The following is a 54639-nucleotide window of genomic DNA, read 5'->3' as shown; positions in this document are numbered from 1 at the left end:
GCAGCGGTTTCGCGAACGGCGCCCACCGCCGGCAGTGATCGAAAGCGTGCAGCAGGATGGCCGCCCGCTGGCCTGGCAGCAGCAGGCGCAGTTGCCCGGTGGCGACCGGCTCAACATCTCCTATGCGGGCATGAGTTTTCTGCTGTCCGAGCGCATCCAGTACCGCACCCGCCTGGATGGGCTGGACAACGTGTGGATCAACCGCGGCCGCCAGCGCAGCGTGGAATTCATCGGCCTGCCGCCGGGGCATTACACCTTGCGGGTGACCGCGCGCCACCCGGGCGGGGCATGGAGCCGGCAGGAAGCGCGCTGGACCTTCGACGTGCTGCCGCTGTGGTGGCAGCGCCAGGACGTGCGGTTTGTCGCCGTGCTGGGCGCGCTGTTTGCGCTCGCCCTGCTATATCGGGTGATGCTGCATCGCTACAAGACCCATAACGACCGCCTGGCCGACCTGGTCCGCAAGCGCACGCAGGACCTGCAGCTGCAGGCGCAACGCCTGCTGCAGGCCAATCAGGAAAAAAGCGAATTGCTGACCCGGCTGCGCATCAAGTCCGATGTATTCGAACGCCAGGCACACGAGGATGCACTGACCGGGCTGCCGAACCGCCGCCATTTCGATGAAGCACTGGCGCGCGATCTCAGCCGCGCCCGCCGCAGCGGCCGGCCGCTGGTGCTGGCGATCCTGGACATCGACCATTTCAAGCGCATCAACGACCGCTATTCGCATGCCAGCGGCGATGCGGTGCTGCACGAGGTCGGTGCGTTGCTCACCGCAGCCGCGCGCGCCTCGGATTTACCGGCCCGCCTGGGCGGCGAAGAGTTCGCCCTGCTGCTGGCAGACACCACCCTGGCCGACGCACACGTGTTATGCCTGCGCATTCGCGCGCTGTTCCACGCGCGAAACGACTGGGGCGGCGTGGAAGGCCTGCAGGTGACCTTCAGCGCCGGCATCGCCGAACTGCGCGACGACGACACCGGCTCATCGCTGATGCAGCGCGCCGATCACGCGTTGTACGAGGCCAAGAGCGCGGGGCGCGACCGGATCAGCGGGGATTAGGGGCGGGATTGGGTATTGGGGATTCGGGAATGGTGAAGCGCGGCGTTGACGCTCTTTGTGTTCGGGCGGAAGACTTGATGCTTGCAGCAGAAGAGTGATACGAGCCGATGGCGAAGGCACACCTGTGAAAAGCCATGCGGGCTATGCATCGGTTGCTCAGAATTTTTAGCATGCGCGACGAACTTTCAGCCCGAGCGCAGCACGCCCTTGCCAATCCCGAATCCCGAATTCCCAATCCCTATCTAAACAGGCCCCGGCCAGGCATTGGCGATCCTGCAGAACAGCCGTGCGGTCTGCTCGGTGTCGTAGACCGCGCTGTGCGCGTCTGCCGTATTCCATTCCAGGCCGGCCGCCTGCGCGGCGCGCGCCAGTACCGTCTGCCCGTAGGCGACGCCGGCCAGGGTGACCGTATCGAACACGCTGAAGGGGTGGAACGGGTTGCGCTTGTGTCCCACGCGCGCGACTGCCGCGTTGACGAAGTTCAGATCGAAATGCGCGTTGTGGCCGACCAGGATCGCGCGTTGGCAGCCGTATTTCTTCACCGCCGCGCGCACGGGCGCAAACACGTGATCCAGCGCGTCCTTTTCCTGCTTGGCGAAGCGGAACGGGTGATCGAGCACGATGCCGGTGATCTCCAGCGACTTCGGGTCGATCTCCAGTCCGGGGGCCGGCACCAGATGCGCGCTGGCGGTCTGGCCGGGGAAGAATCGCCCCTGGTCATCCATCTCGATCGGCACGCAGGCGATCTCCAGCAGCGCATGCCTGTTCCAGTCGAAGCCGCCGGTCTCCACATCGACCACCACCGGCAGATAGCCGCGGAAACGCCGTGACATCGGCAGGAAGCTAGGGGCAGGCTGTGGGTCGACCGGTTCGTTCATCCGCATAGCCTAGCAGGTCGCACCCCGCGCTCGAGCCTGGATCGTTGAGCTTGCGCGTCCAGCACTGGACGTGGCGCGGCGAAGAAGAGAAGGCCCGACCCGCGTGGTCACGGGCCGGGCCAGCCTAACGACACCTCTGGCGGCCGATCAGCGGCCGGCGACCACGCTGGCGATCAGGCCGGTCGCCACGGCGATCAACACGTACTGATTGTCCACGCGGCGCCACTCATGCCCGCGCGGCGGCGCCTTCAGGTGATGCTTGCGATAGTCGGCGACGTGGTCGCCGCGATGATCGGGCGCCAGACGCTCGCCACGCTGGAACGGTGGGCCATGACGGTCATTGCGATGGTCGTCGGAGCGCGCGCTGCGCTGATCGTCGTGCCTGTCGTCGCGATGATCGTGTCGATCGTCGGGGCCGTGCTCGTCATGGTGCTGCGCGCCGCGCCCATGATCGTCATGCTGCTGTGGTGCGGCCATCGCGGCGGTGGATGCCAGCAGCGACAAAGCCATGAAAGATCCGATGATGCGTTTCATCTGCGTACTCCTACGGAACAGGAACGGCCTGTGCGCTCACACTATTTGTGTTTTTAGCTGAATACGTAATGAAATAAGCGTTTTCGGTCTATCTTTGGGGCATTGTCAGGGAAGGGCGTGCGACGCCCGCCGCGATCAGATCACACCGGTGGTGCTGGTGTCGTCGCGCTTGACGCGCGGCGGCAGCGGCTGTTCGCCATGCACCAGGAACCACACGTTCTCGGCGATGTTGGTGGCGTGGTCGCCGATGCGCTCCAGGTTCTTGGCCATAAATAGCAGATGCGTGCACGGGGTGATGTTGCGCGGGTCTTCCATCATGTAAGTGAGCAACTCGCGGAACAGCGCGGTGTATTGCGCATCCAGGCGTGCATCTTCATCGCGCACGCGGATGGCCGCATCGGCATCCTTGTTGCGGTATGCCTGCACCGCTTCGCGCACGGCATCGGCGGCCATCTGGCCGAGCGCACGCAGGCCCACCGTTTGCGGCAGCGGCGGTGCGGAATTGAGCGCGATCGAGCGCTTGGCGACATTGGCCGCGTAATCGCCGATGCGTTCGATATCGGCCGGAATCCGCAGGCCGGCCAGGATCTCGCGCAGGTCGCGCGCCATCGGCCCACGCAACGCCAGCCGCATCACGTCGTGGCTGATCGCATGCTCCAGCGCATCGATCGCCTCGTCGTTGACCACGATGCGGTGCGCGGCGTTGTCGTCGCGACGCTCCACCACGTCCAGCGCTGCTTCCAGCTGCGCCACCGCCGTGTCGCCCATGCGCACGATCTCGGCGACAAGACGGTGCTGCTCCTCGTCGTAACTTTTGACGATATGGTCGTTGAGGTGCTGGTTCATCGTGGTCTCGCTCGTGGCAATGGTGGATGTCCGCCGTAACCTCGGCGACTTGGCAGATGATGCAAATGTCGTGCCGGGCAATGCGGCGGAAGTGCGGCAGTGTGGCGTTGCGCTGGCGCGCTTTACATCAACCGAACCGGCCGGTGATGTAGTCCTCGGTCTGTTGCTTGGAGGGCTGGGAGAAAATGGTTTCGGTGCGGTCGTGTTCGATCAGGTCGCCCAAGTACATGAAGGCGGTGTAGTCGGACACGCGCGCGGCCTGCTGCATGTTGTGGGTCACGATCACGATGGTGTAATCGCGCTTGAGCTCTTCCACCAGTTGCTCGATCCGGCTGGTGGAAATCGGGTCGAGTGCCGAGGTCGGTTCGTCCAGCAGCAGCACGTCCGGCCGCAGGGCCACCGCGCGTGCAATGCACAGGCGCTGCTGCTGGCCACCGGACAGGCCCAGTGCGCTTTGCCCCAGCTTATCCTTGACCTCGTCCCACAGCGCGCCCTGGCGCAGTGCCTGTTCTACGCGGTTCTGCATGTCGGCCTTGGAGAGCTTTTCGTGGTGGCGGATGCCGTAGGCCACGTTTTCGAAGATCGTCATCGGAAACGGAACCGGCTTCTGGAACACCATGCCGACCTTGCTGCGCAGGCGGTTCATCGGGTACTTCGGCGACAGGATGTTCTCGCCGTCCAGCAGCACCTCGCCCCGTGCTTCCATCTTCGGATACAGCGCATAGATGCGGTTGAAGATGCGCAGCAGGGTCGACTTGCCACAACCGGAAGGTCCGATCAGCGCAGTGACGCGCTTTTCCGGGATCTCCAGGTTGATGCCTTTCAGCGCGTGGTACTTGTCGTAGTAGAAGTCCAGAGTGCGTGCGGCCACCTTCACCGGCGCCTGCGCCGTCGGCGCCCCCTTGGCGGCCGGAACAGCGATGCGATGCATCGGCTTGGCGTTTTGGAGATCGTTCATGTCAGGTGTCCGGAGGGAAAGGTCAGTCATTGGAAATCTTGTTGCGCAATAGCAGCGCACGCGCGCCCAGGCTCACCAGCAACACGAACACGGTCAGCACCAGTGCGCCGGCCCAGGCCAGTGTCTGCCAGGACTCGTACGGGCTGCCGGCGAACTGGTTCATGATCACCGGGACGCTGGCCATCGGCTGGAAGATATTGCTGTTCCAATACTGATTGCCGAACGCAGTGAACAGCAGCGGTGCGGTTTCGCCGCTGATCCGCGCCAGCGCCAGCAGCACGCCGGTGACGATGCCGGCCGAGGCACTGCGGTACAGCACCTGCACGGTCACCTTCCACTGCGGAATACCGAGCGACAACGCCGCTTCGCGCATCTGCGCCGGCACCAGGCGCAGCATTTCGTCGGTGGTGCGCACCACCACCGGCAGCACGATGAAGGCCAGAGACAGCGCGCCGGCAAATGCGGAGAAGCGCCCGCCGGTCTGCATCACGTACAGCGTGTAGACGAACAACCCCAGCACGATCGACGGTGCCGACAACAAGATGTCGTTGACGAAGCGCACCACGATGCCGGCCTTGCGCGCATTGCCGTATTCGGCCAGCCAGGTGCCGGCGGCCACGCCCAGCGGGGTGCCGATTGCCAACGCCAGCCCGCACATCACCGCGCTGCCGAAGAAGGCATTGAGCAAGCCGCCTTCCTGCATCGGCGGCGGGGTCATCTTGGTAAACAGGTTGAGATCGATACCGGGCACACCCTTGGACAGCAGCGTCCACAGGATCCAGGCCAGGAAGAACAGCCCGAACACCGCGGTGACGCAGGACAGCAACAGTGCGATCGCGTTGGTCACGCGGCGGCGGTTGTACAACGATTGCGAGACCGAGGACATCAGTTGCCCTCCCGGCGCGAGAGCTGCATCAGCATGAAGCGCGCAATGGCCAGCACGATGAAGGTCACGATGAACAGCACGAAGCCCAGCAGCAACAGGGCCGAACGATAGGTTTCGGTGGCCTCACCGAAGTCATTGGCGATCAATGCGGCAATGGTGGTGCCCGGCTCCAGCAGCGACGGCGACAGCCGCACCGTGTTGCCGACCACGAAAGCGACCGCCATGGTTTCGCCCAGCGCACGCCCCAGGCCCAGGAATACGCCGCCGATCACCGCAGAGCGGGTATAGGGCAGCACGATGTCCCAGCTGACTTCCCACTTGGTGGACCCCAGCGCGTACGCCGATTCCTTCAGGCGCGTGGGCACGGTCAGAAACACTTCGCGCATCACCGAGGAAATGAACGGAATCACCATGATCGCCAGCACGAAGCCTGCGGTCAGCAACCCGATTCCCAACGGAGGACCCTGGAACAACGGGCCGATCAGCGGCAGCGTGCCCAGGTGATCGTTGAGCCAGGGCGTCACGTGCTCGGTCATCACCGGCACCAGCACGAACAGGCCCCACATGCCGTAGATGATCGACGGGATGCCGGCCAGCAGTTCGATGGCGGTGCCGACCGGGCCGCGCAACCAGCGCGGCGCCACCTCTGTCAGGAAGAAGGCGATCCCGAAGCTCACCGGCACCGCGATCACCATCGCGATCAGGGCCGTGACCAGGGTGCCGCAGATCGGCGCCAGCGCGCCGTACTTGTTTTCCACCGGGTTCCAGTCGGCGGAATAGAAAAAGCTCAGGCCCTGCATCTGCAGCGCATGGCGTCCGCCCCACAGCATCGACAGTGCCGCGCTGCCGAGCGCCAACAGCACGAAGACGACTGTGGCGGCCAGCGCCAGCTTGAACAGGCGATCGGCGCGCGCATCGCGCAGGTCGCGGCCGCGGGGGGCGGTCATCGCTTCGGGGAGTGCGGTGGCATTCATTCGATTGAACTCGTCACCCGCGCGGTGGCGGGAGCGTGAGACAGCAGGAACGGCGAGGGGCCCTCAGGCACCTCGCCGCCGCGCAGCCCGCCCTGCAGGCGGGATGCAGGCATTACTTGAACTCGCTGCCCCAGTAGGCTTCGATCTGCTTCACCAGCTCCGGCGGCAGCGGCACGTAATGCAGCTCGCTGGCCTGGGCCTGGCCGTTTTCCAGCGCCCACTTGAAGAAGTCCAGCGTCGCCTTGCTGCGGGCGGCGTCCTTGGGCTGCTTGTGCATCAGCATGAAGTTGGTGGCGGTGATCGGCCAGGCCTTCTCGCCCGGTGCATTGGTGATCACCAAGTTGAAGTCACGGGCGTTGGCCCAGTCGGCGCTGGCGGCAGCGGCGGCAAAGCTGTCTGCATTCGGCTCGACCCACTGGCCGGCCGCGTTCTGCAGCGACGTGTACGGCATCTTGTTCTGCAACGCGTAGGCCAGCTCGACATAGCCGATCGAACCCTTGATCTGCTGCACGTACGAGGCCACGCCTTCATTGCCCTTGCCGCCCACGCCACCCGGCCACTGCACCGAGGTGCCTTCGCCGACCTTGCTCTTCCACTCCGGGCTGACCTTGGACAGGTAGTTGGAGAAATTGAAGGTGGTGCCCGAACCGTCGGAGCGATGCACCAGGTTGATCTTGGTGGCCGGCAGGGTCACCCCGGGATTGGCGGCGACAATGGCCGCGTCGTTCCACATCGTGACCTTGCCCAGGAAGATGTCGCCCAGCAGCGCGCCGGTCAGGCGCAGCTTGCCCGGTGCGATGCCTTCCAGATTGACCACCGGCACCACACCGCCGATCGCCGACGGGAACTGGCCCAGGCCGGCCTGCTGCAATTCGGCGCTATCGAGCGGCTTGTCGGTCGAACCGAAATCCACCGTGCCGGCCTTGATCTGCGCGATGCCGCCGCCAGAACCGATCGACTGGTAGTTCACCTCGTTGCCGGTGGCGGCGTTGTAGTCGGCCGACCACCTGGACACCAGCGGGTAGATGAAGGACGCGCCGGCACCGGAGATCTCGGCGCCCTTGCTGTCGCTGGCCGCGGCGCCGGCGCTGGGTGCGCCCTTGGCGGCGTCGCCGGACTGCGCGTCCTTGCCGGGCGAGCACGCAGCCAGGGCAAGGGCGATGGTGAGGGACAGGGCGGTCAGGCTGGCCGACTGCAATTTCATGGAAGCTCCGAGGCTGGATTGGCCGGGTGTCCGGCAGACCATGCTATGAAATGATGTTTTTGTTACACGTGCATGACAGAGCCTTCTGGCGAAGGCATCACAAAAAAAGACGCGGACCACGGAGGGCGTCGTACCCTCCGGGATCCGCGTCCCGGTCCCGACGCCGGGGAGAGAGACGGCGTCATTCCTGTTGCTGTGGTCTGCTGTTACTTGGGCAGGTTCTTGGCCCAATAGGCCTCGATCTGGGTCACCAGCGTGTCCGGCAGCGGCACGTAGTCCAGTTGCTTGGCCTGCGCGTCGCCCTTGGTGTAGACCCAGCGGAAGAAGTCCAGCGTGTTCTTCAGGCCGGCCGGGTTCTTCGGCCTCTTCTGCACCAGGATGAAGTTGGTCGCGGTGATTGGCCAGGCGTTGTCGCCTGCCGCGTTGGTCATCACCAGATAGAAATCCTTGGCCGTGCCCCAGTCGGCGCTGTTGGCAGCGGCGGCGAAGGTTTCATCGGACGGCTGCACGAACTTGCCGGCAGCGTTCTTCATCGCGGTGTAGGCCATCTTGTTCTGCAGCGCGTACGACAGCTCGACATAGCCGATGCCGCCCTTGATCTGCTTCACGTACGCGGCGACACCTTCGTTGCCCTTGCCGCCGATACCGGTCGGCCACTGCACCGCAGTGCCTTCGCCGACCTTGCTCTTCCAGTCCGGATTGACCTTGGACAGGTAGTTGGTGAAATTGAAGCTGGTGCCCGAACCGTCGGAGCGATGCACCACGGTAATCTTGCCGTCGGGGAGCTTCACGCCCGGGTTGAGCGCGGCAATGGCCGGATCGTTCCAGGTGCTGACCTTGCCCAGGAAGATGTCGCCCAGGGTCTTGCCATCGAGCTTGAGCGCGCCGGCGGCGATGCCGGGCACGTTGACCACCGGCACCACGCCGCCGATCACCGACGGAAACTGCGCCAGCCCGGCAGCGGCCAGTTCTTCCGGCTTCAACGGGGCATCGGAAGAGCCGAAGTCCACGCTGGCTGCCTTGATCTGGGCAATGCCGCCGCCCGAACCGATCGATTGGTAATTGACCTGCTTCTTGGTGGCGGTGTTGTAGTCGGCCGACCACTTGGACATCACCGGGTAGATGAACGACGCACCGGCGCCGGTGACATCGGCGGCCTGGGCACACAGTGCCAGCGAAGCGGCAAGGACGCCCACGGCCAGACGGGTCTTGAAGGAATGGATCACGGAACAGCTCCAGTAGGGTTGAGGTCAGGACATCCCGCAGGCCTGCCATTGCAGGGCAGGGGCATGACCGCGCGGTGTCGAAGAGATGACAGTGCAGTGACGCGCAGGCGCAGGCGCCTGCCGGATGGAGCGCGGCGCCCGATGGTGCCGGGGATGCTCAGCAAGCACGCCCGGTCGACTGCGCAGCGGATGGCTTACCAATAGAACTGCGCGCGTGCTTCGATAATCGACGGGTTGTCGTCGACCAGGCCACGGGTGGCACTGTTGTAGCGGGTGCTTTCCACCTTGGCGTAGTCCAGTGCGAACTTGAAATTCGAACGCCAGTACCAGTTGGCGCCGACCGTCCACACATTCATCTTGCCGCCCAGCACGCCATCGACGAACGGCGTGGTGCCGTTGGAGACCAGGTGGCCGTCGTTGAGGTCCAGGGTGTCGTAGCGCACCGCCAGCTGCCACATGCCCGAGGCCGGCTCGTTGGGCAGCGGGGTGGTCGGCACGCCAGCCTTGTAGCCCCAGGTTTCGCCGGTGATGTTCCAGACGCCGCTGACGTACCAGCCGTCACTCTTGTAGTCATGCGCGTTGGCGCCGATGCGGTTGGCGTTTTCCTGGAAGTACTCGCTCTGCAGCTTGAACGGGCCGGTGATCCACATCGCCTCGGCACCGGCCACGCCCACGTCGTCGACATTGGTGATGGCGCCGCTGTCGATCAGGCGGATGGTGGTCAGGTCGGCGTCCGGGCGGGCACGCAGGCGCAGGGTATCGTCGTCGGTGTCGTAGGCCAGGTAGCTGAGGCCGAAGTGCAGCACGTTGCCGGTCTCGTTGATCGGCGCCCAGGTGCCGCGCGCGCCGTAGCCGCGGCCGTGCGCCTGGTTACGGGTCAGTTCGCGGCCGAACGCACTGGCGGTCAGGCTCCAGTTGTTGTCGCCCATGCCATAGGCCACGCCCAGCCGGCGCGAGATGCCGTAGGTATTGGTCACCGAGGCCTTGGAGACGAAGTCGTTGTTCTTGGTGCTGGACAGTTCTTCCAGGCTGTTGGGCTGCTTGAACTGGCCGATCTGCAGGTAGTTGTTGGCGTTGCCGCCAAACTTGTACTTGATGTTGTTGTCCAGGAACCGCCCGGTGCTGCGGATGGTGGTACCGCGGATGGTGACTTCCTTCAACACGCTCGGGTCGTAGCCGGCCACCCATTCGACGTTGCCCGGACCCTTGCCCTTGAGCACCAGCTCGGCGCGGCGGATGCTGAACTCGGAGTTGTCGCCATTGGCACCGATCGGGCCGTTGAGGTCCTGCACATCGTTGTGGAACCAGTTGCCGTCGGCCTGGACCAGGCCTTCCAGCGAGACCTCGGAACCGCCGATCACATCGATGGCGATTTCGGCATGTGCTGCCGGAGCGGCAAGCGCCAGCAGCAGCGCGGAACCAAGCAGGGTGGGAGCGAGTTTCATGGATGCCTTGCGACCTGAGGAAGTGGGCGCAGGCTATGGCGTGAAAGTTGCGTTAATGTGACAGGACGACAGAAACGTCACAATTGATTTTTGCCAATAAAGACAAGAGTTTACGAAAGTTTTAACTGTGTCATCGTGTGGCAAAAATCTGAACGCGGCTGGTTTGTGACTGTGCGTTGATCGCGCCGATGCCACCTGTTTTGGGGGGCTGCGTCACTGGCGATCCGAACCGTCACCATTGCAGACTGAACATAGATGTCGGTTTGTGCGACGCACCACTTGCGCATGCCTGATCTAAATTGTTAGTTTTGAGGCCATGTTCCCTCGATGCCTCCAACTGTTGCTGGTCTGCCTGCTCGCGTTCAGCGCGTGGTCGGCGGCCAGTGCACACACGCGCATCCAGGATGCGCTGGTGGGCGACGGTCTGGCGGTCATGGTGGACGCTGGCGAAGAACGCGATGCAGTAGAAGATCCGCAGGACGATGGCGATACCCAGAGCCAAGTCGATACCCAGCCTGCAGACGATATCCCCTTGCTCTCCCAAGCATGGCCGATGCTGGCGCGGTATTCCCCTTCTTGGCACGCGCATCACGCGCCGGCAACTCAGAAACGCGACCTGATCCCGCAACTGCGTCCTCCAAACGCGTTGATCGGCTGATCCCCGCTGTCGCTGCACCCGGTGCTCTGCGCGCCGGATTTCCTATTGATTTGTTGTCTTTGCAGTTTGCGGCTTGCGCCGCGAACGGCTATTCGTTGCCTAGAGGAATCTCCCATGGAAAGTTTGCTAGAAGGTTTTCGTCATTTCCGTAAGGAAGTGTATCCGCGCCAGAGTGCGCGCTTTCAGGAACTGGCCGGCGGCCAGAGCCCGCATACCCTTTTCATCACCTGCGCCGACTCGCGCGTCATGCCGGAGCTGATCTTCTCCGCGCAGCCGGGCGAACTGTTCGTCTACCGCAATATCGGCAACGTGGTGCCGCCTTACTCCCAGCACGTCAGCGGCGTGGTGGCGGCGATCGAGTACGCCATCGCGGTGCTCGGCGTGCGTCACATCGTGATCTGCGGCCACACCGACTGTGGCGCGATGAAGGCCGTACTCAAGCCGGACTCGCTGGAAGACGTTCCCTCCGTGGCGGCGTGGCTCAAGCACACCGATGCGGCGCGTCACGTCACCGCGCATCACGGGCACGATCCTGCCAGCCCGGACGCACTGAGCTGCATGACCGAGGAGAACGTGGTCTCGCAGCTGGACCACCTGCGCACGCAGCCGGTGGTCGCTGCGCGTCTTGCCGCAGGCACCTTGCGGATCCATGGCTGGATCTACGATATCGCCCACGGCGAGATTCGCGCCTTCGATGCCGAAAAGGGTGGCTTCCGGCCGCTGCTGGCCGAAAGCACTCCCGAAGCCACTCCGCGTCCGCGACTGCAGCAAGTCGTTCGCGCTGAACTCGCCTGACGGAGTGGATCATGAACACATCAGGTATCGGCGGATATTTCCGCCAGGGACTGTTCGGGCGTGATTTGTTGGCGTCTGTCGTGGTCTTTCTTGTCGCGTTGCCGTTGTGCATGGGTATTGCGATCGCATCCGGCATGCCGCCTGCCGCAGGCCTGATCACCGGCATCGTCGGTGGACTGGTCGTTGGCTTCCTGGCGGGCTCCCCCTTGCAGGTGAGCGGGCCGGCCGCCGGCCTGGCTGTGTTGGTGTTCGAACTGGTTCGCGAGCATGGCGCCGCCGCGCTCGGGCCGGTCATCCTGGTGGCCGGTGCGATCCAGCTGATTGCCGGTCTGTGCCGGGCGGGCGTGTGGTTCCGGATGACATCGCCGGCCGTGGTGGCCGGCATGTTGTCGGGCATCGGCATCCTGATCGTCGCATCGCAGGCGCATGTGCTGATGGATGCCGCGCCCAAGGCGCGTGGTCTGGAGAACTTCGCCGCATTGCCCGCCGTGGTGTGGCAGGCGATCAGCGCAGGCACCGGCCGCACCGCATTGTTCGTGGGTCTGGCCACGATCGGCATCATCCTGGCATGGGACAAGCTGCGTCCGCAGCGTCTGCGCTTCCTTCCCGGTGCGTTGATCGCAGTGGTTGCGGTGACCGCGACGGCGCAGCTGCAGGGCCTGGACGTCAATCGCGTCGATGTGCCGAGCAACCTGTTCTCCGCGATCAGCATCCCGAGCGTCTCCGACATCTTCGGGGTGTTCAATCACACCCTGCTGGTGTCGGCGGTGACCTTTGCCTTCATCGCCAGTGCCGAGACCTTGCTTTCGGCAGCAGCGGTGGACCGCATGCACCAGGGCGCTCGCACGCAATACGACCGCGAGCTCGCCGCGCAGGGCGTGGGCAATATGCTGTGCGGCTTCCTGGGCGCGTTGCCGATGACCGGCGTGATCGTGCGCAGTGCGGCCAATGTGCAGGCCGGTGCGGCGACGCGTGCATCGACCATCCTGCACGGTAGCTGGCTGCTGGTGTTTGCGATGTTGCTGCCGTGGTTGCTGCGGATGACGCCGGTGGCGTGTCTGGCCGGTATCCTGGTCTATACGGGCGTGAAGATGATCAAGATCGGGCAGGTCAAGGAGCTGGCGACCTACGGTCGTGGAACGGCTGCGATCTACCTGGCCACTACCTCCGCGATCGTGGCGACCGACCTGCTGACCGGCGTGCTGATCGGCTTTGGCTTGTCGCTGTTCCGCCTGGCGCTGCATTCCTCGCGTCTGAAGGTCGAAGTGCGCGAGCACGCCGACAAGAAGGACGAGATGCATCTGACCCTGCAGGGCTCGGCCACCTTCCTGAAGGTGCCGGCGATGGCGCGTACGCTGGAAAGCGTGCCGCCCAACACCGCGCTGCATCTGGATGTGGCCAAGCTGCACCACGTAGACCATGCCTGCATCGAGTTGCTGCGCGACTGGAGCCGGAATGCGGCATCGCGTGGCTGCGAGCTGGTGGTTGACTGGAAGGAACTGGACCGGCGCGTGGAGGGCAAGCGCGTCGTCGACGCTGTGCCGTTGCCGGAACCACGCAAGGCCGCTTAACCTTAGTTGTCATCCCGGCGTTCGCGCCGGGAGCACTGCTGTCGTGACCGGATGATGCTTGGCGCCGCAAGACGCATCATCCGGTCACGATTTTTTCGGGCCGGGATTGGGGAATCGGGAATCGGGAATCGCAACAGCATGCGGCCGTGCGTTTGCTGGGTGTGGATCGGGGTTCTCTACTGCGCTGTCGTCTTGCTGCGGGCTTGGGTTGATGCCATAGCCGCATCACTCCTCGTTTTTGTTTGCCGCTCTGGGGCCGGCGGGGTCTTGTCGCGGTAGCGGCACAGGTCGTGGATCACGCAGCCCGGGCAATCCGGTTTGCGGGCCTTGCAGACATAGCGGCCATGCAGGATCAGCCAGTGGTGGGCGTCATGCAGGAATTCTGCGCCAATGACCTTGACCAGCGTGTCCTCCACCACACGCACGTCCTTGCCGGGCGCAAGGCCGGTACGGTTGGCGACCCGGAAGATATGCGTATCCACTGCCATGGTCGGTTCGCCGAAGGCGGTGTTGAGCACCACGTTGGCGGTCTTGCGGCCGACCCCGGGTAATGCCTCGAGCGCTGCACGATCGTGCGGCACCTCGCCGCCGTGGTGCTCCAGCAGGATGCGGCAGGTGGCGATGACGTTCTTGGCCTTGGCGTTGAACAGGCCGATGGTGGAGATGTAACGCTTCAGGCCTTCTTCGCCCAGATCCAGGATGTCGCGCGGGGTATTGGCCACCGGATACAGCTTGCGGGTGGCCTTGTTGACGCCGACATCGGTGGCCTGCGCCGAGAGCAACACGGCGATCAGCAGTTCGAAAGGCGTGGTGTATTCCAGCTCGGTGGTGGGATGCGGATTGAGTTCGCGCAGCCGCACGAACATTTCCTGGATCGCGGGTTTGCGCATGGTGCTGCCGCGGCGTGGCGCGGCGGCGGGGCGAACGGTATTCAAGACTGCGCACCTCCGGTCGCCTTGGCCTTGGCGCGCGCCAGGATGGTGGCAGCCAGCGGCGGCAACGCGGGCACGGCCGCCTGGCTGGGCGCCGGGGCAGGCGCACGTCGCGCCTCGCGCTCGGCAGCGCGGAGTTGCAGGCGTGCTGCACGTTGGCTGTAGCGTTCGCGTGCGGCCCAGGCAGTGCGCAGGCGCTGTTGCGCGGCAAGCAGTGCAGCGACGACGTCGGCTGGCGTGGCGTCCGTATCGTCTTGTTGCGGCGTCGGCTGGTAGTCCATCAGTCCGAGTGCCAGCGCACGATCGAGATCGTCCGCCTGCACGCAGTCGAATAGCTGCCGTGGCAAGGCGGGTATGGCTTGCGTGGAGTCGGGCAGCATGATGCGTCAGCGATTGCGGAACTGGGCGGGGCGCTTGTCGAGAAACGCGCGGGTGCCCTCGCGCATGTCCTCGCTGGCAAACAACAGCGCAAATTCCGCGGTTTCCAGCTGCAATCCCTCTTCCAGCCCGCATTCGCCACCGAAGACCACCGCGTCCAGAATGCCGCGTACCGCCAGCGGCGCCGAGTCCGCCAGACGCTGCGCCACTGCCTGGGTTTCTTGCTGCAGGGCATCCGGCTCGACCACGCGATTGACCAGGCCCAGCTGCAGGGCGCGGGCCGCATCGATGGGATGGCCGAGCAGGCACAGCTCCAGCGCGGCGGCACGTCCGGTCAGGCGCAGCAGGCGCTGCGTGCCACCGAAGCCGGGGATCAGTCCAAGATTGATTTCCGGCTGGCCCAGTCGTGCGGTGCTCGCGGCGATGCGCAGGTGGCAGGCCATGGCCAGTTCCAGCCCGCCGCCGAGCGCGAATCCGTTGACCATCGCAATGACCGGCTTGGGCATGCGCTCGATCCGGCGCATCAGTTGCTGCCCCACCAGCGAGAAGTCGCGGCCCTCCATCGCGGACAGCCCGCTCATTTCGGCGATGTCCGCGCCGGCCACGAAGGACTTTGGCCCGGCGCCGGTGAGGACCACCACGCGCACGTCGTCAGCCTTGGCCGCGTCGGCGAAGGCCTGGTCCAGCGCCAGCATGGTGTCGCAGTTCAAGGCGTTCAGTTTGTCCGGCCGGTTGACCGTAATGGTCCGGACACTGGCGTGATCGGCGATCAGAATGACGTGATTGGACATCGAAAACCCTTGTGAACGTAAAAAAATAGTAAATACGGAACTTCCGAAAGCCTTGCTGGTCATAGCTTTCGTGATAAGTGGCGGTTCGGTATCGCGGCCGCTATCCTAGCGCGTCATCTCAGGCGGCAGACCCGTCCTGTGCCACCACCCTGGAGAATTGTTTGATGAAGTTGCGTTCTATCGCGGTCGCTGTGGCGGCCCTGGCCCTGACGGGCAATGCACTGGCCCAGGACACGACGTCCGAGAAGGGCAAGTTGAGCTACTACTTCGGCTATGACTACGGCAACAACCTTGCCGAGCTCACCGGTCGCGGCGAGCAGCTCGACATCAACTCGGTGGTCAAGGGTCTGCAGGACGCCTATGCCAAGAAGCAGCCGGCGATCACTGCCGACCAGCTGAAGCCGGCAGTTGAAGCGTTCCAGAAGCGCGAGCAGGGCCGTGCCCAGCAGGCCAAGGCCGAGTACGACAAGGCCGCTGCGGCCAACAAGACCAAGAGCGATGCGTTCCTGGCCAAGAACAAGAGCACCGCTGGCGTGCAGACGCTGCCGAGCGGCGTGCAGTACCGCGTGATCGAAGCGGGCAAGGGCGCAAAGCCGACCCAGGCCAGCACCGTGCAGCTGGAAGTGGCTGGTCCGTTCCCGTTCGGCGACCGCGAGAAGGCACGTCCGGCGCAGCAGATCCCGGCCATCAAGGTCAGCGAAGTCGAAATGCAGGCCATGCGCGACACGCTGCTGCAGATGCCGGCCGGCTCGAAGTGGGAAGTGACCCTGCCGCCGGAAAAGGCCTACGGTGCCGACCCGCGCACTCCGTTCCCGCCGAACGTGGCAGTGCAGTTCGAAATCAAGCTGGTCAGCGTCAAGTAGTCGCATTTGCTGTTGCAGTGACAACGCCGGCCACCAGGCCGGCGTTGTCGTTTTGGATCGGTAGACAGGCGCGAGCAGAGCGATGGGAAAACCGCACCGGTTCGGCAGGAGCGAACGATGAGCGACACCGATTCGGCCGGTGCGCAGCTGGCCAGCCCGTGTATCGGTGTATGTTCGTTGGACGCGCAGTCGCACTGCGTCGGCTGCCTGCGCAGCCTGGATGAAATTGCACGCTGGATGAGCATGAGCGACGCCGAACGCCAGGAGTTGTTGCACACCGTCTTGCCGGCGCGCGGGCTGCTCGCTGCGCTGCCCGAATATGCGCGGATGCGGCGGGCGTTGTATCCACTGGACACCGCGCCCGACGGGCCGGGCTGGAACCATGCCGAGCTGATCGATCTGAGCGAAGGCGGTGCCTGCGCCGAAGCGGCGGTGCTGTGCGGCCTGGTGCCGCGCGAACAGGGCACCACGGTGCTGCTGACCCGGCGCACCGACAGCCTGCGCCATCATGCCGGGCAGGTCAGCTTTCCGGGCGGGCGCATGGAGCCGTCCGATGCCGACGCGGTGGCGGCAGCCTTGCGCGAGAGTTGCGAGGAAATCGCGCTGGGCGCCGGGCAGGTGCATGCGCTGGGCTATCTGGATCCGTTCCTGACCGTGAGCGGCTTTCGGGTGACGCCGGTGGTGGCGGTGATCGACCCCGGTTTCGTGGCGGTGCCGCAGCCGGAGGAAGTGGCCGAGGTCTTCGAGGTGCCGCTGGCTTATTTGATGGATCCCGACAACCTGCGCAGCGTGGAGCTGGAGTTCCGCGGGCGGCCGCGCCGCGTGCTCGAATACGATTGGCCGGGGCAACGCATCTGGGGCGCCACGGCCGCCATTCTTCTCAATCTTCGTCGTCGCCTGGAGCAGGTTGCATGAGTACAGAGCCGAACTGGACCACGCTGGTGGACAGCGCCACGCTGGCAGGCGCCTTGTCGCATCCGCAGCTGCGCATGCTGGACGCGCGCGCCGCGCCGCCGACTGCGCCGGACCCGGATGCCGCACGCAAGGCCTACGCGCAGGGGCATCTGCCCGGTGCGCAGTACGTGGATCTGGAGCATGACCTTGCCGATCTGTCGCGGCCCGGGCAGGGGCGGCATCCGTTGCCGCACAGCGCCGACTTTGCCAGTCGTCTGGGCGCATGGGGCATCGAGCCGGAGAGCCAGGTGGTGGTTTACGACGCCGGCGATGGCAGCATGGCGGCCGCGCGCGCCTGGTGGATGCTGCGGCTGATGGGACATCGCCAGGTGGCGGTACTCGATGGCGGGCTGGCTGCCTGGCGCGGCGCAGGCCTGGCGCAGACCACCGAGCCACCGGCATTGCACGCCGGCCCTGCGTATCCGGGTGGTTTCGATGCCGATGCGGTGGTAGAGGCCGAGCAGATCCAGGCCCGGCTGCAGCAGGCGCCGGGCTGGCTGCTGGATGCGCGGGCCGGCGAGCGTTTTCGCGGCGAAGTGGAGCCGATCGACCCGGTGGCCGGACACGTGCCCGGTGCGCTCAGTCGCCCGTTGGACCTGAGCCTGCGCGATGGCCGCTTCAAGCCGGCGCACGAGTTGCGTGCGGAGCTGTCCACGTTGCTGGGCACGTACCGGCCCGAGCAGGCGGTGGTGATGTGCGGATCCGGCGTGACTGCCTGCCATCTGCTGCTGGCGCTGGAAGTGGCCGGGCTGCCCGGTGCGCGCGTGTACGCCGGTTCCTGGAGTGGATGGCTGCAGGATCCGTCGCGTCCGGTCGCGACCACTGCCTGATCAGGCACACTACGGGCAGGACTGGTGTCTGTGGGGACGCAGGCTCGCGGCGCGGAGCGCGGTTTCTTGCAGGGTTGGGGATGACATGCGGTTGCATTCGCAGGCCGGCGTCGTGTGCGCCGCAGTAATGTCGATGGCGGCGTGTTCGGCGGGATCCACCGCCGACACCGACGGTGTGCGGATAAGCGGCCGCCATGACGCGGACGGCACGCAGGTCTATCAGCTCGCACTGGAAGAGGCGCGCGCCCGGCGACTGGACCAGGTGCGCGCACCCGATGGCTGGCTGAGCTACACCGGCTCCGGTCGCCTGCGCGCAGGCCGTTACCGGGTAGGCAGCGATCCGCACAGCGATCTCGTCCTGCCGGCCGGGCCGGCGCAGTTGGGCGAGCTGAGCCTGGATGCCGCAGGACATGTGTATTTCCGCGCTGCGGCCGGCGTGACGGTGCGCTTGAACGGGCAGCCGGTCGGTGAGGTCACTCTGGAGCCCGAACGCGCAGGTCGGCGTGGCGACCGGCTCGACGTGCAGAACCGGCAGTTCTATCTGGTGCAGACCGGCACGTTGTTCGGCTGGCGTTTCCGCGACCCGGGCGCAGCGGCAGTCAGCCGTTTTCAGGGTTTCGACTATTTTCCGACCGATCCGCACTGGCGCTTGCAGGCGCGCTGGCAGCCGTATGCCACGCCACGCAGCGTCACCTTGCTGACATCGATCGGCACGCCGCTGACGGTGGAGGTTCTAGGTGAGGCCGTGTTCAAGCGCGATGGCCGGGAGTATCGCCTGCAGCCGATCGTGCAGGACGACGTCAGTGGATTGTTCTTCCTGTTCGCCGACCGCACCAGCGGCAAGGAGAGCTATGGCGGCGCGCGTTATCTATTCACCGCGATGCCACGCGACGGGCAGGTGACCCTGGATTTCAATCTGGCCGAAAATCCGCCCTGCGCCTTCACCACCCATGTGGTCTGCCCGATCGCGCCGCCGGAAAATCGGCTGGACGTGGCGGTGAACGCGGGCGAAAAGACCTATCGCGCGCTGGACCCCTGATCACTCTGGCGTTGCACGCACTGACCGGGCATGCGTTCAACGCATCGCATGCGACCAGTTGACCGCCGCTTCGATACGGGGCCACGGAAACAGGGGGCCAGGATCGAGCTTGCGCTGGATCTTGCGCGCTGGATCGTCGCTGGCCGCTTCCAGCGTGGTATCCAGTTCCTGGTGACCGGCGATGCGATGCACCGCAGGCAGCTGTTGTTGCAGCCATTGCAACAGCGTGACAAGCGCGGCGATCTGCGCCTCTGGATATGGCTCGTGCATCTGCTGATGGCGCGAATCCAGCCAGTGCGGATACCGCCCGCTGTTGACCAGTTCGATGCCCAGCGTGTGCGGGTTGTGCCCACGCACATGATGGGCGACGCGCTCGAGCGCGACGTATTGCTGGATGCTGCCATTGCGATCGATGTAGTAATGGCCGCTATTGCCGGTGCCGCTGTCGTAGAGCACGCGCTCGCCGTAGTCGCGCGCCATCGCCATGTCCGGCAATTCGGTGCAATGGATGACCACCATGTCGATCTGGCCAAGCGCGCGGCGGGCCAGGCGCGATTCGTAGGGCAACGGCGCGTAGGTGATCGGCGGCGACGGCAGGACGGCATCGGACATGAGGTGGATGCTAGCATTCGACGATGGCTTTGAATCCCGACAGCCCCCTGGGCAAATTGATGGCGACGCTGCCGCAGACCGGTCAGGTGACCTGGATCGGCGTGCGTCCGGCGCGTGATGTGGAGATGCTGGAGGTGGACGCGGTACAGGCCACCGCCGGCATCGGGTTGGTGGGCGATCGTTACAAGGGCGGCAGTGGCAAGCGTGGGGTCACCCTGATCCAGGCCGAGCATCTGCCGGTGATCGCGGCGCTGGCCGGGCACGCGGCGATCGCGCCGGCCACGCTGCGACGCAATCTGGTGGTCAGCGGGATTCCGCTGATCGCGTTGAAGGGGCGGCGTTTCCGTATCGGCGATGTCGAGCTGGAAGGCACCGACCCTTGCGACCCTTGCTCGCGCATGGAAGACGCGCTGGGAGCCGGTGGCTACAACGCGATGCGCGGGCACGGCGGCTTGTGCGCGCGCATCCTGCGTGGCGGCGTGGTGCGGCTGGGCGCTACGGTGCAGGCGCTATGAGCCGCGGTCACTGCATTCTGGCGCACGGCTTCGAAAGTGGTCCGGCCGCACGCAAGGTCACCGCGCTGGCAGAGGTGGCCGAGCGTCTGGGCTGGACCCACGAGCGCCCGGATTTCACCGATCTGGATGCGCAGCGCGAGATCAGCCGGCTTGGCGATGTGCAGGGGCGGCTGCTGCGGCTGTTGCAGATTGCGCGTGCAGCCGCAGACAAGGGCCCGCTGGTGCTGGCCGGTTCCAGCCTGGGGTCCTACATCGCCGCACAGGTGTCGCTACAGGTACCCACCCAGGGCCTGTTTCTGATGGTGCCGCCCACCACGATGGGCCCGATGCCGGCACTGGATGCCGCGCCGGTACCGATCTCCATCGTGCATGCCTGGCGCGACGCGTTGATCCCGGCGGCGGAGGTGATTGCCTGGGCGCAGGCGCGGCGTGCGCGGTTGTTGCTGGTCGACGACGAACACGATCTGGCTGCGCATGTGGATGCGGCGTCGGCCGCGTTCGCCGATCTGTTGAACAGCCTGTGATGCACGCGTGCCGTGGCTGGCGCTGCCAACGAGGTCAGCGATGAACGTGCTGATTCGCGCAGCCGGTGAAGACGATGCGGCCGCCATCGAGATTCTGACCATGGTCGCGTTCATGCGCGACGACCACAGCCGCCACGACGAGCAGCACGTGATCGCGGCACTGCGCGAGGACGAGGCGCTGGCGTTGTCGTTGGTGGCCGATCACGACGGCTACGTGGTGGGGCATCTGGCGGTTTCGCCGGTATCGCTGTCGGACGGCTCGTCCGGCTGGTACGCGCTGGGGCCTTTGGCGGTGGGGCCGGGGCATCAACGCCAGGGTCTGGGCACGCGGCTGGTGCAGGCGGCATTGGCGAATCTGCGCGAACGCGGCGCGGCCGGTTGTCTGGCATTGGGTGCGCCGGGCTTCTTCAGACAGCTGGAATTTGCGGTCGAACCCGGACTGACCCTGCCCGAAGCGCCGGTATCGGAACTGCAGGCGCTGGCATTCGGCGACCGCCTGCTGCCCCTGGCCGATGTGGCGTATCACCCGGCATTCGGACTGGGCTGAGAGCGGCAGCGACAACGTCACCGGCGGCCGTTCGTTGGAGATGGACGGGAGCGGCCGGCATGCACGCACCGGCAAAGATTCGTTTCCCGGCAACTGGCCTCGTCCTTCCGACCACCGCGCGGTGGTGGGCTCTGCAACCTTGGGCACGACGATGGAATCCCCCATTGCCGATGCGGAGGCGGACCATGCAAGACAACGATCTGCACCCGGGCCAATCCACTTCTCGTGGCCAGCTGATTTCCCATTCCACCGAGACCCCGCCGCAGGACGAGGCCCTGTTGCAGGCGGTTCGCGCGCGTCTGCGGGCCACCGCCAGCGGCGCCGATGCGCACGTGGATGAACTGCTTGCCCTGGTGGACGAGCTATGGACCTTCGCGCTGGGTCGCTTTCTGCTCGTCAGTCGCGGGCTCAATGCCGAATGGACGCACCAGATGGTGACCCATCCATCGGGAAGCTTGGCGAAGGAGTCGACACCGGCGCTGCAATACGCGTTGTTCGAGTCGATGCCCTCGCTGTTGGCCACGCGCGAGCGGTTCGGCATTTTTCGTCAACAGCTGCAGGCGTTGCTGCGTCCGGGCATCGTCCTGGCATCGATCCCTTGCGGCTGGATGGGCGAACTGCTGCTGCTCGACTATCGGCAGTGCCCCGGCGTGCGCCTGATCGGCGTCGACCTCGATCCCGAGGCGCTGGAGGGCGCGCGCCGCCTCGCCAGCCAGCATGGTCTGGAGGGCCAGCTGTCGCTGCAGCTCGACGATGCCTGGGCACCGGGAGAGGCGGCCAGCGTGGATGTGCTGACCAGCAATGGCCTGAACATCTATGAGCCGGACGAGGAGCGCGTGGTGGCGCTGTACGGCAGGTTCTACGATCGCTTGCGGCCGGGTGGAACGCTGGTGACCAGCGCACTGACGCCTCCACCTGGTTTGTCTCCCGAGTCTCCCTGGAACTTGGACGCGATCGATGCGGAGGGCCTGCGTCTGCAGACGCTGGTGCTTGCCGAGATCGTGCAGGTTGCCATCTCGTTCCGCACCCACGCGCAGACCCGGGAGCAGCTGGAGCGCGCAGGCTTTGTGGACGTGCGCTTCATCGACGACAGCACCTGCGCGTTTCCCACGGTGATCGCGCGAAAGCCTGCCGACTGAGCGCGGCTGCGTCGGAGCGCACGCGAAGGTGCAGCGGCGCGGGGCTTGTCGCGCCGGCACGCGGATGCCCAATGCTGCCAACCGCACGCCGATGTCCTGTAGCCCGGCAACACGCCGTTGCTTGAACGCGTGGCCGTATGCAGGCATGTGCGGAGCCAGACCCCTGGGGTGTTGCACCGCTCGGCGCGCGCTTTGCCGGCGTGGCGCCGGTGCTGGACGCGCTGGAGCGTATCGAACGCGGTAGCGTGGCGCCTGCCGATGTCGAATTGGTAAGCGAGCGCTGGACGGCGCATGCCGGCTTTGCCGCCGCGCCGCAGCAACACGGGCTGGGCGGGGCGCGATCCGCAGTTGCCAGCCGCCCAGCTCGCATGCAACGCATCGTCGAACTGTCGGCGCCGGGGCTGTGCAGCTACGGCGGCAACTACACCGATCACGCGCAGCAGCGCGCTCACGAGCAGCAGGCGGCGGCCGAGCTGCTCGCGCGGCGCAAGCAGGCCCGCGCGCGTGGCGAGCAGGCGCTGCAGACGCAGCAGCAACGCCAACAGCAACGTCAGGCGCGCGGGGCACGCCGCGCCGCGCGGGCCAATCAGACGCCGATCCTGCTCGGTGCACAGAAACAGCGCAGCGAGCTCGGTGCCGGGCGTCTGCAACATCGCCGGCAGATCGCGCAGGCGCACCTGACCGCGGCGGTGGTGCAGGCCGCGGCGCAGGTGCAAGACCCGCAGGCCATTGCCGTACCGGCGCCGGCGCAGCCAGCCATCGCGTCGCGGCGGCCGGCAACGCTGCAGCAGGTGGGACTCGGCGATCGGCGGTGGGGCGGGCGACAGCTGGACCTGCTGCTGCACGGGCAGCAGCGTATCGGCTTGGTCGGCCCCAACGGCAGCGGCAAGTCCTCGTTGCTGCAACTGCTGGGCGGCCAGCTGAGCCCGGCATCCGGCCATTGCCAGGTGCATGTGCCGGTGGCCTAGCTGGACCAGGACCTGGGCATGCTGGACCCGGCGCACTCGGCTTTTGCGCACCTGTATGGCGCAGACCCGGATACCGCCGCGCGTTCGCAGCGCCTGCGGCTGGCCCTGATGGGGCTGGATCGGGCGCGCGCGGATCTGCCCTGCGGCCAGCTCAGCGGCGGGCAGCCGCTCAAGGCTGCGCTGGCCTGCGCGCCGTACCGGGCACGGCCGGCGCAACTGCTGTTGTTGGACGAGCCCACCAATCACCTGGATCTGGCCTCGCTGGAGGCAATCGAGGCGCTGCTGCGCAGCTACACCGGCGCGCTGCTGCGCAGCTACACCGGCGCGCTGCTGGTGGCCTCGCACGACGCCGCCTTCCTGCAGCGGCTGGGCCTGCAGCAGCGTCTGGATATCGCGCAGCCACAGTGGCCGCTGGCGTCGTGGTGAATCGCGCGGCAGGCGATGCGGCCGGCGGGGGTGGTAATGCCGGCCGCGATGGCCGACCATTTGCGCCCGTACCCGGCGGCCACGGCACTGCCCCTGCGGGCGCCGGCCCGCCGTCCTGCTCCCACGCTCGCCGCCGCGGCCAGCGTCTTTATCGATACCTGCCTACGTGAAATTCTTCGCATCCTGCGCCAAAGGCCTGGAATACCTGCTTGCCGATGAGCTGCTGACGCTTGGCGCCAGCAAGGCCACCGCCACCATTTCCGGCGTCAACGTCGAGGGTGAACCGCGCGACGCGCTGCGCGCCGTCATGTGGTCGCGCCTGGCCAGCCGCGTGCTATGGCCGCTCACCGAGTTCGACTGCCCGGACGAGGACGCGCTGTACGCCGGTGTCGCCGAACTGCCGTGGGACGAGCACCTGTCGGTGGGCCACACCTTGTCGGTGGATGCGCACGTCTCCGGCACCGCGATTACGCACGCGCGCTATGCCGCGCAGCGCATCAAGGACGCGGTGGTCGACACCATGCGCCGGCAAGGGCTGGAACGCCCGTCGGTGGATGTGGAAAGCCCCGACCTGCGGTTGAACCTGTCGCTGCGCAAGGGCCGCGCCACCATCTCGGTGGACCTGGGCGGTGGCCCGTTGCACCGGCGCGGCTGGCGCATGGCGCAGAACGAGGCGCCGTTGAAGGAAAATCTGGCCGCGGCGGTGTTGCTGCGCGCCGGCTGGCCGCGCATGTATGCCGATGGCGGCGGCTTGCTGGACCCGATGTGCGGCAGTGGCACGCTGTTGATCGAAGGCGCCTTGATGGCCGCCGACGTGGCGCCGGGCCTGCAGCGCTACGGCAGCGATGTGCCCAGTCGATGGCGCGGGTTCGATCGCGCGGCTTGGCAGCAGCTGGTGGATGAAGCACGCGAACGCGACAGCGCAGGTCGTGCCGCGCTGAAGCAGGTGATCCAGGGCAGCGACATGGACCCGCACGCGATCCGTGCCGCCAAGGAAAATGCGCAGGTGGCCGGCGTGGCCGAAGCGATCTGGTTCGGCGTGCGCGAGGTCGGCGGCCTGCAATCCCCGCCGCAGGCCACCGGCGTGGTGGTCTGCAACCCGCCGTACGACGAGCGCCTGGCTGCCGATGCGGTCTTGTATCGCAAGCTTGGCGACACCCTTCAGCGGGTGGTGCCGCAGTGGCGTGCGAGCCTGCTGTGCGGCAATGCCGAGCTGGCCTATGCCACCGGGCTGCGCGCCGGCAAGAAGTACCAGCTGTTCAATGGCGCGATCGAGTGTGCGTTGATCGTCTGCGACCCGATCGCGGTTCCGCGCCGTACGCCGTTGGCGGCGCCGACTGCGCTCAGCGAAGGCGCGCAGATGGTGGCCAATCGGCTGCGCAAGAATCTGCAGAAATTCAAGAAGTGGCGTGCTCGCGAAGGCATCGAATGCTTCCGCGTCTACGATGCCGACCTGCCGGAATATTCCGCTGCCATCGACATATATCAGCAAGCCGATGGCGACCGGCGCATCTTCCTGCATGTGCAGGAATATGCCGCGCCGGCGACCATTCCCGAGGCGGATGTGCGCCGTCGCCTGGGCGAGTTGTTGGCGGCTGCGCGCGAGGTGTTCGAGGTGCCGGCCGAGCGTGTTGCATTGAAGTCGCGCGAGCGTGGCAAGGGCGGCAGCAAGTACGGCCGCTTCGAGCAGCGCAACGAAATCGTCAACGTGCGCGAGCACGGCGCGCTGCTGCGGGTGAACCTGTTCGACTATCTGGACACCGGCCTGTTTCTGGATCACCGCCCGTTGCGCGGCACCATGGCGCAGCAGAGCAAGGGCCGGCGTTTCCTCAACCTGTTCTGCTACACCGGCGTGGCCAGCGTGCAGGCGGCGGTAGCCGGTGCCAGCGCGACCACCAGCGTGGATCTGTCCGGTACCTACCTGCAGTGGTGCGCCGACAACCTGGCCCTGAACGGCCAGGCCGGCAGCAAGCACAAGCTGGTGCAGGCCGATGCGCTGGCCTGGCTGGAAGCCGAGCGTGCGCATTTCGATGTGATCTTCTGCGACCCGCCGACCTTCTCCAACTCCGCGCGCGCGGAGGATTTCGATATCCTGCGCGAGCATGTGCGCTTGCTGCGCGCTGCGGTTGCACGCCTGGCGCCGGGCGGCGTGCTGTATTTCTCCAACAACTTCCGCCGTTTCAAGCTGGACGAGGAAGCGGTCGCCGAGTTCGCGCAATGCGAGGAAATCAGCCCGCGCACCATCGACCCGGATTTCCAACGGCATGCGCGTATCCATCGCGCATGGCGGTTGACGGCCTGAGCCCAGCCTGGCTGTGTGCGATGCAGTGCTGCGTGCGGTGGCAAAGTCGCCAGCAAGCGCAGTTGCCGCATCGGCACACGGCGCAGAGCAGCCACCAAAACGACTGCGCTCACCGTCAGGCGGGCGCGGCCGGTGCGCGGTGCGGCATGTACCACGCGTACACTCCGGTTCCTCCGCGCCGTCCGCCCCCCGCCTGACGACCGCTCGCCACGTTTTGTCTGCCGCTCTGAGGCGTGGCAGCGCCTGCACGCGCGAACGCATTGCGGCCGCGCAGGCGAGGGCAGGACGCAGCGGCAACAAGCCCGCCACGGGGCTGCGGTATGCTGATTCGCACGTTCTGGAGTCGACGATGACCGCACCGCCCCGTATCGCTTTCCTGGCCAGCCCGACCGAGCCCGCGGCCAATGCGCGCGCGCGCCTGGTGCAGCGCTACGGCGATCATCCGCTGGAAACGGCCGACGTGGTCTGCGCCCTGGGCGGGGACGGCTTCATGCTGCAGACCCTGCATCGCCATGGTGCTGCCGACAAACCGGTGTTCGGCATGAAGCTGGGCTCGGTCGGGTTCCTGATGAACCAATATCGCGACAACGAGGACGATCTGTTGGCCCGTCTGCAACGCGCCGAGCCCGCCCACCTGCGGCCACTGGAAATGCTGGTGCAGACCGAATCCGGTACCAGTGCCGGCTCGCTGGCCTACAACGAGGTTTCGCTGCTGCGGCAGACCCGTCAGGCTGCGCATCTGAGCGTGGATCTCAATGGGCAGACCCGCATTGCCGAGCTGATCGGCGACGGCGTGATGGTGGCCACCCCGGCCGGCAGCACGGCCTACAACTATTCGGCGCATGGTCCGATCCTGCCACTGGGCTCGCACACCCTGGCGCTGACCCCGATCGCGCCGTATCGCCCGCGACGCTGGCGCGGCGCCATCCTCAAGGCCGATACCGAAGTGCGCTTCCGCGTGCTCGATCCCTACAAACGTCCGGTCAGCGTCACCGCCGATTCGCACGAAATCCGCGATGTGGTGGAAGTGACCATCCGTGAATCCACGCAACGCCGCGTGACCCTGCTGTTCGACCCGGAACATAACCTGGAAGAACGCATCTTCAGCGAGCAGTTTGCAGTTTGAGGGCGGGGATTGGGCATTTGCGATTTGGGATTGGGCAGATCGACAGCGCAGCATTGCGCGGCGCGTGCTGTGGAAACGGTAGGATGCAGCGCTGTGGCTGCAGCAGCATTGCGCTGTTGCCTTGACCAATCCCGACTCCCCAATCTCCAATCCCGGCACCCAAATGGCTGACAACTCCCCCAGGTTATTGACCGTCGCGGTGACCTCGCGCGCGCTATTCGATCTCGAAGAGGGCCACGCCTTGTTCGAATCCAGCGGGGTGGAGGCGTATTCTGCGTTCCAACGCGAGCACGAGGACGACATCCTGCAGCCGGGCGTGGCGTTTCCGGTGGTGCGCAAGCTGCTCGCGCTCAACCACGACGTGCCCGAAGAAACCCCGCGCGTGGAAGTGATCCTGCTGTCGCGCAATTCGGCCGATACCGGCCTGCGCATCTTCAATTCGATCCAGCATTACAACCTGGGCATCGTGCGCGCGACCTTCACCTCCGGCGAGCCGACCTGGCCGTACGTCAAACCGTTCGGCACCGATCTGTTCCTCTCGGCCAACCCGGACTCGGTGCGGCGTGCGCTGACCCACGGCATTGCCGCAGCGACCATCATGCCGCGTGCGCCTGGTGAACGCGCCGAGGCGGCTGCAGCGATCGCGGACAACGACGAAAGCCGGCTGTCCACGCAGCTGCGCATCGCCTTCGACGGTGACGCGGTGATCTTTGGCGACGAGAGCGAACGCATCTCGCGCGAGCAGGGTGTGGAAGCCTTCGGCCGGCATGAGCGCGAACGTGCGCGCGAGCCGTTGTCGGTGGGGCCGTTTCGCAACTTTCTCTCGGCACTGCATGCGCTGCAGGCGGCGTTCCCGCCCGGCGAAGCCTCGCCGATCCGCACCGCGCTGGTTACTGCGCGCTCGGCGCCGGCGCACGAGCGGGTGATCCGTACCCTGCGCGAGTGGGGCGTGCGCCTGGACGAGGCGCTGTTTCTCGGCGGCCGACACAAGGGGCCGTTCCTTGAAGCATTCGGCGCGGATATCTTCTTCGACGATTCGCAGCACAACATCGACAGCGCACGCCAGCATCAGCATGTGGCGGCTGGCCACGTGCCGCACGGCGTGGCCAACGATCCGCCGAGCCGATGAGCGAAGCGCCGCCGCCATTGCGCGTGGCATTGCGTCGCACCTGGCGCACGCTGGAGCTGTCTTTCAGCCACGACACGGTGCAGACCCGCATGGCGCGCTGGGCGCCGCATCGGCTGGTATTGCCGTATACGCGCAGCATGCTGGCCGCCATGTGGTTGCAGCCGCATCCTGCATGTATCGGCTTGATCGGCATGGGCGGTGGTGCGCAGTTGAAGTTCTGCCACCGCTATCTGCGTCACACGCGTATCGAGGCGGTGGAGGCCGATGCGCAGGTGCTGGCACTGCGCGATGCGTTCGCGCTGCCACCCGACGATGCGCGGCTGGAGATCAGCCTGGGCGATGGTGCGCAGTGGATCAGGGGGCGGGACGGGCGATACGACCTGTTGCTGCTGGATGCCTACGATGCCGATGGCATCCCGCCGGCGCTGTGCACCTGTGAGTTCTACGCACAGTGCCACGCTGCGCTGACCCCCGGTGGCGTGATGGCACTGAATCTATACGACGTGCCGGTCGCAGAGCCGCTGGCGCAGCTGCGTTCGATCTTCGACGGGTTGGTACTGGTATTGCCCGAGCAGGATCTGCGCAACCAGGTGGTAATCGCCTGGAACCGCCGAGGTACCCCGGGAACGCCGGGGCAGGCCCTGGCGGGATTGCCATGGGCGGCACGCCGCCAGCTGCGTCCGGCGATGCAGCGGCTGCAGGCAGCGTGGCTGGAGCGTGCCTGGCGGTTTTCGTAACCCGGCCAGTGCCGATATACGGCTTGGCTGGTTGGCGTGGCGCCGGCGCAGCGTGGCCGGTGGGTGGATCGACAGCGTGCGATATGCCGCACCTGTGCTGAGGCTAAGAGCGGCTAACAGAACGTAGCGAGCAGTCGTTAGGTGGGTGCGGGCGGCGCGCAGGAACCGGAGTGTACGAGTGGTACATGAGGATTCCGAGCACCGACCGCGCCCGCTTGACGGCTGCGCAGTAGTTTTGTTGGCCGCTCTAAACGGCCCCGGCAGTTTCCCGGCAATCACCTATCGGCGTGCGCGTGCCATTGAACTGGCACGCCGACCTGCGAGCGCATCACACCCCGAGGCGAGCAGTTATCAAGTGGGTGCGGCTGGCATTGCAGGAACCGGAATGTACGGGTGGTCCAGAAGGATTCCGGGCACCGGCAGCATCCGCCTGGCGGTTGCGTCGTCGAGGTGTCAGCGGCTCTGGTGCGCGACGCTCCTGCTCCCGGCAACGCACTGCTGCGCCGCGCACTAGCGCGTTGGCGCTGGGGTGGCGTCGGTCAGCGGCAACTGGATATCGGTCAGCCGCCAGCGCAGGCCCTGGCGGGTCAGCACGAAGGTCACCGGCGCACCGTTGGCGGTCTGCGTCGTGGCGGTGAAGCGTCGGGTGGATTCGAAGCGCTGCGTGGCGCCGTGCAACGGACGCGCCGGTGCCGGCGCCGCGTAGGTATCGGCACTGACGGTATCGCCGATCATGCGATTCCACACGCTATGGCCTTGTAGCAAGGCACCGATGCCCAGCGGCGTCACCAAGGTATCCACGCCGGCGCCGCTGATGCCGCTGGCCAGTTGCAGGGCGAAGCCGCCGAGCAGGCTCGATTGCATGCTGCTGCCGGCCTGTCGCACCAGATAATCGTCCAGCTGCGCCTTGAGATTGACGCGCAGGCTGGGGAAATCCACGTAGCGGTCCAGCTGCGCGGCATCGCGCTCGGCGATCGCGTGGCTGATGCCACGGATCGCCAGATACGGCCCGGCCACCACATAGCCGGCCAGCAGGACCATCATTGCCAGGGGCAATAACCACCAACGCTTCTTCATCGTTCGCACTCCGTTGCCAGGGTCGGTGGGGTGGTGGTTGCGCGCAGCCAGTGCGTGCAGGCATGGGCCCGATCACACGCGCTACGGCGAAGGCGGCACTGCGCCTGCCGCCTGCCGCATCAGAATTCCAGATCCAGCGCCGCACACAGATAATCGACAAACGGCGCCAGCGTCACCAGGTCCGCCTCGATGGTCTGGCGCAGGCGTGGCCCGGTCATGACGGTGTCGTCCAGGTGGCGCAGGTAGGCCCAGTTGCGGTGCTTGAGATCGTCGATGAACTCGAAATCGTTGGGAAAGCCACGCGGTGAACGCACCAGCTTTTCGCTGTCGTCCAGCGCAAACTTGCGACGCAACTTGGGGTTATGCGCGGCCGCTTTCCAGCTACCGGGGTTGTCGAAGATGAACTGCCGCAGCTTGCGCTGGGTGTCCGGTTCCGGATGCCACAGACCTGCGCCAACGAAGCTCTCGCCCGGCTGCAGATGGAGATAGAACGAGGGGGCCGGTAATTCGCGCCGGCGCGCATGGAACAGACGCGCGCCCTGCCAGTTCTTGTACGGCGATTTGTCGTTGGAAAAACGCGCGTCGCGGTAGATGCGAAACAGCGAGCCACCCTGGGTCTTGGGGTCGGCGCGATAGTGTTCGCTCACCTGCGCCAGGCCTGGTTGCAGATCGGTGATCAGCTGCAGGAACGGCTGGCGCACATGCGCCTCATACTGATGCCGGTGGTCGTTGAACCAGGTCTTGTCGTTGTGGCGGGCCAGGGCGCGCAGGAACTTGAAACTGGCGTCGGAAAAATAGGTGGTCATAGCGTGCGTTGGAGGTCCGAACCCCAGGCGGCGAGCTGGTCGAGTAGGGCTTGCTTGGTAGCATCGTCGGGGTGAGCAAGCCGTAAATCCGCAATCTGTGCGCGGTACTGGTCCAGGGTGACTTCGCCCAGCCCGTGGTCTTCGAGCAGGCGCTTGCGGCGATACTGGTTCCAGCGTTCCTGCTCGTCCAACGACAGCGTCTGCGGCCAGTTGCGCGCGCGGTAGCGGAACAGCAACTCGATCAGGCGCGGGTCGCGGAACCGCGCCTCCAGCGCGCCCAGCTCGGCGGGCGCGCTGGCGCGCACCCGGGTCAGCAGGCGCTTGTCGCCTTCGGCCAGGAAGCCGTTGTAGAGCGAGGCGTCGGCATCGTTGCCTGCCGCACCGGCGCCGCGCTCGCTGGCATAGACCTGGCGGACCTTCTCGGCCAGGGCGGGGCCGAGGGCGCGCAGGCGTTCGGCCTTGGCCAGCACCGCGTCGCGGTCCACGTCTAGGCGCTGGAAATCGGCGTCGCGCAGATGCTGCCAGGCGACCAGCGCCGGCGACTTGTTCAGATGCACTTCCTTGAGCGGAATGCGTTGTTCGCCCTCGGGCAGATCGGCGGCGCGGATGTACAACCGCTCGGCGATCTCCTCCGGGCTCAGCCGCAGCAGCACCTCCGGGTCGCCGTCCAGATCGAACACGATCACCCGGCTGTCGATGCGTGGGTGCCGGGTCAGCGGCAACACCACTGCTGCGCACAGGCGCGAGGCCGGATAGCGCTGGGAGATGTGCAGCACCGGCTGCATGCCGATCACATCCAGCAGTGTGGCGGCAAAGCGCTTGTCGCGCAGGCGCAGCGCGTAGTCCCACAACTTCGGCTGGTGCTGCTGGAATTTGCGCGCCATGCCGATGGTGGCGTACACGTCGGACAGGGCCTCATGCGCATCGCCCTCGCGCACGTCGTTGGCATTGGCCAGGTGTTCGAGCTTGAACGAGGTGGCGCCGTCCTCGCGCTGCGGCCAGGCGATACCGTCCGGGCGCAATGCATGCACCAGGCGCAGCACATCCAGCAGGTCCCAGCGCGAATTGCCGCCGCGCCACTCGCGCTCGTATGGGTCGTAGAAATTGCGGAACAGGCCGCAGCGCACGAACTCGTCGTCGAAGCGGATCGAGTTGTAGCCCAGCGTGCAGGTCTGCGGGCGGCTCATCTGCTCGGCGATCCGTGCGAACGCTTCGGCTTCGGTTACGCCTTCGCGCAGCGCATGCTGCGGCGTGATGCCGGTGACCATGGTGGCGTAGGGCGAGGGCAGCAGGTCGTCGGCGGGCTGCACGAAGAAGCTGATCGGCTCTTCGATCACGCGCAGCTGCGCATCGGTGCGCACGGCTGCAAACTGCGCAATGCGGGTGCGGCGCGGGTCCTGGCCGAAGGTTTCCAGGTCGTAAAAGAGAAAGCTCTCGGGCATACGGTTGCGACATCCAGATTCGCGGCGCGCGGCGTATGCGCCGCCAGTGGCCGCTAGTATCCCCGATTGTCGTGCTCGCACGCTGAGGCGTGGCTGTGCGGGATGCGCGCCGCCAGCGACGCGATGCCGGGGCCGGCCTCAGTGCGCGCCTTCCAGCGGCTCCAGGCGTGCATGTACCACCGCTTCCAGCGCGGCCCAGTCGATCCGCGACAGGTCGCTGTGCCCACGCGTGGCCTCGACCAGGATCTGCCGCTGGATCTCGCTGCGCGCCAGCGCGATCGAATAGCGTGTGCGCAGGAAGGTCACCATGGTGTAGTGCGGTACGAAGCGGGTGGGCCAGCGCGCCTGCAGTTGCTGCTCGAGTTCGCGTTGCAGCAGGAAGGCGGCATCGCCCACGCGGTCGCGCATCTCCAGGTAGTTCTCCAGCGCCATCTGCTGGATCGCGGCGGTATCGTCGCGGCGCGCGGCTTCGAACGCAGCGAATGCGCTGCCGATGTCGTCATGCGCATCCATCTGTTCGGCCAGCGCCACGCAATCTTCGAATGCGCAGTTCATGCCCTGGCCGTGGAAGGGCACCATGGCGTGCGCGGCATCGCCGATCAGCAGCGCGCGGCTGTCCAGGTGCCAGCGCTCCAGGGTCAGGGTGCCGAGCAGGCCGGGTGGGTGTTCTTCCCAGTGTTCTCGCAGTTGCGGAATCAGCGGCAGCGCATCGGGAAAGTCGCGAGCGAACAGGGCATGCGCTTCTTCGCCGGTGCGGGTGGTGGCGAAGCTGGGCTCACCGGCGTTTGGCAGGAACAGGGTGACGGTAAAGGTGCCGCCATCGTTGGGCAGGGCAATGCACATGTAACGCCCGCGCGGCCAGATATGCAGCGCATTGCGCTCGATGCGGAAACCGCCATCGGGCAGCGGCGGAATCTCCAGCTCCTTGTAGGAGTGATCCAGGAATTCGATGCGCTCTCCCAACGGCGATTTGCGCTGCATCGCCGCGCGCAGCGCCGAGCCGGCTCCGTCGCTGCCGATCAGGCTCTGGAAATGGATCTCGTGCGGCTGGTCGTCGCGGTCGTCGATGAAACGCGCATAGCCGGCGTCGAAGTCCACGGTGTGCAGGCGGCGATAGAAGTGCACGCGCGCGCCGGCCTGTTCGGCCAGATTCAGCAGCGCAATATTCAAGGCAGCGCGGTGGATCGACCAGATCACCTCGCTGTCGTCGCGGCCATAGCGCTGCAGCTGCGGCTGCCCGCTGACCGGGTGCACCATGCGCCCGCGCATCATCACCGCCTTGGCCATCACTGCGTCTTCGGCCCCGGCCTGGCGCAGCGCATGGCGGCCGCGCTCGGCCAGCGCCAGGTTGATCGAGCGTCCGGACTCGTAGCCCTTGATACGCGGATCGCCACGGCGTTCGTAGACGGTGACCTGCCAGCCACGACGCGACAGCAGGATGGCCAGCAGGCAACCGGCCAGGCCGGCGCCGATCAGGATCAGGGAGCGAGGGGAGACTGGGCTCAATGCAATGTCCGGCAGCAGCCGGACGCAGCGCCGGCGAAAAGGGGAAGGCAGCGACGGGCGATGACGTCCGCCCTGGCGTCAGCCCTGGGCGGGCCCGGAGTGTACGTGGGCACGGGGCGGTTCCGGGCGCCGGCCGTGGGGCCTGGTGGCACTGCAGTCAGCCTGCGGCGCTCAGGCGGCGGCCCAGGCTTCCACCTGTTCCACGAAGGTGTGCAGATCGCTGAAACGGTTGTACAGCGGTACCGGCGCAATGCGGATCACGTCCGGTTCGCGCCAGTCGCCCAGCACGCCGGCGGCATGCAGATGCTCGTACAGTGCGCGCCCCTGCGCGCGCCCGCCAGCCACGCGCAGCGACAGCTGGCAGCCGCGCCGCGCCGGTTCGGCCGGGGTGACGATCTGCAGCAGCTGCGGCAGGCACGCGTGGATCAGCTGTTCCAGATGGCCGGTGAGCCGTTCGGACTTGGCGCGCAACGCGGCCATGCCGGCCTGGTCGAACAGCGCCAGCGAGGCGCGCAGCGGTGCCAGCGCCAACACTGGTGGATTGCTCAGCTGCCAGCCCTCGGCACCGGGCGAGGGCACGAACTGCGGGTCCATGCGGAAACGGGTCTGCTGCTCGTGTCCCCACCAGCCGGCCATGCGCGGCAGATCGCTGGTGGCGTGACGCGCATGCACGAAGCAACCGCCCACCGCGCCGGGGCCGGCATTGAGATATTTGTAGTGGCACCACACCGCGAAATCGACGCCATCGTCGTGCAGCGTCAGCGGGATGTTGCCCACCGCATGCGCCAGATCGAAACCCACCATCGCGCCCTGCGCGTGTGCCAGCCGCACGATTTCGCCCAGCTCGAAGGCCTGGCCGGTGCGGTACTGGATGCCGGGCCACAGCACCAATGCCAGGCGCGGACCATGTTGCGCGATCGCATCGGCAATGGCCGCCATCGACAACGTGCCGTTGGCTTCATCGGCCTCCACTTCGATCAGATGTGTGGCCGGATCCAGCCCGTGCAGGCGCAGCTGCGATTCCACCGCATGGCGGTCGGACGGGAAGGCACCGGCCTCGATCAGGATCGCGCCGCGCGCTGCGGTAGGGCGATAGAAGCTGGCCATCATCAGATGCAGATTGACGCTGAGGGTGTTCATCGCCACCACTTCGCCGGGTTGCGCGCCTACCACGCGCGCCAGCCCGTCGCGTACCAGCTGGTGATAGGTCAGCCACTGGGTGGGACCGGTGAAGTGGCCTTCCACCGCGAGCGCGCCCCACTGGTCGAGCACCTCGGTCACCATCGCACGTGCGCCACGCGGCTGCAGGCCCAGCGAATTGCCGACGAAGTAGGTCTGGTCCGCACCGGCATGCTGCGGGAACACGAAGGCATCGCGCAGTGCGTGCAGCGGGTCGGCGGCATCCAGCGCTGCGGCGTGGGGACGGGACAGTGAGTCGGTGGTCATCGGGCTGGCAGTGGGCTGGAGCGATGCGGCAGTTTACCCGCCGGCTCCGTGGACGCCGTCATGCGCTGCCGGCGCTTCTGTCGAGATCGCTCGGGCAGGGCGCAGCAGGTGGGTCAGCGTGCCGATGCTGTCGGTGACGCGGTCGATGGTGTCGGCCAGCGCGGCATTGGCCGGCGAGGCGTCGGGCAGTGCGGCCAGCGCCTCGGACAGCACGCGTTCGGCGCTGCGCAGGGTGGCGGCGGCAGGGGTGCCACCATCCACCAGGCAGGCGATGAGTTCGGCCAGGGCCTGGTCGGCGCGATCGGCAAACGCCGGCAGCGCGTCCAGCGTAGGCAGGGGCTGGCCATCGCGCAGTGCCGCTTCCAGCAGCAAAGTGGCACGGATCAGCCGGTTGCCATTGGCCAGCAGCGATTCGGCCAATGTGAGCTCGTGCAGGTTGCGCCGGCTGCGCGGCTCCCCGCGCAGGCGTTCGATCGAGGCCTGAGTATTGGTGCGCGCCACACGTGCCGCAGCACGGCTGTCGCCCAGGCGCTCCATCCGCCCGAGCAGCAGGTTGTTCAGGTGCTCGCGATAGGCATCGAGCAACTGTGCTAGCGCGGCGCGGATATGCCGACGTTCGCGTGTGGGCCACAGCGCATAGGCGATCAGCGCCAGCGCGCTGCCGGCCACCGTGGCCTGCAGGCGTGCGCCGACCGCTTCGCCGGGCGCGACGCCTTCGAAGGACAGCAGCAGCACCAGCATGCCGGTGAGAAAGGCCACGCCGATGCCGTAGTTGACCTGGGTCAGCAAACGGAATCCCAGGCAGAACAGCGCCAGCAAGGCCAGGCGGATGCTGGCGCCATCCATCGCCAGGTGCGCCAGCAAGGTGGCCAGCAGCAGCCCGAGGAAGGTGCCGGCCACGCGCAGCGCGCCGAAGCTAAAGGTGCCGCCGAAGTCCGGCTTGAGCACGATGGCGGTGGTCATCGGAATCCAGAAGCCGTGCGGAATCTGCTGCCAGCGCTGGAAGGCGATGGCCAACGCCAGGCACACGCCGCAGCGCAATGCGTGCCGAAACGCCACCGAGGATAGATTCAGGTTCGCGCGCAAGGTGGCCCACCTGGCCGCGGGCCGCAACGCGGCCGGCAGCCGTGCTTCGGCCAGTTGCGCCTGGATGTCGCCGCGACTGCTGGCCCAGTGCGCATTGCGGATCAGCGCACGCAACTGCCCGCCCAGGCCGTGCGCCCGCGCTACCGCCACGCGCACCAGCCGGCGCTCGCGGGTGTCGGCATTGTCGTGCTGAAACTGCGCCAGCGTCGCGACCAGATCGTCGAAGCCGGTCATCGATGCGTCGGCCGCCACCGGGTCTTCGCCCACCGTCATCGCATGCGCCAGCTGGTCCAGCACGATGGCGCTGCGTTCGAGCACGCGCTCGATCGCCGGGCGCGCCTGCGAATCGCTCAATCGGGTATCGGCATCGGCCAGCGACAGCAACTCCAGCCGAACGCGATCGCACAGCTCGGCAATGATGCGAAAGCTCTGCACGGCGATCGCACGCGAGCGATGTTCGCCATGCAGCATCACCATCGCGTCCAGCACTTCCTGGGTGGCCGGCGGTGCCGCGCCGGTCTCCGGACGTTGCCGGGCGATGCCGGCCAGTTGGCGCATCAGCTCGGCCAGCGCAAACCGCTCCGGGCGATAGCGCTGCAATGGCCAGGCCGCCAGGGCCAGCACCACCTGCAGCAGGCCGCCGGCAAAGATCAGCGCCGCCACCCCGGGCGCCTGTTCGACCGGCAGCCGCATGTCGGCGCTGACCACCAGCAGGATCATGCTGGTCAGGCCGACCCGACCCGCCACCGGTCCCAACGCCACCACCAGGCCGCCACCGAGACCGAGCAGCAGTCCGGCAAGCACCAGGGCCGGCGTGTCGTGCCCGACCCACACGCCCAGCAAGGCCGCCAGACCCGCTGCCAGCGCGGCCATCAGCATGCGCTGCAGGCGAGCGCGGTACGGGCCCGGTTGATCGGAGAACATGGTGTTGAGCGCGCCGCTGCACACCGCCAGCCCGGCGGCCACGTGCCCGGTGGCCACGCCGATCGCCAGCGGCAGGACCACCGCCGCCGTATTGCGCAGGGCGACGCGCAGCGGCACATCGCGCGGTTTGAGGTCGATCAGTGCGCGCAGCATGGCGCCGGCGGCCGTGGTGCCTGTGGGTGGGTCTGCCTCGGTGGCTGCCTGCACACGCCGGATTCGGGCAGCTGGGGAGCATCGCCGGCCATGCCCTGTATCGGGCACATCACGGCGCGCGACGCGCATCGTGTCAGGCCTGCCGCCCACCGCTGGCGCATGCGCTCGCCCACTCAGTCGGCGGTCGCGGCATAACGTTCGGGGGCAGGGTGTACCTGCCCGCATCGTGTGCAGGTACGCAGCGCCAGCGAGCGGTAGAAGTGATCGAACACCGGCGGGAAGTCGGTTTCGATATTGCGCAGCGGGAATATCGCCTCGTACAGTTTGTGATTGCAATGCGCGCAATACCACTGCAGCCCGTCGCGTTCGTGGGGCAGGCGCTCGCGCTCGATGACCAGGCCGACCGAGCCGGCGGCGCGCTGCGGCGAATGCGGCACCTTCGGCGGCAGCAGGAAAATTTCGCCGGCGCCGATCGGGATGTCGCGCGGCACGCCCTCGTCCTGCACTTTCAGCACCATCTCGCCTTCGAGCTGGAAGAACCACTCCGGGCCTTCGTCGTAGTGATAGTCGGTACGCGCATTCGGCCCACCGACGATCATGATGATGAAGCCGTCCTGCTGGATGCACTTGTTGCCTACCGGCGGTTTGAGCAGGTGGCGGTGCTGCGCGATCCAGGCATGCAGGTTGATCGGCGGGACCAGCATCGACGTTCCTCGGCAAAGAAGACGTCCAGCATAGCCAACCGACGGCGCCGATGGGCGCCGCGGTCGACCATGCATGCGGCTGCGACTCAGCGTTCGGCGTGATCGGCCTGGATCTGCGCCAGCGCGGCGTCGTACCGCTCCTGCAACAGTTCCGGGCGATCGATGGACATGCCCAGATCGTGCGCATGCCCATCGCGCAGGCTGTACACCCAGCCATGCACGCATAGCGCCTGGCCGCGGTCCCAGGCATCGCGCACGATGGTGGTGCGGCAGACGTTGACCACCTGTTCCAGCACATTGAGCTCGCACAGGCGCGCATGCTGCACCGGCAGATCGCCGGCATCGTGCAGGCAGGCTTCGTGCTTGTCCGCCACGTCGGTGACGTGACGGATCCAGTTGTCCACCAGGCCCATGCGCTTCTGGGTAAGGCTGGCGAACACGCCACCGCATCCGTAGTGGCCCACCACCAGGATGTGCTTGACCTTGAGTACGTCGACCGCGAACTGGATCACCGACAGGCAGTTCAGGTCGGTATGCACGACGACGTTGGCGATGTTGCGATGGACGAACACTTCGCCCGGTGCCATGTCGATGATCTGGTTGGCGGGCACGCGCGAGTCCGAGCACCCGATCCACAGATACTCGGGCGTCTGCTGGGTGGACAGCTTGGAGAAGAATTCCGGGTCTTCGCGACGGATACGCTCTGACCAAGCACGGTTGTTGTCTAGCAGATGGTTGAGTTCGTTCATGGCGGGGATTATTCCAGAAGCCCGTGCAGCGCGTGTCAGAACCGCGTCGAAGACGTCCGTCATGGTGCGTCCGACACGGCCGCGATCAGGTCTGGTCAGTCGCGTTCGGGGTTCCAGGCCCAAACTGGAACCGGCACCGAGGTTGCAACGCCACTGCCGCGATAGAGTGGGCCCAATCCCGACAGACCCCAATCCATGGCCGATTTCACGCAGTTTTTCCCGACGTTTCTTCGCTTCCAGGGCGGATTCGTCGATGCGCCAGACGATCCTGGCGGGGCGACCAACATGGGAATCAGCCTGGCGGTGTTCAGGCAGTCGGCCCAGGCCAGGCTGGGGCTGGAGCCGACCCTGGAGGCCCTGCGGCAATTGACTGTCGCCCAGGCCGCCTCCCTCTACAAGGCGCTGTACTGGGACAGGGTGCAGGGCGATGCAATCCAGTTGCAGCCATTGGCCGACATCGTGTTCGATTTCTATACGGATGCAGGCGCCAATGCGGTGACATTGCTGCAGCGGCAACTGGGCGAGATGGGGCAGCAACTGCCCACCGATGGCGTGTTCTCGGCCCAGACATTGGCGGCGCTGCAACAGGTCGACCAGACCCAGCTCTACATGCGCTACAAGCAGGGGCGCGTGGACTACTACACCCGGTTGGCGGCAGCGCGACCGGTACTGCAGCGCTTTCTGAAAGGCTGGCTCACCCGTGTCGCCAGTTTCCCGAACCTGTCATGACCTGGAGTCTTCTCGATGCACCAAGCGACCGGTAGCGAGATGGGCGATTTGAGCGAGATCCGCTTCGTAAAGCGAATCGCAGTGCGCAAGGGCCACGGCGACCGGCCGGCTGCCGACGACCAGGATGCGCGGGCGATGGACCTGCTCAACCGCTGTCTGGCGGAATTTCCCAAGGGGCGCATCATCACCATCGAGAAGCACACCAGCATGGAGCAGATCGGTGCGGAGCAGGTGTCGGTGGAGTGGGTGTGTTACCACGTGGGCTTCCCGCGCCGACCGGCGTGGCTCGTGGACATGGACTGAAGAACCCCCACCGATGCGCGATACCGCATGGTCCGGCACTGCGGGATCATCCAGCCTCGTCCTCCCTGCTGCAGACAAGGAGCGTGCGTCACTGATCGGCGCGACTGACCGGCGCGGCGGGATGCCGAGAGCGGCTAAAAAGTCGTCCCTGAAAAACCCCGCCATCTCGGTCATAGCAAGGCTTCACCGGCTGCACGGGCGTGCCGGAATTGCCAGTTTTCGCTGCGCTGTGTCCGGCCTTGCCGGTGCGCTTGATGACCGGATCGCTGTACCTCAAGCACGCCTACGCCTGTCCGACGAAGCGGTGTGCGAGCGCTGGCTGGAGAATCCGTACTGGCAGTTCTTCACCGGTGAGGTGGTGTTCCAGACGCGTCTACCGTGCGATGCCGGCCCGCTGACGCGCTGGCGTCAGCGCCTGGGCGAAGCCGGGCTGGAAGTGTAGGACAGCGTGCGCGAGCGCATTGCTGTCTGGCTGGAACGTGCGCAACGCCTATGCACGTAACGCCCCAAGGACAAGCACAAGCTGTATGCGTTGTGTGCCCCGGAGGTGGAATGCATCGGTAAAGGCAAAGCGCGTCGACCGTACGAGTTTGGCGTCTAGGGAAACTCTGAACAACTCCCCCTGATCCTGCGACAATCGCACAGAGGCACCAGGACGATGACGATGCAACTGACCTTCGGCGACGCGGANCAATACCCCGAAAACATGCCGAAAACGGCAAAAAACCGGGGGTTTGAGCGCCCTCAGCGCGGCGGATGTGGCGTGTTTCGTTTTCCGGCTGCGTTGATCAGACCATCCCTAGGGTGAGCATTGCGGTGACGGCCTGCAAGGGGTTGGTCGTGGGAGCGCGTAGCTTCCCCGGCAATCCGTACGACGGCGATAGACGACTGCCGGCTGCGGCGCTGCAGATTGAAGGGCGCCCAAGGCGATGCACTGCATGTGCTGGGCCGCGCCGCCGGCTTGGACCTGCGCTGGTTGATGCGCTGGATCGCGCTTTTGCGTGCCTGGATCCGTGCCATGTCGTGGCCATCCCTGGGCGCCGTGGATCGGTCACAGCTAGCAATTGGCGTCTGAAAAGGATTTTTCAGAGACGACAGAAAAACGTGGCGCGCAGTCGTCAGGCGGGTGCGGACGGCGCGGAGGAACCGGAGCGTACGAGTGGTACATGCCGATTCCGAGCGCCGGCCATGCCCGCCTGGCAGCTGCGCAGCAGTTCTTGTTGGCTGTTCCTATTGCGTGCCCGCGGCGTTCTGCGTGTCCTGCATCCACATCGCAACCGCGCGTGCATCCTCGCCCGGTTGTTGCGCCAGCGCCTGACTGACGCTGCGGCGATTGGCCGATGGGTGGTTCTGGCTCAGCTTGAAGGTGAGCTCGATACGGCGGGGCACGAAGCGGAAACCGACCAGGCCGCGCAACTGGCGCCGATGGCTGTCGCGTTCCATCTCGAATTGCCAGTCACTGCCGACGCGCTGCTCGAAGTGCTGGCTCATGCGGCCGATCAGATCGCCCAGGGCCTGCTCGTCTTCCACGCGGCAGCATTCGCCGTGCAGATGCGCAACGGCATAGTTCCAGGTCGGCACGCGCGCGGCCGCTTCCTTGTCCGGGTACCAGTTCGGCGACACATAGGCATGCGGCCCGTGCACCACGATCACTGCATCGCCCGACGCGCGCGCCTGCGGGTTGGGCCGCGCCCAATGACCTTCGATGGTGACGGCCTCGCCGTCGCGTCGGTACAGCACCGGCAGGTGCGAGATTGCCGGCACACCGTCCTCGCCCGGGCTGATCAGGGTGACGAATGCATCGCGCGCCAGCAGCCTGTCCAGCAGCGCCAGATCGGTCTGTGCAAAGGCGCGCGGTGCATACATCTCAGGCGCGGCCGCCCATGCTCACCACCATGCGTTCGCGCAGGCCGGTCTCGTCGTCGCCTCGCGGCGGCGCAATCTCGTGCAGCGAGAAGCCGCGGATCAACGCATCCTCTTCGTCCAGCCCGTCCAGCGCAACGAACTCCGCGTCGAACAGCGCGGCGCGCGCACTGTCTTCGCTGTCGTAGGCCAGCGTCTTGCCATCGCTGTCCAGCACCTCGGCGGTGCCGGCGGCCTTGATGCGCAAGCGCGCCCAGATCAGGGTGCGGCCGATGGTGGCCAGCCACCATTGGTCGCGATCGAAGTCGGTATCCGGTGCAGCAGTCGTCATGTCAGAACCCTGGAGAGCAGCCCGAGCAGGGCCGCCATGCCCAGGCCGAAAAAAATGGTCAGCAGCGAGAGCCAGGCGGGTGTGGCCAGACCAGACAGCGCACTGTCGCGATAGCTGCGGTAATGGCGCGCCAGCAACCAGCGCAATGCCACGGGGCTGATGAAAGCCGGGTCGCCGAAGCTGGCCAACGCCTCCGGATGCCGATCGCGCAGGTGCACCAGGGTCAGCGGCCAGAAGATCAGCAGCGCGGTCAAACCTGCGATGGCCAGGCCAACGAAGCACAGGGCAAAGAACAGAATCATGCCGCCGCCAGCATCAGGAAAAGTTTCGGGAATGCCGCGCCAATGACCAGCGCTGCAATGGTCCAGCGCAGCGGAGCCGTGGCATGCCGGGTTGCGGCACGTGCGGTACTGGTCTGCCAGCAGCGTTGTGGGTCGGGCTGGCGCGACGCCAGCCGCGCCAGCAACACGCTACGTATCGCTGTCAGACCGCCCATGATCGCCGCCAGCCCGACGGCCAGCGATTGAAGCATGGAGGCGGCGGCCGGCAGGTTCACCTCAGAATTCCGCGCTGCCCGGCGCGCGCGGGTAGGCGATGGCGTCGCGGATATTGCTCAGCCCGCACACGTACACCACCAGGCGCTCGAACCCTAAGCCGAAGCCGGCGTGCGGCACCGAGCCGTAGCGGCGGAAGTCGCGATACCAGCCGTAGTGCTCCTTGTCCAGGCCGAACTGCGCCATGCGCGCATCCAGCACGTCCAGGCGTTCTTCGCGCTGGCTGCCGCCGATGATCTCGCCGATGCCCGGCGCCAGCACGTCCATCGCCGCGACGGTCTTGCCGTCGTCGTTCAGGCGCATGTAGAACGCCTTGATGTGCTCGGGATAGTTCGTCACCACCACCGGGCGGCCGATGTGTTCCTCGGTGAGCCAGCGTTCGTGCTCGGTCTGCAGGTCCAGGCCCCATTCGACCGGGAAGTCGAACTTCTTGCCGGAGTTCTGCAGCAGCTTCACCGCATCGGTGTAGTCGATCTGCTCGAACGGCGCATTGATGAAGGCTTCCAGCTTGCTGATCGCGTTCTTGTCCACGCGCTCGGCCAGGAACGCCAGATCGTCGCCACGTTCGTCCAGCACCGCACGGAACAGGTACTTGAGGAACTGCTCGGCCAGGCGCGCATCTTCGGCCAGATCGGCAAAGGCGATCTCCGGCTCGATCATCCAGAACTCGGCCAGGTGGCGCGTGGTGTGGCTGTTCTCGGCGCGGAAGGTCGGGCCGAAAGTGTAGACCTTGCTCAGCGCCAGGCAGTAGGCCTCCACGTTGAGCTGTCCGGAGACGGTCAGGAAGGTTTCCTTGCCGAAGAAGTCGCGGCTGAAATCCACATTGCCGCCGGCATCGCGTGGCAGGTTGACCATGTCCAGCGTGGAGACCCGGAACATCTGCCCGGCGCCCTCGGCATCGGAAGTGGTGATGATCGGGGTGCTGATCCAGTTGAAGCCGTTCTGGTGGAAGAAGCGGTGCACCGCCTGCGCCAGACAGTTGCGGATACGCGTGACCGCGCCGAACAGATTGGTGCGCGGGCGCAGGTGCGCCACTTCGCGCAGGAATTCCGGCGTCATCGGCTTGGGCTGGATCGGGTAGGTCAGCGGGTCTTCGACCCAGCCGACGATCTCTACGCCGCTGGCCTGGATCTCGAACGACTGACCCTTGCCCTGCGACTTGACCAGCACGCCCTTGGCGATCAGCGAGCAGCCGCTGGTCAGTCGCTTGATCTCGTCGAAATTGGGCAGGGTGTCGTTGGCCACCACCTGGATCGGAGCAAAGCAGGAACCGTCGGTCACGTTGATGAAGGCCAGTCCGGCAGATCCGCGCAGCGTGCGCACCCACCCCCGTACCATGACTTCGCCGCCTTCGGGGAGTTTGCCCGCAAGCGCATGTTCAATGCTGACCACCGTCATGACTATTCCCCGCCGTTGCGACCTTGAATGACCTGCGAGTTTACTGGCTGCGACCGCGCCGGCGCGAGCATCTGAACGGGGTGCCGGCTGCTGCGCTTGTCGCAGGCGCACACCGCCCCCGTCTGTCGCAGACATCGCTGCTCAGCGTCCCGCCAGGTTGTTGCGGTCTCGCTATACTTGTCGCCACTGTCTTGGAGTGCCCTCATGGCCGTCAGCCTCACCCCCGCCGCGCTGGAGCGCGTGCAGCGTTTCGTGCAGCAGACCCCGGGTGCGTTGGGTCTGCGCTTTGGCGTGACCAAAACCGGGTGCTCCGGCTGGGGCCATATCGCCGACCTGGCGCGCGAGCAGCGCGACGACGATGCGGTGTTCGAGCAGGGCGGGGTGCAGATCTTCGTCGACCCGGTCAGCCTGCCCCTGGTCGATGGCACCTGCATCGACTTCGGCAAGCACGGCCTGAGCGAGACGTTCACCTTTCGCAATCCCAACGCGACCGCCGAGTGCGGTTGCGGCGAGAGCTTCACGACCGAAGCCGAGCATCGCTGAGCCGGCGGGCGCGCATTATCCCTTCTCCTACCGGGACATTGTCCCCCTCAGAAGTGACGCTGCGACTGCTTTGCCCGTATCCTCACCCCAACCCCCGGCCCGCGCTTGCGGCGCGGGCGCTCCAGGGCACACGCGCCAGTGGCGCCTAAGCCGTGCCCTCTCGCCCCGAGGGGGGGCTTCAAGCCCCTCACTGCTGCAGCCCAGTTGCGGCTAAACGCTTGAGCTGCCATACTTTCGCGCTTCCTGCCCGGGTCTCGGGTGGGATCCCTTGCTCCACCGGCCGCTTGCGCGGACTTGCCGGGGAGCTGTCCGGCCCACGTGGCCACATCCGAAAGGTAAAACAACATGAGTCGTCATTACGAAGTCGTGTTCCTGGTCCATCCGGACCAGAGCGAGCAGGTCCCGGCCATGATCGAGCGCTACAAGTCGCTGATCGAGGGCGGTAACGGCACCATCCACCGTCTGGAAGACTGGGGCCGTCGTCAGCTGGCCTACCCGATCCAGAACCTGGTGAAGGCGCACTACGTGCTGCTCAACATCGAAGTCGATCAGGCCGTGCTGAGCGAGCTGGTGGAAAGCTTCCGCTTCAACGACGCGGTGCTGCGTCATCTGGTCGTCAAGCGCGATGGCGCCGACACAGAGCAGTCACTGATCATGAAGAGCAAGGACGAGAAGGGCGACAAGCCTGAGCGTAGCGAGCGTCGTCGTCGTGACGATGAAGAGGGCGAAGCCCCCGCTGCCACCGATACCGACGGCGACAACGCCGAAGCCGCTTAAGGAGCGCTGTCATGTCCAAGTTCTTCCGTCGTCGCAAGTTTTGCAAGTTCACCGCCGAAGGTGTCAAGGAGATCGATTACAAGGATCTCAACACCCTGCGTCAGTACCTCACCGAGAACGGCAAGATCGTGCCGAGCCGCGTGACCGGTACCAAGTCAAAGTATCAGCGCCAGCTGGCCACGGCCGTCAAGCGCTCGCGTTTCCTGGCGCTGATTCCGTACACGGACAATCACGACGTTTAAGTCGTTGATGTGAGTCCCTCACAAGAGCCCGCACGGTTTTATGTGAGTCCCTCACAAGAGCCCGCACATCCATGTGCGGGTTATTTAAAGTATAGAGGCCGGTCATTCGAGATGCGGTGTCGATCGTGCTTTTACGATTCCCAAATCCCGATTCCCGAATCCCGTCTTTTCGGACAGCACCCGTTGCGCCAGCCCACGTGCCGGCGCTAACGAATAACGGAGTACCACCATGGATCTGATTCTTCTGCAGAAAGTGACCAACCTGGGCAACCTGGGTGACAAGGTCAGCGTCAAGCCGGGTTACGGCCGCAACTTCCTCGTGCCGCAGGGCAAGGCCGTGCCGGCCACCACTGCCAACGTCGAAGCGTTCGAAACCAAGCGCGCCGAGTACGAAGCCAAGGCCAACACCATCCTGGCCGACGCACAGGGCCGCGCCGCCAAGTTCGAAGGCGCCAGCGTCACCATCGGTGCGCATGCATCGACCGAAGGCAAGCTGTATGGCTCGGTCGGCCCGCGCGACATCGCCGAGGCATTCACCGCCGCCGGCCTGCCGCTGGAAAAGAGCGAAGTGATCCTGGGCGAAGGCGCATTCCGCAATGTCGGCGAGTACGACGTCGTGCTGCACCTGCACGCCGATGTGGAAACCTCGGTCAAGGTCATCGTCGAATCCGACGCCTGATCCGCATCATCAGGCGCAGCTGACCTAACGGAACAGTTCGCTTGCGGAACCATCGACGGGCGCCTCAGGGCGCCCGTTGTTCGTTTGGGGGCGGCATGCTGCGTAGCGATCAAGCGCTGCCGTTGCAGCGGGGGAGCTGCGTCCGATGAACCCTACGACGTGGCGCGGAATCACGGCGTGACATGCAGGGCCAGGCCGCATGCAGTTGTTCGATCTGCCCACCCGTGCCCGCCACGACACGTTCCAGCCGGCCGATCATCCCTTTCTGGCCGCTTCCGGTGCGGCCGAAGCGCCGATGGGCGGCGGTGACCGGGCACTGCGCGACGCGCTGCTGCGACATGCCGTGCCCGCGCCGGTGCAGTGTGTGCGTCTGGACCAGGCAGCAGGCGTTGTGGGGACATTCGCTGGCCGGCCTGTTCGTCCTGCACGCGCTGTATGCGGGCGACGGTTGGTTCACCGACTTTGTGGCGGCCAGTCCGTCGCTGTGCTGGGGGCAGTGCGCGCTGCTGGGCGAGCCCGAACGGTGTTTTCTTGCGCGTGGACTGCGCGGTGCCGCACGGCTGTGGCTGTGGCTGTGTCTGGGCGGTGCGGAACGGGCCTGGCAGCTTGCCGCGCGCCTGTCCGCGACGCCGGGGCTGGCAGTGCATTACCGCGAGTTTCCTGCGCTGCACCATGTGGCGGTGTTCCAGGCGGCGTTGCGCGCCGCCCTGCGGGAGGTGATCGGGCCCCGCGCTCGTGGCGAGGGCAAGCGCAGGGGCTGAATCGGCCCAGCCCGCCGGGACTGCCGCTGGCGGGCACGCCAATGTCCGCCGTGCCTGGCCCGCTATACTCGACGTCAATCGTTCGCTTGGCCCCTGCCGCTAGGCTGTTGTCTGCCAGCGCGGGCCTCTGCAACCCCGACCCGATGGCGCGCCCCGCGCCGTTGACCGAGATCCCTGTTTCCATGCGCCTGTCCACGATCAAGCTGTCCGGTTTCAAGTCGTTCGTCGATCCGACGACCTTGCACCTGCCCACCAACATGACCGGCATCGTCGGTCCCAATGGCTGCGGCAAGTCCAACATCATCGACGCGGTGCGTTGGGTGATGGGCGAGAGCTCGGCCAGCCGCCTGCGTGGCGATTCGCTGACCGACGTGATCTTTTCCGGCTCCTCGGCGCGCAAGCCGGTGTCGCAGGCGACGGTGGAGCTGATCTTCGACAACTCCGATCACACCATCTCCGGCGAGTTCGCCTCGTTCAACGAAATCTCGGTCAAGCGCCTGGTCAGCCGCGACGGCAACAGCGCCTATTACCTCAACGGCACCAAGTGCCGGCGCCGCGACATCACCGACCTGTTCCTGGGTACTGGCCTTGGGCCGCGCAGCTACTCGATCATCGAGCAGGGCATGATCAGCCAGATCATCGAAGCGCGCCCGGAAGATCTGCGCGTGTACCTGGAAGAAGCCGCCGGCATTTCCAAGTACAAGGAACGCCGCAAGGAAACCGAAACCCGCATCCGCCACACCCGCGAGAACCTCGACCGCCTGGGCGACCTGCGCGAGGAAATCACCAAGCAGCTGGCGCATCTGCAGCGCCAGGCGCGGCAGGCCGAGCAGTACCAGGCCTTGCAGGAAGAGCGCCGGATCAAGGACGCCGAGTGGAAGGCGCTGGAATACCGCGGCCTGGACGGGCAGCTGCAAGGCCTGCGCGAAAAATTGAATCAGGAAGAAACCCGCCTGCAGCAACTGATCGCCGAACAGCGCGATGCCGAGGCGCGCATCGAAACCGGGCGCGTGCGTCGCGAAGAGGCAGCCGATGCGGTGGCCAAGGCGCAGGCAGATGTCTATCAGGTGGGCAGCGCGCTGGCGCGTATCGAACAGCAGATCCAGCATCAGCGCGAACTCTCGCATCGCCTGCACAAGGCGCGCGACGAGGCCCACAGCCAGCTGCAGGAGCTGACCCAGCACATCAGCGGCGACTCGGCGAAGCTGCGCGTCCTACGCGAGGCCGTGGCCGATGCCGAACCGCAACTGGAGCAACTGCGCGAAGACCACGAATTCCGTCAGGAAGCGCTGCGCGAGGCCGAAGCGCGGTTGGCCGACTGGCAGCAGCGCTGGGAAACCCACAACCGCGACACCGGTGAAGCCTCGCGCGCCGGCGAAGTGGAGCGCACCCGCGTCGATTACCTGGACCGCCAGTCGCTGGAGGCCGAGCGCCGCCGCGAAGCGCTGGTCAATGAACGCGCCGGGCTGGATCTGGACGCGCTGGCCGAGGCGTTCGAGCAGATCGAGTTGCGCCACGAAACGCAAAAGACCTCGCTGGATGGATTGAACGAGCAGGTGGACGCGCGCAAGCACGCGCTGGCCGCGCTGCAGGACCAGCAACGCGCCAGCCAGGGCGAACTGGCCGAGGTACGCAAGCAGGCGCAGGCCGTACGCGGCCGGCTGTCCTCGCTGGAAACCCTGCAGCAGGCCGCACTCGGCCAGGAGCAGGGCGCGGCAGTGGCATGGTTGACCTCGCGTGGGCTGGATTCGGCGGTGCGCGTGGGCGAACGCATCACGGTGGAAAGCGGCTGGGAAAATACCGTCGAAAGCGCGCTGGGGCAGTTGATCGAAGGCGTGCTGGTGGAGGCGCCCGAGCAACTGGTCGATGCGCTGGGCGAGTTGGGAGAGGGCCGTATTGCGCTGGTGTCCCGTGCCACCGACAGCGCGAGCTTCGCGCCGACCTCGCTGGCTGCCAAGGTGCAGGGGCCGATCGCGATCCGCCGCCTGCTGGCGCGGCTGCACACCGCCGAGGACCTGGACGCTGCACGTGCATTGCAACCCAGTCTGCCCGAAGGCGACTCGGTCATTACCCGCAATGGCGAACGCCTGGGCGAAGGCTGGGTGCGCGTGTCGCGCTCGGGCGCGGCCAAGCAAGGCGCGCTGCTGCGCGAGCGCGAAATCCAGCAGCTGCGCACTCAGATCGAAACCCTGCAGGAGCGCGAGGCCGATCTCGAACACCGGCTTGCAGGCTTCCGCGAGCAGTCGCTGGCGGCCGAGCAGCAGCGCGAAGATGCGCAGCGCCAGCTGTACATGGCCCACCGCAGCGTCTCCGAACTGGCCGGCCAGTTGCAGAGTCAGCAGGGCAAGGTCGATGCGGCGCGTACGCGCATCGAGCGCATCGAAACCGAGTTGTCGCAGCTGCTGGAAACCCTGGACACCAGCCGCGAACAAGCCCGCGAGGCACGTGCGAAACTCGAAGACGCAGTCACCCTGATGGGCGATCTGCAGGGCACACGGCAGGCGCTGGAAAACGAGCGCCGCCAGCTCACCGATGCACGCGATCAGGCGCGCGATGCCGCGCGCGGCGTGCGCGATGCGATGCATGCGCTGGCGCTGACGCTGGAATCGCAGCGCACCCAGATCACCTCGCTCAGCCAGACCCTGGAGCGCATGGACAGCCAGCGCGGCCAGCTGGATACGCGCCTGGAAGACCTGTTGGCCCAGCTCAGCGAAGGCGATTCCCCGGTAGAGACGCTGGAACACGAACACCAGGCCGCCCTGAGCGAGCGTGTGCGCACCGAGCGCGTGCTCGGCGAAACGCGCACGCTGCTGGACAGCATCGATGGCGAGCTGCGCAGCTTCGAGCAAACCCGCCAGCAGCGCGACGAACAGGCACTGGCGCAGCGCGAGCGCATCAACCAGCGCAAGCTCGATCAACAGGCGCTGGTGCTCAACGCCGAGCAGCTCTCCGCTGCCGTGGTCAAGGCCGGCTTCGTGCTTGAGGACGTGGTCAACGGCCTGCCCGAGGCGGCCAATGCCGCCGAGTGGGAAGCGGCGGTGAACCAGATCGACGGCCGCATGCGTCGCCTGGAGCCGGTGAACCTGGCCGCGATCCAAGAGTACGGCGAGGCCGCGCAACGCTCCGAATACCTGGATGCGCAGAACCTGGACCTCAACACCGCGCTGGAAACGCTGGAGGAAGCCATCCGCAAGATCGACCGCGAAACCCGCGGCCGCTTCAAGGACACCTTCGACCGCGTCAATTCCGGCGTGCAGGCGCTGTATCCGCGCCTGTTCGGCGGCGGTCACGCATACCTGGAACTCACCGGCGAGGACCTGCTCGATACCGGCGTGACCATCATGGCGCGCCCGCCCGGCAAGCGCGTGTCCAGCATCTCGCTGCTGTCCGGTGGCGAGAAGGCGATGACCGCCGTGGCGCTGGTGTTTGCGATCTTCCAGCTCAATCCGGCGCCGTTCTGCCTGCTGGACGAGGTGGACGCGCCGCTGGACGAAGCCAATGTCGGCCGCCTGGCCAATATGGTGCGCGAGATGAGCGAGAAGGTGCAGTTCCTGTTCGTCAGCCATAACAAGGCCACAATGGAAGCCGCGCGTCAGTTGTCCGGCGTGACCATGCGCGAGCCGGGCGTCAGCCGCCTGGTCAGCGTGGACCTGGAAGAGGCCGCCCGTTTGGCGGGTGCGGCATGACGTGCCATGCTTGTCGGAATGACGACACCTGTTACTTTGATGCGGAGGCACGCTGAATGTCCGATATGGCCATGATCCGGATCGGAATTCTGATCGCGGGAGTGCTGCTGGTCGCTGCAATTTTTCTGTTCGGCCGCCCGAAGAAAGCGCCCCAGGGACGGCGCGTCGACAAGGACGAGAGCCAACCGCGCGAACGCCGCGAGCCGGTGATTTCCGGCGATGCGGGGATTGACGCAGACGCGCTCGAGCGCAGCCAAGGCGGCGCCGAACAGAGCGAGCTCGACCTGGATGAGCGGGATGCGGCCGGCGGCAACGACGTTGGCAAGCGCCCGAATCAGGATTTCGACAAGATCGTGTCGCTGTTCGTGGCGGCCAAGGCCGGCCAGATCCTGCGTGGCGAAGATGTGGTGGTTGCCGCGGAAAAGACCGGCCTGGTGTTCGGCCACATGAATGTGTTCCACCGCCTGGTGGAAGGGCACCCGGAACGCGGGCCGATCTTCAGCATGGCCAGCATCCTCAAGCCGGGCAGTTTCGACATGGCCAATATCCGCGAGATGCAGACGCCGGCGATCGCCTTCTTCCTGACCTTGCCGGCGCCGATGACCGCGCTCGATGCCTGGGAAAAGATGCTGCCCACCGTGCAGCGCATGGCCGAATTGCTGGATGGCGTGGTGCTGGACGACAGCCGCAATGCGCTGGGCAGGCAGCGGGTGGCGCATATCCGCGACGAATTGCGCGCCTACGACCGCCAGCACCAGGCACCGCCGCTGACCAAATCGCCGCGCTGGTGAGTCGCGCCGCATGCTGAGCCTGCAGGGCATGTTGGCGGTGGCGTTGCTGTTGGTGCTGTGGGCGATCCTGGCAATGCCGTTGTTGTGGATCGTTACCAGGGTCGCCGCGCGCCTGCGCAAGCGCCCGCGTAACTCGCCCTGGGTTGTGGGCGGCTTTGCGCTCGCGATCACCGCACTGGTCGCGCCGGTGCCAACGCCATTCATCAGCGTAATCATGCCGCACGCGATCGCGCTGTTCGATTCCCGCTATTACACGCATCTCTTGCACGGCACGCCGATGCTGCGCGAGCTGCTGCTATGGAATGCCGGCTCGATGCTGCTGACGTTTGTGATCAGCTACCTGTGGATCCGGCGCACGCTGCGCGCTAAACCCCCTCTCCGTGCGGGGCGAGAAGGCATGGCTCCCGCGCCGTAGGCGCGCGGGCCTTGGAGCGCCCGCGCCGCAAGCGCGGGCCGGGGTGCGGAGCAGGGGTGCGGGGCGTGGCAGCGGAGCAGTCGGTGATTCAATTCTGACGGCGCGTGGCGACGCGTTCGCCATGACAGACGCTGGCAGATTCCCGAGGCGCCCCCTCATCCGCCCCTTGCGGGGCACCTTCTCCCCCATGAAGGAGGACAATGTCCCGAGGGGAGAAGGGATAAGTGCTTCGCTTCACTGAGCGATTAGCGTTTGGCTTTGGCGAACGCCTCGCGGAAGCGCAGCATCTCCGCCTCGGTGCCCACGGTCACGCGCACGCGCTTGGGCCAGATCGGCCAGCTGCGTCCCACGATGACGCCCTGCTTCTGCATCGAGTCGGCGAACGCCTTGGCATCGCGCTTGATGTCCACCACAAAGCAGTTGGCCTGCGACGGCAGGCAGGTGTAGCCCTTGCCCTTGAGCCAGGCGATGGTGTCCTCACGCACGCGCGCGTTCTCGGCGCGCCGGGTCTGCACCAGCAATGGGTCGCGCAGGCTGGCGATGCCGGCCGCCATGGCGGGCACCGGCAGCGGGTTGCCGCCCAGGGTGGCGAGCTTGCTCAGCAGGCCCGGAGCGGCGATGGCCGCGCCCAGGCGCAGGCCCGCCATGCCGTACAGCTTGGAAAATGTACGCAGCACGATCAGGTCCTGGCGCTGGCGCACCAGATCCACCACCGAGGTCTGGTTGCTGTACTGGATATAGGCCTCGTCGACCACCAACACGGCGCCGGCCGGTTTGTTGGCCAACAGCCATTCGATGTCCGCACGCGGAGTTATCGAACCGGTGGGATTGTTGGGGTTGCACACGTAGATCAGGCCGGCGGTCGGATCGGCCTTGGCCATTGCCTTGACGTCGTGCGCGCCATCGGCACGCAAGGGCACACGGCGCACCGGTGCGCCATGCGCGGTGGCGACATCGGCCAGCGCTTCGAAGGTCGGGTCGGCAATGATCAGGCCTGCGCGTGGCGAGGTGAACAGCGAACCGGTGCGGTTCAACGGGTCGCTGGAGCCTGGGAAGAACGCCATGTGATCGTTCGGCAGCTGCAGTTCGCCGGCCATCAGGTTGCGCAGATCCTGCTCCATCTCGAACTGATAACGGCCAGCACGCGCCAGCGATCGCGTTGCTGCGTCCAGGGCGGCGGGCGAGGGGCCGAGCGGATGTTCGTTGTAGTTGAGGTACACCGTGCCGGCGGCCGGGGCGACGCCGGGGGTGGCAGGCGCGACTGCACGTTTGCGGGCCCCCTCAACCGGCGAGATCAGGCCCAGTGCGGACACCGCCACGCCCGATGTGGCGAGGCTGAGAAACGAACGGCGCGAGACGGGCAACGACACGGGCGAGCTCCACACAGACAGGGCAAAGAGAGCGCCACGCTAGCGGGTTTGGGGCGCTCTGCCTATCGGGAAATCATCTGTCCACCCGGCATTTCCGGCAATGGCAGGCGAGTCGGGCTGCTTGGCAGCGGCGAATCGAGCGTGGCTCCCGTCGGCAATTTGCCATGCCTAGGCCGGTCGTACTGGTGGAGGCAGCTGCAGAGGGGGCTGCTGGTCGGCGAGCAGTCATTGCCATTCCAGTCAGTCGGCACCGACAGGCTTCGGGGCGCCGCGCGCCGCCGCCGCTTGTGCACCGGCATGGCCCGTTAGAATGAGCGGCCCAGAGTCAGCCCAGCGAACAGTATGACTGTCAGCCCGGATCCCGCGCAGCGCATCGAGGCCTTGCGTCGTCGCATCGACGACGCGAACTACCGCTATCACGTGCTCGACGAGCCGCAGATGGCCGACGTGGATTACGACCGCCTGATGCGCGAGCTGGAGACGCTGGAGGCCGAGCACCCGGCGCTGGCCAGCGCGGATTCGCCGACTCAGCGCGTGGGCTACCTGGCCGCCTCGCGCTTTGCCGAAGTGCGGCACGCCCTGCCGATGTTGTCGTTGGGCAATGCCTTCAGCGATGAGGAAGTGAGCGAGTTCGTCCGCCGCATCAGCGAACGGTTGGAGATCAGGCAACCGCTGTTCTGCGCCGAGCCCAAGCTCGATGGCCTGGCCATCAGCCTGCGTTACGAAGACGGCGAATTCGTGCAGGGTGCTACCCGCGGCGACGGTGCGACCGGTGAGGATGTCAGCGCCAATCTGCGCACGGTCAAGGCGATCCCGCTGCGCCTGCGCGGGCAGGGCTGGCCGGAGGTGCTGGAGGTGCGCGGCGAGGTCTACATGCCGCGTGCGGCCTTCGAGGCCTACAACGCGCAGATGCGCGCACAGGGTGGCAAGGTGCTGGCCAATCCGCGCAATGGTGCGGCCGGTTCGCTGCGGCAGCTGGATGCGCGCATCACCGCGCAGCGTCCGTTGAGTTTCTTTGCGTACGGCATTGGCCAGGTGAGCGGAGGCGTATTGCCGCACACCCATTCTGCCATCCTGGCACAGCTGCGCGCATGGGGATTCCCGGTCAGCGCGCTGGTCGAGGTGGTGCAGGGCAGCGAAGGCCTGTTGGCGTATTACCAGCGCGTCGGCGCCGCGCGCGACGGGCTGGCCTTCGATATCGACGGGGTGGTCTACAAGCTGGACGATCTGGCCGGCCAGCGCGAAATGGGCTTTGTCTCGCGTGCGCCGCGCTGGGCGATTGCGCACAAGTTCCCGGCGCAGGAGCAGTCCACCACGGTGGAGGCGATCGAGATCCAGATCGGCCGTACCGGTGCGGCCACGCCGGTGGCGCGGCTGAAGCCGGTGCATGTGGCCGGCGTGATCGTCACCAATGCGACCTTGCACAACGCCGACCAGATCGCGCGGCTGGATGTGCGCGT

At 66.2% G+C, this 54639-nt stretch carries 54 protein-coding genes, 3 other RNA genes and 5 pseudogenes (2 of these 62 cut by a window edge); 33 read left to right on the top strand and 29 right to left on the bottom strand.

Translation table 11 applies throughout. The features are described 5' to 3' along the window. A protein-coding gene (locus XCSCFBP4642_RS0117695) for a ligand-binding sensor domain-containing diguanylate cyclase (RefSeq protein ID WP_029220954.1) crosses the window boundary here: on the top strand, positions 1–1057 show its 3' portion. The gene continues 1976 nt to the left of window position 1, outside the view; the window shows 1057 of its 3033 coding nt (coding positions 1977–3033); its start codon lies off the left edge, out of view; it ends in the stop codon at positions 1055–1057. A gap of 242 nt (positions 1058–1299) precedes the next feature. On the opposite strand, the gene rnt is transcribed toward XCSCFBP4642_RS0117695, so the two are convergent. From rnt to XCSCFBP4642_RS0117650, 9 genes are all read right to left on the bottom strand, one after another. Beyond that, on the bottom strand, positions 1300–1941 hold the full coding sequence (gene rnt / locus XCSCFBP4642_RS0117690; protein WP_084624573.1) for a ribonuclease T: 642 nt from the start codon (positions 1939–1941) through the stop codon (positions 1300–1302). A gap of 141 nt (positions 1942–2082) precedes the next feature. After that, positions 2083–2469 (bottom strand): RcnB family protein, encoded by a 387-nt coding sequence (locus XCSCFBP4642_RS0117685; RefSeq protein WP_029220952.1) that lies wholly within the window; start codon positions 2467–2469, stop codon positions 2083–2085. A gap of 135 nt (positions 2470–2604) precedes the next feature. Beyond that, positions 2605–3315 carry a phosphate signaling complex protein PhoU gene (phoU, locus tag XCSCFBP4642_RS0117680; RefSeq protein WP_029220951.1) on the bottom strand — a complete coding sequence of 237 codons (711 nt, stop codon included), beginning with the start codon at positions 3313–3315 and terminating at the stop codon, positions 2605–2607. A gap of 127 nt (positions 3316–3442) precedes the next feature. Then, a complete protein-coding gene (gene pstB / locus XCSCFBP4642_RS0117675; RefSeq protein WP_029220950.1) occupies positions 3443–4273 on the bottom strand; it encodes a phosphate ABC transporter ATP-binding protein PstB in 831 nt (276 codons plus the stop codon). A 22-nt stretch (positions 4274–4295) separates the two neighbouring features. Then, entirely contained in the window at positions 4296–5159 is an 864-nt protein-coding gene (gene pstA, locus XCSCFBP4642_RS0117670) for a phosphate ABC transporter permease PstA (protein ID WP_033898502.1), read from the bottom strand. After that, positions 5159–6133, bottom strand: a complete 975-nt coding sequence (pstC, locus tag XCSCFBP4642_RS0117665) for a phosphate ABC transporter permease subunit PstC (RefSeq protein ID WP_029220948.1) — start codon at positions 6131–6133, stop codon at positions 5159–5161. Before pstC ends, pstA begins: the two co-directional genes overlap by 1 nt. 112 nt (positions 6134–6245) lie before the next feature. After that, the gene (gene pstS, locus XCSCFBP4642_RS0117660; RefSeq protein ID WP_029220947.1) at positions 6246–7337 is read right to left on the bottom strand and encodes a phosphate ABC transporter substrate-binding protein PstS; all 1092 of its coding nucleotides are present in this window, start codon (positions 7335–7337) and stop codon (positions 6246–6248) included. 206 nt (positions 7338–7543) lie between these two features. Beyond that, complete coding sequence (pstS, locus tag XCSCFBP4642_RS0117655) at positions 7544–8563, bottom strand: phosphate ABC transporter substrate-binding protein PstS (protein WP_029220946.1); 1020 nt, start codon at positions 8561–8563, stop codon at positions 7544–7546. Positions 8564–8757: 194 nt separating this feature from the next. Continuing rightward, positions 8758–10008 carry an OprO/OprP family phosphate-selective porin gene (locus XCSCFBP4642_RS0117650; RefSeq protein ID WP_029220945.1) on the bottom strand — a complete coding sequence of 417 codons (1251 nt, stop codon included), beginning with the start codon at positions 10006–10008 and terminating at the stop codon, positions 8758–8760. A gap of 337 nt (positions 10009–10345) precedes the next feature. On the opposite strand from XCSCFBP4642_RS0117650, the gene XCSCFBP4642_RS0117645 reads away from it, so the two are divergent. The 3 genes from XCSCFBP4642_RS0117645 (at position 10346) to XCSCFBP4642_RS0117635 (ending at position 13032) form a co-directional block, all read left to right on the top strand. Beyond that, the gene (locus XCSCFBP4642_RS0117645; protein ID WP_029220944.1) at positions 10346–10666 is read left to right on the top strand and encodes a hypothetical protein; all 321 of its coding nucleotides are present in this window, start codon (positions 10346–10348) and stop codon (positions 10664–10666) included. Between the two features lie 114 nt (positions 10667–10780). Next, positions 10781–11461 (top strand): carbonic anhydrase, encoded by a 681-nt coding sequence (locus XCSCFBP4642_RS0117640; RefSeq protein WP_029220943.1) that lies wholly within the window; start codon positions 10781–10783, stop codon positions 11459–11461. Between the two features lie 11 nt (positions 11462–11472). Then, positions 11473–13032, top strand: a complete 1560-nt coding sequence (locus XCSCFBP4642_RS0117635; RefSeq protein WP_029220942.1) for a SulP family inorganic anion transporter — start codon at positions 11473–11475, stop codon at positions 13030–13032. A gap of 176 nt (positions 13033–13208) precedes the next feature. On the opposite strand, the gene nth is transcribed toward XCSCFBP4642_RS0117635, so the two are convergent. From nth to XCSCFBP4642_RS0117620, 3 genes are read right to left on the bottom strand one after another with little or no spacing between them, the layout of a single operon-like run. Then, the gene (nth, locus tag XCSCFBP4642_RS0117630; protein WP_152527352.1) at positions 13209–13922 is read right to left on the bottom strand and encodes an endonuclease III; all 714 of its coding nucleotides are present in this window, start codon (positions 13920–13922) and stop codon (positions 13209–13211) included. 41 nt (positions 13923–13963) lie between these two features. Further along, on the bottom strand, positions 13964–14344 hold the full coding sequence (locus XCSCFBP4642_RS0117625; RefSeq protein ID WP_029220940.1) for a hypothetical protein: 381 nt from the start codon (positions 14342–14344) through the stop codon (positions 13964–13966). Positions 14345–14350: 6 nt separating this feature from the next. Beyond that, positions 14351–15133, bottom strand: a complete 783-nt coding sequence (locus tag XCSCFBP4642_RS0117620; RefSeq protein ID WP_029220939.1) for an enoyl-CoA hydratase/isomerase family protein — start codon at positions 15131–15133, stop codon at positions 14351–14353. Between the two features lie 164 nt (positions 15134–15297). Here XCSCFBP4642_RS0117620 and XCSCFBP4642_RS0117615 point away from each other — a divergent pair, with 164 nt between their 5' ends. The 4 genes from XCSCFBP4642_RS0117615 to XCSCFBP4642_RS0117600 all read left to right on the top strand — a co-directional run bounded on the left by XCSCFBP4642_RS0117615 (position 15298) and on the right by XCSCFBP4642_RS0117600 (position 18819). Next, positions 15298–15996 (top strand): FKBP-type peptidyl-prolyl cis-trans isomerase N-terminal domain-containing protein, encoded by a 699-nt coding sequence (locus tag XCSCFBP4642_RS0117615; RefSeq protein WP_004429231.1) that lies wholly within the window; start codon positions 15298–15300, stop codon positions 15994–15996. Between the two features lie 117 nt (positions 15997–16113). Next, a complete protein-coding gene (locus tag XCSCFBP4642_RS0117610; protein ID WP_029220938.1) occupies positions 16114–16911 on the top strand; it encodes a CoA pyrophosphatase in 798 nt (265 codons plus the stop codon). After that, complete coding sequence (locus XCSCFBP4642_RS0117605) at positions 16908–17780, top strand: sulfurtransferase (RefSeq protein WP_029220937.1); 873 nt, start codon at positions 16908–16910, stop codon at positions 17778–17780. Before XCSCFBP4642_RS0117610 ends, XCSCFBP4642_RS0117605 begins: the two co-directional genes overlap by 4 nt. A gap of 85 nt (positions 17781–17865) precedes the next feature. Further along, the gene (locus tag XCSCFBP4642_RS0117600) at positions 17866–18819 is read left to right on the top strand and encodes a DUF1684 domain-containing protein (RefSeq protein WP_029220936.1); all 954 of its coding nucleotides are present in this window, start codon (positions 17866–17868) and stop codon (positions 18817–18819) included. Between the two features lie 36 nt (positions 18820–18855). On the opposite strand, the gene XCSCFBP4642_RS0117595 is transcribed toward XCSCFBP4642_RS0117600, so the two are convergent. Further along, positions 18856–19431, bottom strand: a complete 576-nt coding sequence (locus XCSCFBP4642_RS0117595; protein WP_029220935.1) for an N-acetylmuramoyl-L-alanine amidase — start codon at positions 19429–19431, stop codon at positions 18856–18858. A 23-nt stretch (positions 19432–19454) separates the two neighbouring features. On the opposite strand from XCSCFBP4642_RS0117595, the gene XCSCFBP4642_RS0117590 reads away from it, so the two are divergent. The 11 genes and pseudogenes from XCSCFBP4642_RS0117590 to XCSCFBP4642_RS0117550 all read left to right on the top strand — a co-directional run bounded on the left by XCSCFBP4642_RS0117590 (position 19455) and on the right by XCSCFBP4642_RS0117550 (position 28844). Further along, positions 19455–19946: an MOSC domain-containing protein gene (locus XCSCFBP4642_RS0117590; protein ID WP_029220934.1), complete on the top strand. Its 492-nt coding sequence runs from the start codon at positions 19455–19457 to the stop codon at positions 19944–19946. After that, positions 19943–20470, top strand: coding sequence for an alpha/beta hydrolase (locus XCSCFBP4642_RS0117585; RefSeq protein WP_029220933.1), 528 nt, complete (start codon positions 19943–19945; stop codon positions 20468–20470). The genes XCSCFBP4642_RS0117590 and XCSCFBP4642_RS0117585 overlap by 4 nt, the downstream gene beginning before the upstream one ends. Positions 20471–20510: 40 nt before the next feature. Next, the gene (locus XCSCFBP4642_RS0117580) at positions 20511–21017 is read left to right on the top strand and encodes a GNAT family N-acetyltransferase (RefSeq protein WP_029220932.1); all 507 of its coding nucleotides are present in this window, start codon (positions 20511–20513) and stop codon (positions 21015–21017) included. Between the two features lie 185 nt (positions 21018–21202). After that, a complete protein-coding gene (locus tag XCSCFBP4642_RS0117575) occupies positions 21203–22156 on the top strand; it encodes an SAM-dependent methyltransferase (protein ID WP_029220931.1) in 954 nt (317 codons plus the stop codon). 185 nt (positions 22157–22341) lie between these two features. Further along, a pseudogene (locus tag XCSCFBP4642_RS25945) lies at positions 22342–23550 on the top strand (ATP-binding cassette domain-containing protein); the annotation flags it as partial. Beyond that, positions 23529–23720, top strand: a pseudogene (locus XCSCFBP4642_RS29705) (hypothetical protein). The pseudogenes XCSCFBP4642_RS25945 and XCSCFBP4642_RS29705, both read left to right, overlap by 22 nt. After that, on the top strand, positions 23717–25852 hold the full coding sequence (gene rlmKL, locus XCSCFBP4642_RS0117565) for a bifunctional 23S rRNA (guanine(2069)-N(7))-methyltransferase RlmK/23S rRNA (guanine(2445)-N(2))-methyltransferase RlmL (protein ID WP_029220930.1): 2136 nt from the start codon (positions 23717–23719) through the stop codon (positions 25850–25852). Before XCSCFBP4642_RS29705 ends, rlmKL begins: the two are co-directional and overlap by 4 nt. 146 nt (positions 25853–25998) lie before the next feature. Continuing rightward, positions 25999–26075: non-coding RNA, sX9 sRNA (locus XCSCFBP4642_RS27505), on the top strand. A 126-nt stretch (positions 26076–26201) separates the two neighbouring features. Then, positions 26202–26978: an NAD kinase gene (locus XCSCFBP4642_RS0117560; protein ID WP_029220929.1), complete on the top strand. Its 777-nt coding sequence runs from the start codon at positions 26202–26204 to the stop codon at positions 26976–26978. A 163-nt stretch (positions 26979–27141) separates the two neighbouring features. Then, positions 27142–28107: a 5'-nucleotidase gene (locus XCSCFBP4642_RS0117555; RefSeq protein ID WP_029220928.1), complete on the top strand. Its 966-nt coding sequence runs from the start codon at positions 27142–27144 to the stop codon at positions 28105–28107. Then, entirely contained in the window at positions 28104–28844 is a 741-nt protein-coding gene (locus tag XCSCFBP4642_RS0117550) for a spermine/spermidine synthase domain-containing protein (protein WP_029220927.1), read from the top strand. The genes XCSCFBP4642_RS0117555 and XCSCFBP4642_RS0117550 overlap by 4 nt, the downstream gene beginning before the upstream one ends. Before the next feature lie 111 nt (positions 28845–28955). Here XCSCFBP4642_RS0117550 and XCSCFBP4642_RS27500 read toward each other — a convergent pair. The 9 genes from XCSCFBP4642_RS27500 to can all read right to left on the bottom strand — a co-directional run bounded on the left by XCSCFBP4642_RS27500 (position 28956) and on the right by can (position 38737). After that, a non-coding RNA gene (locus tag XCSCFBP4642_RS27500) (sX9 sRNA) lies at positions 28956–29031 on the bottom strand. 323 nt (positions 29032–29354) lie between these two features. Beyond that, a complete protein-coding gene (locus tag XCSCFBP4642_RS0117545; RefSeq protein ID WP_029220926.1) occupies positions 29355–29921 on the bottom strand; it encodes a DUF2939 domain-containing protein in 567 nt (188 codons plus the stop codon). A 119-nt stretch (positions 29922–30040) separates the two neighbouring features. Next, the gene (locus XCSCFBP4642_RS0117540) at positions 30041–30727 is read right to left on the bottom strand and encodes a DUF2461 domain-containing protein (RefSeq protein WP_029220925.1); all 687 of its coding nucleotides are present in this window, start codon (positions 30725–30727) and stop codon (positions 30041–30043) included. After that, positions 30724–32169 carry an exodeoxyribonuclease I gene (gene sbcB, locus XCSCFBP4642_RS0117535; protein WP_029220924.1) on the bottom strand — a complete coding sequence of 482 codons (1446 nt, stop codon included), beginning with the start codon at positions 32167–32169 and terminating at the stop codon, positions 30724–30726. The genes XCSCFBP4642_RS0117540 and sbcB overlap by 4 nt, the downstream gene beginning before the upstream one ends. Positions 32170–32307: 138 nt before the next feature. Next, positions 32308–33675, bottom strand: a complete 1368-nt coding sequence (locus tag XCSCFBP4642_RS0117530) for an FAD-dependent oxidoreductase (RefSeq protein ID WP_029220923.1) — start codon at positions 33673–33675, stop codon at positions 32308–32310. Positions 33676–33846: 171 nt separating this feature from the next. Further along, positions 33847–35121, bottom strand: a complete 1275-nt coding sequence (kynU, locus tag XCSCFBP4642_RS0117525) for a kynureninase (protein ID WP_029220922.1) — start codon at positions 35119–35121, stop codon at positions 33847–33849. A gap of 33 nt (positions 35122–35154) precedes the next feature. After that, complete coding sequence (locus tag XCSCFBP4642_RS0117520; RefSeq protein ID WP_029220921.1) at positions 35155–37284, bottom strand: FUSC family protein; 2130 nt, start codon at positions 37282–37284, stop codon at positions 35155–35157. Positions 37285–37457: 173 nt separating this feature from the next. Beyond that, the gene (locus XCSCFBP4642_RS0117515) at positions 37458–37988 is read right to left on the bottom strand and encodes a 3-hydroxyanthranilate 3,4-dioxygenase (RefSeq protein ID WP_029220920.1); all 531 of its coding nucleotides are present in this window, start codon (positions 37986–37988) and stop codon (positions 37458–37460) included. An 86-nt stretch (positions 37989–38074) separates the two neighbouring features. Then, the gene (can, locus tag XCSCFBP4642_RS0117510) at positions 38075–38737 is read right to left on the bottom strand and encodes a carbonate dehydratase (RefSeq protein WP_029220919.1); all 663 of its coding nucleotides are present in this window, start codon (positions 38735–38737) and stop codon (positions 38075–38077) included. A gap of 195 nt (positions 38738–38932) precedes the next feature. On the opposite strand from can, the gene XCSCFBP4642_RS0117505 reads away from it, so the two are divergent. The 5 genes and pseudogenes from XCSCFBP4642_RS0117505 to XCSCFBP4642_RS30870 form a co-directional block, all read left to right on the top strand. After that, the gene (locus XCSCFBP4642_RS0117505) at positions 38933–39466 is read left to right on the top strand and encodes a glycoside hydrolase family 108 protein (protein ID WP_029220918.1); all 534 of its coding nucleotides are present in this window, start codon (positions 38933–38935) and stop codon (positions 39464–39466) included. Between the two features lie 15 nt (positions 39467–39481). Beyond that, a complete protein-coding gene (locus XCSCFBP4642_RS0117500; protein WP_228325675.1) occupies positions 39482–39769 on the top strand; it encodes a hypothetical protein in 288 nt (95 codons plus the stop codon). Positions 39770–40002: 233 nt separating this feature from the next. Continuing rightward, positions 40003–40205, top strand: a pseudogene (locus XCSCFBP4642_RS30990) (transposase); the annotation flags it as partial. A 66-nt stretch (positions 40206–40271) separates the two neighbouring features. Next, positions 40272–40367: pseudogene (locus XCSCFBP4642_RS30985) on the top strand (IS5/IS1182 family transposase); the annotation flags it as partial. Between the two features lie 203 nt (positions 40368–40570). Then, positions 40571–40844 (top strand): annotated as a pseudogene (locus XCSCFBP4642_RS30870) (hypothetical protein); the annotation flags it as partial. 18 nt (positions 40845–40862) lie between these two features. Here the strand turns inward: XCSCFBP4642_RS30870 and XCSCFBP4642_RS27485 are convergent. The 6 genes from XCSCFBP4642_RS27485 to asnS all read right to left on the bottom strand — a co-directional run bounded on the left by XCSCFBP4642_RS27485 (position 40863) and on the right by asnS (position 43915). Next, positions 40863–40937: non-coding RNA, sX9 sRNA (locus tag XCSCFBP4642_RS27485), on the bottom strand. A gap of 62 nt (positions 40938–40999) precedes the next feature. Beyond that, the gene (locus tag XCSCFBP4642_RS0117485; protein WP_029220915.1) at positions 41000–41635 is read right to left on the bottom strand and encodes an FMN-binding negative transcriptional regulator; all 636 of its coding nucleotides are present in this window, start codon (positions 41633–41635) and stop codon (positions 41000–41002) included. Position 41636: 1 nt separating this feature from the next. Further along, positions 41637–41963 (bottom strand): hypothetical protein, encoded by a 327-nt coding sequence (locus XCSCFBP4642_RS0117480; RefSeq protein WP_029220914.1) that lies wholly within the window; start codon positions 41961–41963, stop codon positions 41637–41639. After that, positions 41960–42265 (bottom strand): hypothetical protein, encoded by a 306-nt coding sequence (locus tag XCSCFBP4642_RS0117475; RefSeq protein ID WP_029220913.1) that lies wholly within the window; start codon positions 42263–42265, stop codon positions 41960–41962. Before XCSCFBP4642_RS0117475 ends, XCSCFBP4642_RS0117480 begins: the two co-directional genes overlap by 4 nt. Then, positions 42262–42519: a hypothetical protein gene (locus XCSCFBP4642_RS0117470; RefSeq protein ID WP_029220912.1), complete on the bottom strand. Its 258-nt coding sequence runs from the start codon at positions 42517–42519 to the stop codon at positions 42262–42264. Before XCSCFBP4642_RS0117470 ends, XCSCFBP4642_RS0117475 begins: the two co-directional genes overlap by 4 nt. A gap of 1 nt (position 42520) precedes the next feature. Then, on the bottom strand, positions 42521–43915 hold the full coding sequence (gene asnS, locus XCSCFBP4642_RS0117465) for an asparagine--tRNA ligase (protein ID WP_029220911.1): 1395 nt from the start codon (positions 43913–43915) through the stop codon (positions 42521–42523). 204 nt (positions 43916–44119) lie between these two features. On the opposite strand from asnS, the gene XCSCFBP4642_RS0117460 reads away from it, so the two are divergent. The 8 genes from XCSCFBP4642_RS0117460 (at position 44120) to XCSCFBP4642_RS0117420 (ending at position 51809) form a co-directional block, all read left to right on the top strand. Next, positions 44120–44458, top strand: a complete 339-nt coding sequence (locus XCSCFBP4642_RS0117460) for a HesB/IscA family protein (protein ID WP_029220910.1) — start codon at positions 44120–44122, stop codon at positions 44456–44458. Between the two features lie 345 nt (positions 44459–44803). Continuing rightward, on the top strand, positions 44804–45235 hold the full coding sequence (rpsF, locus tag XCSCFBP4642_RS0117450; RefSeq protein WP_029220909.1) for a 30S ribosomal protein S6: 432 nt from the start codon (positions 44804–44806) through the stop codon (positions 45233–45235). A gap of 11 nt (positions 45236–45246) precedes the next feature. Then, positions 45247–45477, top strand: coding sequence for a 30S ribosomal protein S18 (rpsR, locus tag XCSCFBP4642_RS0117445; protein ID WP_005991243.1), 231 nt, complete (start codon positions 45247–45249; stop codon positions 45475–45477). Between the two features lie 229 nt (positions 45478–45706). Then, a complete protein-coding gene (gene rplI / locus XCSCFBP4642_RS0117440; RefSeq protein WP_029220908.1) occupies positions 45707–46156 on the top strand; it encodes a 50S ribosomal protein L9 in 450 nt (149 codons plus the stop codon). A 389-nt stretch (positions 46157–46545) separates the two neighbouring features. Further along, positions 46546–46917: an alpha/beta hydrolase gene (locus XCSCFBP4642_RS25180; RefSeq protein ID WP_200859708.1), complete on the top strand. Its 372-nt coding sequence runs from the start codon at positions 46546–46548 to the stop codon at positions 46915–46917. Positions 46918–47099: 182 nt separating this feature from the next. Then, complete coding sequence (smc, locus tag XCSCFBP4642_RS0117430) at positions 47100–50603, top strand: chromosome segregation protein SMC (protein WP_029220907.1); 3504 nt, start codon at positions 47100–47102, stop codon at positions 50601–50603. A gap of 56 nt (positions 50604–50659) precedes the next feature. Then, a complete protein-coding gene (gene zipA / locus XCSCFBP4642_RS0117425; protein WP_029220906.1) occupies positions 50660–51394 on the top strand; it encodes a cell division protein ZipA in 735 nt (244 codons plus the stop codon). A 10-nt stretch (positions 51395–51404) separates the two neighbouring features. Then, entirely contained in the window at positions 51405–51809 is a 405-nt protein-coding gene (locus XCSCFBP4642_RS0117420) for a hypothetical protein (RefSeq protein ID WP_029220905.1), read from the top strand. 245 nt (positions 51810–52054) lie between these two features. Here XCSCFBP4642_RS0117420 and XCSCFBP4642_RS0117415 read toward each other — a convergent pair whose 3' ends face one another. Continuing rightward, positions 52055–53179, bottom strand: a complete 1125-nt coding sequence (locus XCSCFBP4642_RS0117415) for a pyridoxal phosphate-dependent aminotransferase (RefSeq protein ID WP_029220904.1) — start codon at positions 53177–53179, stop codon at positions 52055–52057. A 342-nt stretch (positions 53180–53521) separates the two neighbouring features. Between XCSCFBP4642_RS0117415 and ligA the strand changes: the two genes are divergently transcribed. Further along, positions 53522–54639: the start of an NAD-dependent DNA ligase LigA gene (ligA, locus tag XCSCFBP4642_RS0117410; protein WP_029220903.1), read on the top strand. 1387 nt of this gene lie beyond the right edge of the window; only the first 1118 of its 2505 coding nucleotides appear in the window; it begins with the start codon at positions 53522–53524; its stop codon lies beyond the right edge, outside the window.

Source organism: Xanthomonas cassavae CFBP 4642 (assembly GCF_000454545.1).
Taxonomy (GTDB): Bacteria; Pseudomonadota; Gammaproteobacteria; order Xanthomonadales; family Xanthomonadaceae; genus Xanthomonas; species Xanthomonas cassavae.
Note: the sequence above shows the minus strand (reverse complement) of the source record. Positions and strands in the feature narration are given on the sequence as shown.

Bases quoted from the DNA above. Each gene is read 5' to 3' on its own strand.
- rnt (WP_084624573.1), bottom strand. From the start codon at position 1,941: ATGCGGATGAACGAACCGGTCGACCCACAGCCTGCCCCTAGCTTCCTG.
- XCSCFBP4642_RS0117685 (WP_029220952.1), bottom strand. From the start codon at position 2,469: ATGAAACGCATCATCGGATCTTTCATGGCTTTGTCGCTGCTGGCATCC.
- phoU (WP_029220951.1), bottom strand. From the start codon at position 3,315: ATGAACCAGCACCTCAACGACCATATCGTCAAAAGTTACGACGAGGAG.
- pstB (WP_029220950.1), bottom strand. From the start codon at position 4,273: ATGAACGATCTCCAAAACGCCAAGCCGATGCATCGCATCGCTGTTCCG.
- pstA (WP_033898502.1), bottom strand. From the start codon at position 5,159: ATGTCCTCGGTCTCGCAATCGTTGTACAACCGCCGCCGCGTGACCAAC.
- pstC (WP_029220948.1), bottom strand. From the start codon at position 6,133: ATGAATGCCACCGCACTCCCCGAAGCGATGACCGCCCCCCGCGGCCGC.
- pstS (WP_029220947.1), bottom strand. From the start codon at position 7,337: ATGAAATTGCAGTCGGCCAGCCTGACCGCCCTGTCCCTCACCATCGCC.
- XCSCFBP4642_RS0117650 (WP_029220945.1), bottom strand. From the start codon at position 10,008: ATGAAACTCGCTCCCACCCTGCTTGGTTCCGCGCTGCTGCTGGCGCTT.
- XCSCFBP4642_RS0117640 (WP_029220943.1), top strand. From the start codon at position 10,781: ATGGAAAGTTTGCTAGAAGGTTTTCGTCATTTCCGTAAGGAAGTGTAT.
- XCSCFBP4642_RS0117635 (WP_029220942.1), top strand. From the start codon at position 11,473: ATGAACACATCAGGTATCGGCGGATATTTCCGCCAGGGACTGTTCGGG.
- nth (WP_152527352.1), bottom strand. From the start codon at position 13,922: ATGCGCAAACCCGCGATCCAGGAAATGTTCGTGCGGCTGCGCGAACTC.
- XCSCFBP4642_RS0117625 (WP_029220940.1), bottom strand. From the start codon at position 14,344: ATGCTGCCCGACTCCACGCAAGCCATACCCGCCTTGCCACGGCAGCTA.
- XCSCFBP4642_RS0117620 (WP_029220939.1), bottom strand. From the start codon at position 15,133: ATGTCCAATCACGTCATTCTGATCGCCGATCACGCCAGTGTCCGGACC.
- XCSCFBP4642_RS0117615 (WP_004429231.1), top strand. From the start codon at position 15,298: ATGAAGTTGCGTTCTATCGCGGTCGCTGTGGCGGCCCTGGCCCTGACG.
- XCSCFBP4642_RS0117610 (WP_029220938.1), top strand. From the start codon at position 16,114: ATGAGCGACACCGATTCGGCCGGTGCGCAGCTGGCCAGCCCGTGTATC.
- XCSCFBP4642_RS0117605 (WP_029220937.1), top strand. From the start codon at position 16,908: ATGAGTACAGAGCCGAACTGGACCACGCTGGTGGACAGCGCCACGCTG.
- XCSCFBP4642_RS0117600 (WP_029220936.1), top strand. From the start codon at position 17,866: ATGCGGTTGCATTCGCAGGCCGGCGTCGTGTGCGCCGCAGTAATGTCG.
- XCSCFBP4642_RS0117595 (WP_029220935.1), bottom strand. From the start codon at position 19,431: ATGTCCGATGCCGTCCTGCCGTCGCCGCCGATCACCTACGCGCCGTTG.
- XCSCFBP4642_RS0117590 (WP_029220934.1), top strand. From the start codon at position 19,455: ATGGCTTTGAATCCCGACAGCCCCCTGGGCAAATTGATGGCGACGCTG.
- XCSCFBP4642_RS0117585 (WP_029220933.1), top strand. From the start codon at position 19,943: ATGAGCCGCGGTCACTGCATTCTGGCGCACGGCTTCGAAAGTGGTCCG.
- XCSCFBP4642_RS0117580 (WP_029220932.1), top strand. From the start codon at position 20,511: ATGAACGTGCTGATTCGCGCAGCCGGTGAAGACGATGCGGCCGCCATC.
- XCSCFBP4642_RS0117575 (WP_029220931.1), top strand. From the start codon at position 21,203: ATGCAAGACAACGATCTGCACCCGGGCCAATCCACTTCTCGTGGCCAG.
- XCSCFBP4642_RS0117560 (WP_029220929.1), top strand. From the start codon at position 26,202: ATGACCGCACCGCCCCGTATCGCTTTCCTGGCCAGCCCGACCGAGCCC.
- XCSCFBP4642_RS0117555 (WP_029220928.1), top strand. From the start codon at position 27,142: ATGGCTGACAACTCCCCCAGGTTATTGACCGTCGCGGTGACCTCGCGC.
- XCSCFBP4642_RS0117550 (WP_029220927.1), top strand. From the start codon at position 28,104: ATGAGCGAAGCGCCGCCGCCATTGCGCGTGGCATTGCGTCGCACCTGG.
- XCSCFBP4642_RS0117545 (WP_029220926.1), bottom strand. From the start codon at position 29,921: ATGAAGAAGCGTTGGTGGTTATTGCCCCTGGCAATGATGGTCCTGCTG.
- XCSCFBP4642_RS0117540 (WP_029220925.1), bottom strand. From the start codon at position 30,727: ATGACCACCTATTTTTCCGACGCCAGTTTCAAGTTCCTGCGCGCCCTG.
- sbcB (WP_029220924.1), bottom strand. From the start codon at position 32,169: ATGCCCGAGAGCTTTCTCTTTTACGACCTGGAAACCTTCGGCCAGGAC.
- kynU (WP_029220922.1), bottom strand. From the start codon at position 35,121: ATGACCACCGACTCACTGTCCCGTCCCCACGCCGCAGCGCTGGATGCC.
- XCSCFBP4642_RS0117520 (WP_029220921.1), bottom strand. From the start codon at position 37,284: ATGCTGCGCGCACTGATCGACCTCAAACCGCGCGATGTGCCGCTGCGC.
- XCSCFBP4642_RS0117515 (WP_029220920.1), bottom strand. From the start codon at position 37,988: ATGCTGGTCCCGCCGATCAACCTGCATGCCTGGATCGCGCAGCACCGC.
- can (WP_029220919.1), bottom strand. From the start codon at position 38,737: ATGAACGAACTCAACCATCTGCTAGACAACAACCGTGCTTGGTCAGAG.
- XCSCFBP4642_RS0117505 (WP_029220918.1), top strand. From the start codon at position 38,933: ATGGCCGATTTCACGCAGTTTTTCCCGACGTTTCTTCGCTTCCAGGGC.
- XCSCFBP4642_RS0117500 (WP_228325675.1), top strand. From the start codon at position 39,482: ATGCACCAAGCGACCGGTAGCGAGATGGGCGATTTGAGCGAGATCCGC.
- XCSCFBP4642_RS0117485 (WP_029220915.1), bottom strand. From the start codon at position 41,635: ATGTATGCACCGCGCGCCTTTGCACAGACCGATCTGGCGCTGCTGGAC.
- XCSCFBP4642_RS0117480 (WP_029220914.1), bottom strand. From the start codon at position 41,963: ATGACGACTGCTGCACCGGATACCGACTTCGATCGCGACCAATGGTGG.
- XCSCFBP4642_RS0117475 (WP_029220913.1), bottom strand. From the start codon at position 42,265: ATGATTCTGTTCTTTGCCCTGTGCTTCGTTGGCCTGGCCATCGCAGGT.
- asnS (WP_029220911.1), bottom strand. From the start codon at position 43,915: ATGACGGTGGTCAGCATTGAACATGCGCTTGCGGGCAAACTCCCCGAA.
- XCSCFBP4642_RS0117460 (WP_029220910.1), top strand. From the start codon at position 44,120: ATGGCCGTCAGCCTCACCCCCGCCGCGCTGGAGCGCGTGCAGCGTTTC.
- rpsF (WP_029220909.1), top strand. From the start codon at position 44,804: ATGAGTCGTCATTACGAAGTCGTGTTCCTGGTCCATCCGGACCAGAGC.
- rpsR (WP_005991243.1), top strand. From the start codon at position 45,247: ATGTCCAAGTTCTTCCGTCGTCGCAAGTTTTGCAAGTTCACCGCCGAA.
- rplI (WP_029220908.1), top strand. From the start codon at position 45,707: ATGGATCTGATTCTTCTGCAGAAAGTGACCAACCTGGGCAACCTGGGT.
- smc (WP_029220907.1), top strand. From the start codon at position 47,100: ATGCGCCTGTCCACGATCAAGCTGTCCGGTTTCAAGTCGTTCGTCGAT.
- zipA (WP_029220906.1), top strand. From the start codon at position 50,660: ATGTCCGATATGGCCATGATCCGGATCGGAATTCTGATCGCGGGAGTG.
- XCSCFBP4642_RS0117420 (WP_029220905.1), top strand. From the start codon at position 51,405: ATGCTGAGCCTGCAGGGCATGTTGGCGGTGGCGTTGCTGTTGGTGCTG.